We start from the raw sequence: 57,671 nt of genomic DNA, 5'->3' as shown, positions 1-57,671 counted from the left end.
TGATCCGCGAGGGGCGTCGTCTGTACGGCAATGCGCGTAACCGGATTTTGATGGCAGGGGATGCTTTGGTGCTTGAAGCAACGCCAGAGGCGCTGGATGAGTTTCGCACCACGTTCAAGCTGAACTTCGCGGATGAAAAGCGGCAGGAGAACGTCAAAGCCGCGGGGGAAGGTCTATCGTTGGCCGAGGTTGTGGTGACAGAACACAGCCGTATCGCAGGCAAAACATCCCAGTCTATCGGGTTGAACTGGCGGCAAAATACCATCCTGATGGGGATTTCACGCAACGGTAAACGGATCAACAGTCAGGTGCGGCGCACGCCGATTCAGGCGGGTGACATTCTGTTGCTGCTGACCCCTGCGGAAACCCAGAACCAGGTTGTGGACTGGCTTGGCTGTTTGCCTTTGGTGGAACGGGGCCTGACGGTAACGCAGGACGAAAAGACTTGGCTTGCCATTGGTATTTTCGCGGCAGCGGTAATTGCCGCGTCCTTCGGGCTGATCTATTTGCCTGTGGCCTTGGGTGTTGTTGTGGCCCTGTTTACCCTGACCCGTATCGTTCCCCTGTCCGAGGTCTACACCCATATTGAATGGCCTGTGGTCGTATTGCTGGGGTCGATGATCCCGCTCGGGGTTGCACTGGAAACCTCGGGGGGGACAAACCTGATCGCCAACTCCCTGATCGGCCTGACCGAAGGGATGCCCGCCTGGGTTATTCTGACTGTGCTGATGGTGGTGACCATGACCCTGTCAGATGTGCTGAACAACACTGCCACCACTATTGTGGCCGCCCCTGTGGGGATCAAAATGGCGGAAAGTCTGGGGGTGAACCCTGATCCGTTTTTGATGGCTGTGGCTGTGGCTGCATCTTGTGCGTTTCTGACACCCATCGGGCATAAGAACAACACGCTGATCCTTGGCCCCGGTGGCTATCGTTTTGGCGATTACTGGCGCACGGGTCTGCCGCTGGAAATCCTGATTGTCGCGGTCAGCATCCCTGCGATCCTGATCTTCTGGCCGTTGTAAGCAGGGGCGGGATGATCCCCGCCCCCCCTTTTTCTGCAATCTAATCCGTCACATATCCCAGAACAGTGGGATCAGTGCGCTGGCCAGCAGGCCGACTGTCAGGTTCAGCGGCACACCGATCTTTAGGAAATCCGTAAAGGAATAGCCCCCCGGGCCATAGACCAGCGTATTGGTTTGATAGCCAATTGGCGTGGCGAAACTGGCGCTGGCGGCGACCATCACCGCAATCACCAGCGGGCGTGGATCAATCCCCAAAACCGAAGCCAGCGCGATGGCAATCGGCGTCACCACCACCGCCACAGCGTTGTTGCTGACCAGTTCCGTCAGCACCGAGGTCAGCAGGTAAATCGCCCAGATCACAAAGAACGGCGGCATTCCGTAGAGCATCGGCGCCACACTGTTGGCCAGCAAAGCCACAGCACCAGATTGTTGCAAGGCCGCCCCGATCCCCAGCATGGCAAAAATCAGCGCCAACAAGCGCCCATCAACCGAGGCAAAGGCCTCATCCGCATCAATGCAACGCAGCAACAACACCACGGCCACCGCCACAAGGGACAGGGCAAAGATCGGCGCAATGCCAAGGGCGGACAGGATCACAACCCCCGCCAGCATCAGGATCACGATAGGCGCATAGGCGCGGCGGAAGGGACGTGCCTCTGGCATGGCCAAATCCACCAGCTCCATTTCCTTGGACAGACGCTGGATATCATTTGGCGCGCCTTCCAGCAGGATTGTATCCCCCACTTGTACCACAATTTCACCGATTTCACGGCCAAGGTTCTGGTTCCGGCGGTGTACCGCCATCGGGTAAACCCCAAAGCGCCGCCGCAGGTTCAAGGACGACAATCGCCGCCCGATCATCCGGCACCCCGGCGTGATCAGCGCCTCTACGGTGGTGGTTTCGCGGTGTGACACCTTATCGGCAAGGATCACTTCCTTGTTTTCCTTCAGGCCCAACAACTCGGTTATGCGGGTACGCAGGACCACACGGTCCCCCGCTTGCAGCGTCACATTTGGAAACTGGAAGCGCAGGGTATTGTCGTTGCGCAGCACGTCAATGACGCGCCCGCCGTCCCGCTTAAATGCATCGATTTCCAGCGGATTTTCCCCGATCAGGGCGCTGTCTTCGGGGACGACGACCTCGGTGATGAATTTCATGTTGGATTTATCGCGCAGCATTTCCGCCATGGTTTCCCGTTCCGGCAACAGGCGCGGGGCCATAACGGTCAGGTATAATGCGCCGTAAATGGCCAGAATAATCGCAAGGGGCGTAACCTCGAACAGGCTAAAGGGGGCAAGGCCGTTGGCCCGTGCCACACCATCCACCAAAAGGTTGGTAGAGGTGCCGATCAGGGTCAGCATCCCGCCAAAGATCGCCATATAACTAAGCGGGATCAACAGTTTGGACGCTTTGACCTTCATCATCCGCGCCATTTGCAAGGCTACGGGGATCAGTACAACCACCACAGGGGTATTGTTCATGAACGCACTGGCCAGCAGGGTGAACACGCCAAGCCCTGCCAAGACGGTTTTGGGGCGTTTTGCCCCCACCGTTGTGACCCAGTTGGACAGGCTATACAGCGCACCCGTGCGCACCAATGCGCCCGACATGATAAACATGGCCGCAATGGTCCACGGCGCGGGGTTCGCAAACACCTCAAGTGCGGCGTCATAGGGCAAAACCCCTGTCAGCAGTAGGAAAGCAACTCCGCCGATGGCCACCACTTCTGTGGGGTAGCTTTCGCGGACAAACAGGATGAACATAACCGCGACGATCCCCAGAGAAAGCCCTGCGTGCCATGATTGCGGGATGATATCTTCGAGCATTTTTTAAGCCTTTAAAGTGCTGGAAACGACTGTGACCTATGGGGAGTTCCGGCTCAAGTCTGTATTTTTTGCGGCCGGTTGGGTTGTACCAGAAACAAGCCGATTAGAACCAGACCAAGGGAAAGCCAGATGAAACCGGAATAGCGCTCGTCCAGAATAACCATGGCGGATAGAACCCCGCTGACGGTCACAAGATAGGATATTTGCGCAGCAAATACAGCGCCCGCGATGCCCACCAGCCAGATATAGCCCGCATAGGCCAGCGCATGGGCAAAAGACGACACCAACAGCGCGTTTTCAGCAACCGACCACGCGGCGAAAGGGTTGTAAAACTGCCCCGTGCCAATGGCCAGCGGGGTGATCAGAACGATCCCCAGAAGGGACGAATACAACAACACCTGAATCGGGTCCAACCCGTCCAGCCCGAAGCGGGCCACATAATTGCCTTCGAACCCGTAACAGATGGTGGACAGGGCTGCGACCAGCACAAAGAAACCGGCTGATGGATCTGGCAGGCTGGCATCAGGCCCAACCAGCAGAACCATCGCCAAGGCGCCGAACACCAGACCAGACAACCGCCGCCAGTCAAAGACCTCGGAGCGCCACAATAGGGCGATGGGAAGGGCAGACATTGGCACCAGCGACATCACAATAGACATCACCCCACTAGGCACATGGCTGGCGGCGATATAGGACATGGAATTGGAAATGATCGTGCCAAACAGTGCCACCACCAGTAACAACCGCAGATGGCGCAGGCCGACGGGGGATTTACCCGATTGAAACGCTGAAATCAGCAGCATTATCAAAGACACCAGCACCAGCTGCCAGAAAATAATCCCGAACTGGCCGTGTCCTGTACTGACCGCCAGTTTTGTCATAGGCATGGTTAATCCCCAAGCAAAGCCCAGAAGAACCAGACTAAGCACGGGCAAAAACCGCAGTGTCACGTGGGACCGGACTGGGATAAAACCCCGCCTATGCGGATTTGTGAAACTTTGGTGGCCGCACCCGTGCGATCGTCGGTTTCCACATAGACGCCAGACAGGGTTGCCTCTTCATTGGCGGGGGTGAAGCGTTCTTTCACCATACCGGTCACAAAACGGCGCAAGGGTTCGGTCTTTTCCATGCCGATCACCGAGTGATAATCGCCGCACATGCCCGCATCCGACTGAAACGCGGTGCCTTTGGGCAGGATCATTGTATCAGAGGTGGGAACATGGGTGTGGGTGCCCACAACCAATGACGCCCGCCCGTCCAGCCAATGGCCCATGCCCATCTTTTCAGAGGTGGCCTCGGCGTGGAAATCAACAATCACCGCATCGGCCATGCCACCGCGTGGTGCGGCTTTCAGGGCCACATCCAGCGCGGAATACGGATCGGAAAAGGGCTTTTTCATAAACACCTGCCCCAGCGCCTGCGCCACAAACACCTTGCGTCCGTTTTGCGCCTTGAACATGCGCGCGCCTTTGCCCGGGGCCTGTGTGGCATAGTTCAGGGGCCGGATTATGCGGGGTTCCTGTTCGATAAACGACAACATCTCTTTCTGGTCAAAGGCATGATCCCCAAGGGTCAGGCAATCTGCCCCCGCATCCAGCAAAGCCCGCGCATGGGCCGCATTCAACCCCGCCCCGCTGGTGGCATTTTCGCCGTTCACCACGACAAAATCCAGTTTCCAGTCAGCACGCAAACCGGCCAAACGCTCGGTTATCGCACGGCGCCCAGCGCGCCCCATTACATCGCCTAAAAAGAGTAGTTTCATGCCCTCAGCGATACTTCCCCCGCCCAATAAGTGCAATTCAAAAACGCAAAACCTCGACCTCGGTCACGATGGCATCCAGTTGAAAATCGGTGGGTTCGGTCGGCACATGATCAACCTTCTGCACGCTATAGGCAAAGCCGACACCTTTGACAGGTTTAACCCTGTTCAACATTTCAAACGTGCGATCATAAAACCCGCCACCATAACCCAGACGATACCCGCGCCGATCAAAAGACAGCAGCGGCGTGATCAAAACATCGGGCAACAGAAATTCGCCCGCAGCCGGTACAGACGCGCCAAACGGGCCGTCGATCATGTCACACTCGGGGTGCCATTCCTGAAACAACAGCGGCGTGCCAGCGGCATTGATCACTGGCACACAGATGCGTTTGCCCTGACCGTGCAGGATTGTCATGGTTGCCAGCGGGCTAACCTCGGTGCGCATGGACATATAGGCGGAAATGATTTGCGCCTGCGGATACAGCGCCAATTGCCCGATCAGATTGTGATTTGCGGCCGCGTCCAACCCCGCACCATGGGCCTGCGCCCGCGCGGCAAAAGCTGCACTGCGGGCTTCGGCTTTTACTTTGGAAATCTGCATATGATCCCTCGCTTCCATTTTCCACCAATATCCCCGCCGGAGGCATCTGTACCTGCCAAAAGCGAAAACTAAGGGATGAAAAGCGGCGGGCCCACTAGACCGCAGGACGGCACAACCGTGGAGGTGTTTTTATTCCCGAGAGCCTGCATTAAACAGGTGGGCACCGGGTACGATAGACCAGGATCAGTCGCAGAGCCAGCTCCCTCAAGGAACTTATCGGCCACTGGAATAGAACCTCAGCACATGAAGGGCAGAACCCGCCTTCACACAATCTAGGTCACATCCCCGAAGGGGACAAGAGGTCGTTAAAAATAAAGGTGTTTTCCGATCCCGCCGCGCAGCCTCTTGACGAGATGTTCACGTATTGTTCATACTGGTGAGATGGAATCGCTCCCCTCTCTTCAGGCTGGTCAATTGATCGCCCGCGGCACCGCCCGCCACCTGCGCCAGCATGATTTCATCTGCATCGAAGAATTCGTCCCCGTGACAGGGTTGCGGGTGGATTTGATGGCGTTGGGGCCAAAATCAGAACTTTGGGTGATTGAATGCAAATCCAGCCGCGCGGATTTTTTGGCGGATTCCAAATGGCAGGGCTATCTGGAATGGTGCGACCGGTTTTTCTGGGCGGTTCCGCCTGATTTCCCGACAGAACTACTGCCCCCGGATACCGGCCTGATCATCGCAGACGCCTATGATGCTGAAATCATCCGCCCTGCGCCAGAAATGAAACTGGCCGCTGCGCGGCGCAAAAAGATGCTGTTGAAATTCGCGCGAAACGCAGGGGATCGCCTGCGCCGCTACGTGGATCCAAAACCGGAGCGGGTGTTTTTATAGCGTTAATTTCCACCTTTGAACCGATCAGGCGTTATCCCCTGCCAGTTTTCCGGAAAAGATACAGCCCCCCAGAAACGTGCCTTCCAGCGCGTTATAGCCGTGGTAGCCGCCGCCGCCGAAACCACAAACCTCGCCCGCGGCATAGATGCCCTCGATCACATTGCCCTGCCCGTCCAGCACCTGTGACTTCAGGTTGGTGTGCAAGCCGCCAAGGGATTTTCGCGTCAACACATTCAAGCGCACCGCGATCAACGGGCCTGCGCTTGGGTCCAGAATCTCATGGGGTTTGGCCGTGCGGATCAGCTTATCCCCCAGATAATTCCGCGCCCCGTGAATCGCCGTCACCTGCGCATCTTTGGTGAATTTATTGCCCATCTCCCGATCCCGCGCTTCGATTTGTTGGCGGATATGGGCGAGATCAAGCGGCGTTTCAGGGGTCAGTGCGTTCATCCCCGTGATCAGATCGTCCAGTGACTCGCGCACCACAAAATCCACGCCGTGCTTTTTGAACGCCTCAACAGGCCCGGTGGCCCCTTTGCCAAGCCGCGATTTCAGCACTTCGATCCACTTTCCCGAGGTGAAATCAGGGTTTTGTTCCGACCCTGACAGGGCGAATTCTTTTTCGATGATCTTTTGGGTCAGGATAAACCAGCTGTGTTCATGCCCCGTGGACAGAATTCGTTTCAACGTTCCAAGAGTGTCAAATCCGGGTAGAAACGGGGCCTCCATCCGGTTGCCGAGCGCATCGAACCAAAGGGAGGACGGGCCGGGCAAGATACGAATACCATGGTTTGGCCAGATCGGATTCCAGTTCTCTACGCCCTCGCAGTAATGCCACATGCGATCGGCGTTGATCACCCCTGCCCCCGCCTGTTCAGCCAGTTGTTGCATCTGTCCGTCCACATAATCAGGCACCCCTGCCACCATCTTTTTCGGCGCCGGGCCAAGGCGATCTGTTGGCCAATAGTGGCGCACCGTATCATGATCGCCGCCAATGCCCCCTGTGGTGATGATGATGCTGTCGCCCGAGGCCGTAAAATCCCCAATTCCCTTGCGAGATGTGGATTGCCCGCGCGGGGCATCGGTGGGTTCCAGCACATCGCCCGAAATGGTTTTCCCTTTTAAATCAATGCCTGTGACCTTGTGGCGAAAGGCAAATTCAATCTGGCCTGCATCGCTTGCGGCCAGACAGGCCTTTTCAAACGGGGCCACAACACCGGGTCCTGTGCCCCATGTCAGATGAAATCGCGGCACCGAATTGCCGTGACCATGGGCCTGCCCGCCGCCCCGTTCGGCCCAGCCCACAACAGGAAACCAGCGCATGCCCAGACTGTGCAGCCACGGGCGCATTTCGCCTGCGGCGAAATCCAGATAAGCTTCGGCAAAGGCTTTGGGGTTGGCGTCCTCTGGGCGGTCGAATTGGGCTGATCCGTACCAGTCCTGGCAGGCCAAGGCACGGGTGTCTTTGATCTTCATCCGCCGCTGTTCGGGCGTGTCCACCATGAACAACCCCCCCAGTGACCAAAACGCCTGCCCGCCAATGGATTGCGCACCTTCCTGATCGAGGATCAGAACCTTGCGCCCCCGCGCCGCCGCCTGACTTGCGGCAACCAGTCCTGCCAAACCGCTGCCAATTACAATCACATCTGTCTGATAGGTTTTGCCCATAATCGTCCTCCGCTGATGGGCAAGCCTAGAACAGCGTCGCACAGGAAGGAAGAAAAACTAAAATGACGCAGCGCGATAGGAAAACGGGCCGCTACACTATAAACTGAATGTCATCGACCAGCGTGTTCAGATCACTGACGCCTTTCAGCACCAATTGGTCCGTGCCAAAAGTAAAGGTCGTGTCCGATCCCACCACTGTGGCGTGATCGTCCAGCACCTGTTGCGCGGTTTTTGTGCCAATCCACAGGTCCACATCCAAGCGCAGCTTTTCATTGGTCAAAAGGTTGAAATCCGTGATCACATCCGCGCCTGAACCGACGGTGAATTCAAACACATCAACACCGCCCTGCCCTTTTAAGGTGTCGTTGCCCGTTCCGCCTTCCAAAACATCACGTCCACGTCCCCCTTTCAAGACATCCGCGCCAGAGCCGCCGCCCAAGCTGTCGTCACCGCTGCCGCCAGACAGGGTGTCCGCCCCGCCGCCGCCATCCAGTTCATCCTTGCCGGCGCTGCCAAGCAATTGATCCCGACCACCACCGCCTGCCAGACTGTCATTACCGCCGCCGCCCACCAGTGAATCGGCCCCCGCTCCGCCAGTCAAAACATCTTTACCGCCGCCCCCGAACAAAGCGTCATTGCCTTCCTCCCCAGCAATATCATCCCGTCCGGCCCCGCCATAGATGCTGTCGTCACCAAAACTGCCATACAGCTGATCATTGCCGTTTGCCCCATACAAGCGGTCATCAGAAAACCCGCCGTAGACAAAATCAAAGCCAGCGCCGGCAAAAATAACATCTTTTCCGCTGCCACCTTCCAGCGTGTCAGATCCTTTTCCACCCGCTATGGTATCTTTTCCCAGCCAGCCGCCAAGGAAATCCCCGCTGCCCGTGCCCTGCATCGTATCATTCCCGCTGGTGCCAAGGGTCGATACATCCAGCCGTTGCAGATACACCCCATTGCCCGAGCCGTCCTGATTGACGGACTGCCATGTGACAACCAGTTGCCCGTCCTGCGTCACCGCAACTTTGGCGTCAAACTGGGCGTTGGTGGTATGTGTATTGACGGGGTATTCCACCTGCATGGGCGGCCCGACGGGGGTGCCATCCTCTGCGTGGCGCACAATTCGAACATCCAATGCGCTGCTGTTGCCCGTGACAAAGGCGGTGATGAATCCCCCTTGGGGCAGCGCGTGTACTTCGGGAAAATTTTGCGTGCCATTGGTCAGACTGTGTACGGGGCCGGTTGTCACCGTTGTGCCATCCGCCTCAAGCACGCGGTAGTGGATGTCATTGTTGAAATTGCCCGGACTGACCCAAACCACACCATAGCGGTTGTCTGACAGTGCCAGCAATTTGAACCCCATGTTGGTCTGTCCGCCGATTCCGTCTGTAATATGGGTCAAGGTTGCTGGAATTTCCGCACCCGTGTTCAGATAGGTTTTGGCGTAAACCTCTTGGCCGACAAAATAGGCAACCACAAAGCCGCCGTCTGAAAGGGCTTCTATTTGGGGCTGGGTTTCTGGCGTGCCAACTGCATCTGACACCAGAATATCGCTGCCAACCAAAGTGGAAGTGTTCGAAAAGTTGCGAAGATAGATACCTTGTTCACTGATCGCGCCCACTTGGCCCTGACTTTGAAACACGGTGAAAACCGTGCCGCTGTTCAATTCGGCGGTATCCGCAGTGCGCTGCCCCCAATCAGTGGCGTCATTGATGCGGATTTCGGTCCATTCCTTGGTGCCGTTAAAACTGAACCGCTGGCCAAACACGCCGATGCTAGAGCCTCCGGGCGCTGCGTCATTTGACTCCCATGTTATGAAAAAGTCCTGTGATCCGAATTTTTCGATCCGAAAGTTATTGGCGGATACGGTTTCGTTGATCTGAAACTCCCCCGCAGGCGAGGTGCCGTCTGCTTCGACAATCCGATACCAGATGTCGCCAGAGTTTTGCCAGACAACCATCGCCCGCCCGTTGTCCAGCGCGACCACCTGCGGGTTGGTCTGATCCCCCGCTGTGGTGACATTCATCTGCAAATCCGCTGACAGGTATTGCCCATCTGGGGATAATATTCTGGAAAACACCCCCAACCCTGACCCGTCCTGAAGGTTGGATTCATAGGTTACCAGGATATTGCCGTTGCTGAGAATCGTAACTTCGGCGTCTTGTTGATGGGACGTTATCTCGGCATTAACCAAAGTCTCATTTCCCAGATCGACAAAACTTCGGATGTATCCCCGTTGAGCAGGATATGCAGGCATGACTTCAATCCTTTGCTAAACAATACTTCAAAAGTGCCGTAAAAAGGCGGAAATATCAATGTTTTTGGCAATACTCGGTACTTGCAGCCATTGGCTGCCTCTGCAAATGGTGATTTTCCAGTCTTTTCAATCCCCTGTCCGGAACGAGAAACAGCGGCCCGAGAGCCGCTGTTCTGTGCACTTTCTATCTGGATATTCGGGCTATCTGGATATTTCGGTAATCAGATCACCACCACATCCAGTGGAGGGAAACCGTTGAAGCCGATACTGGCATAGGTCGATGTGTAAGCCCCGCAGTTGCGGATCATAAAGCGATCACCTGATTTCAAACCCAAAGGCAGGTTTACAGGGCGTTTTTCGTACAGAACGTCGGCGCTGTCACAGCTTGGACCTGCCAGAATGCAAGGGCCGGTGTCGTCGCCGTCGCGGTCTGTGATGAACTGATAGCGGATTGCTTCGTCCATGGTTTCGGCCAGACCCGAGAATTTACCAATGTCGAGGTACACCCAGCGGTACATGTCATTGTCCGATTTGCGTGACACCAGAACCACTTCGGCTGCGATCATGCCTGCATTGGCCACCAAACCCCGACCCGGTTCCGCCATGATATGGGGAACGTCGCCGAAACGGGCGCGGATCAGGTCGATCACGCGGGCCGCATAGGGTGTGGCTGCTTCGATTTCTTCGCCGTAAAAGGCCGGAAAACCGCCGCCAATATTGAGCAAGGTCAAGTCGAACCCTTGGGCGCGTGCCATGTGCCAGATGCCTGCGATTTGGTCCAGCGTTGCTGTCCACATTTCCGCACGGCGGGTTTGGGACCCAACGTGGAAGGAAAAGCCAACAGGGACCAGACCCAGATCGCGGGCATAGCCCAGCAAGAACAAGGCTTTGTCACGGGCGCAGCCGAATTTGCGCGACAGGGGCCAGTCGGCCTCGGAGGCGTCAACAATCAGGCGGATGTAAACCTGTACACCCGGTGCATGCGCTGCGATTTTGTCCAGTTCTTCTTCGGCGTCTGCTGCAAACAATGTGATGCCAGCGCCATAAGCAAAGGCAATGTCGGCGGCCTTTTTCACTGTGTTGCCAAAGGAAATCCGTGACGGAGCAGCCCCGTGGGACAGGCACATTTCGATTTCAGCGCGGGACGCTGCATCAAAGCCGGACCCAAGCTGCACCAGCCGCGCCAGAATGGCGTCATGCGGGTTTGCTTTGACAGCATAGTGAATATGCGCGTGGCCCAGACCTGCGGACAATGCGTGGTATTGGGCTTCGACTTGGTCGATATCCAGAACCAAAGTCGGGCGATCAAACCGCGCTGTGCGCAGGAAGGTTTCCAAGCGCAATTGGCGGTGAACAGAGGGTACTATTACAGGGTTAGCGACCGCGAAGTCGGCGACAAAAGCATTCATGATGCATCTCCACTAGAACCGGCCATCTATGGCCGCTCATTTCCAAAGGAGACGTTACCGTCGCTACATAACCGTGCGGTTAGACCATCGTGCCAGAGGCGCGTGCGTTGGCGTCTTAAAGCCGCATATGGGGCAGAACGTTGAGTCGTGCAATATACTTTCTGCACCCAATTGAAAAAAATTTTATGGCGGGATTCTTTTGCCGATTTTTGGAGTCATGCCCTGTTTATGCGTGGCCCAGTTTATGCGCGGGCCTAAACGATTGCGAAATCCTTAACGCTGATGTCAGACTCGGTTAATCCCTGCAACAGAAGGGTTTCACCACCGTCAAATGAAAACTCAAAACCGTCACCAGTTTCCGCGCCGAATTGTTTCAGGACTTGGGCTTTGTTCAGGCCGTCCCCCCACAGGTCGGCATCCAAGCGCAGTTTGTCTTGGTCGGATTTAAAATCGGTGATTGTGTCACTGCCAAAGGCTTCGCGGAAAACAAACACATCTGCGCCGTTCCCCCCTGTCAAGCGATCGGCACCAGCTTCGCCAGCCAGTGTATCCTTGCCTTTACCGCCGCTCAATCGGTCAGCGCCTGCGCCGCCAAACATCCGGTCCGATCCGTTTTGTCCCAACAATACATCCCGACTTTGACCGCCAAACAAGGCATCATCGCCCTGTCCGCCTTCGATCCTGTCCTTGCCAGACAGGCCGAATAATTTGTCATTTCCATCGCGCCCGAACAGATCGTTGGCCCCAACTGCGTCCCGCAGGTGGTCCGCCGTTTGGGTGCCATAAAGTGCACCGTCAAAGGTGCGGGCCACATAATCAAACCCGTCCTGATTGTCATTCAGATGCGCCCAGGCAATTGCGATGCCCCCATCCGACAGGCCCGTGGCAACAGGCGCGCCGTCAAAGGTGTTATTGTTGGTGCTGATCTGTTTTTGCCCTTCAATCGGGGCGCCATCCGCATCAAAGCGGCGGGCATAGGTGTGAACGATCGGATCGTTGCCCACGGCCGATTGCCAGACCACCACAAAACCGCCATCAGCCGTTGCCGCAATCGCAGGCACAGCCTGATTGTGCTGCGTCAGTGTATTGACTGAAATCTCTGTGCTGGCAAAACTGCCGTCATCGTTCAATAGCCGCACGAATATGCCGCCCTCGTCACCGTCCTGGCCGTCACTGCGCCACGCAATGGCCAGACGGCCATCGGACAGCACGGCAACCACAGGATCGGCTTGTGAGTCGTATGAATAGATGTTGACCCGAAACTCGCCAGTTTCTGGCAGACCCTTGTTTGAATAAATCCGCGCCATTACCCCGTAGAACGACCCGTCTACATTGCGCGATTCCCAAGTCACAAGCGTGCGCCCGCCCGACAGTTCCACCAATTGCCCCTGTTTTTGCGAACTTTCAGTGGTTTGATTTACCTGTAGTTCACCTGTTTCAAGCCGTCCCTTGGCCGACACTGTACGGTAGATTACTTCATGCAGGGAATTGCGCCCGTAACTGTCATAGGCAATGGCAAAACCACCGTCCGACAAAGCCAGCAGTTCAGAGGCGTTGTCGCTGGCGTCCGTGTTGCCTGAAATGGTAAGTGTCTTTTGGGTCTGCGTGCCTGCGGCGTTCAGGTATTCCACCCGCACATCCGCCTGTGAAATTTCCGTATTATCTTGATACGAAACAACAATATCCCCATCTGACAAAATCGCCACAGCAGGGCGTTTGGTGTCATCTTGCGCGGTGGCACCGATCAAACGGGCATTTGACAGGAATTTTCCTTTGCCGTTCAGAACATCCAGATAAACATTGCTATCACTGCCATTGGTATCTTCCCAGACAAAGGCAAACCCGCCCTTGTTTGTGGCAGTCATATCTATCGACACAGAATAGGGGGAATGGCTGCTGCCAAGGGCGATCAGTTTGCTGGTTTTTATAAAGCTGCTCATATGCGGTAACCCTTTTAAATGTCACGGCTTTCTGGCCGCCCCCCGACCGCCAGATACAAAAACGCTGCCCTAATGCGTATCGGGACAGCGTTAAAGTTTTGGTATCTGGCCAAATTACATGGTGCGTTCGACCATCATCTTTTTGATTTCACCGATAGCTTTGGCAGGGTTCAACCCTTTGGGGCAGGTCTGCGCGCAGTTCATGATGGTGTGGCAACGGTACAGTTTGAACGGGTCATGCAGATCGTCCAAACGCTCACCTGTGGCTTCGTCACGGCTGTCGATAATCCAGCGGTAAGCATGCAACAAAGCGGCTGGTCCAAGGTATTTTTCACTGTTCCACCAATAGCTTGGGCAGGATGCGGAACAAGAGGCGCACATCACGCATTCATACAGACCATCCAGTTTCTTGCGATCCTCGATCGACTGGCGCCACTCTTTTTGTGGGCGGTTGGTCTTGGTTTCAAGCCAGGGCATGATGCTGGCGTGCTGGGCGTAGAAATGGGTCAGGTCGGGGATCAAATCCTTAACCACAGGCATGTGGGGCAGCGGATAGATTTTCACATCGCCCTTTACTTCATCCAGACCATAGATACAGGCCAGCGTGTTGATGCCGCCCACATTCATGGCGCAAGACCCGCAGATGCCTTCGCGGCAGGACCGACGGAAGGTCAGCGTGGGGTCAATTTCGTTTTTGATCTTGATCAGCGCGTCCAGAATCATCGGGCCACAGGTGTCCATATCCAGATGATAGGTATCCACCCGCGGGTTTTCCCCTGTGTCGGGGTTCCAGCGGTAGATCTTGAACGCGCGGACGTTGGTCGCGCCCTCCGGTTTTGGCCATGTTTTACCAACGGTCATACGGGAGTTCTTGGGAAGGGTGAGTTCTACCATTTTATGCGTCTTCCTAACTGCGCGTTCGATCTTCGAATGCTTGTAGCTGTCTTAACATTGTGGCTGGGAAGAGTTCCAGTCAATCTCGGGTTTCGTGTTGCGTCTGTCTATCGTAGCGGTGTGGCCCCCCTGCCCTAGCCATAAGCTGGCAGGTCGGGGAGGGTCTGGGGATTCTGCCCCGCATTGGCGCGGAAACAGCGTTTGTAAAAATCGTTCACATAAAACTGCGAGGGCAGTTCTGCCTGCAAGCCGACTTGAATAGTGCCACTGGCATCGGGGATCATCAGCGGCCGGTTGGCGTAGCTGTTGGCCTGCGCGATGCAGTGGGTTTGGGCATCAACCAGCGACATACGGGGGGCTGTGGTCTGTGACACGGGCACACAGGCCATCATCACAGGCGCTAGCGCCATCACAATCGTCGTTACAGTCAATGCCGCGCCCTGTTTCATTTCAGCACATTGCGCAGCACTGTGGGTAGAGGATCGCGGTACTCTACCGGGCTTTGGGGGTATTGATGGGCATAGGCCCAGACACAGGCGCGGTAATCGGATTGAACGCGATAGGGTGGGGGTTCATCCCCGTACAGGCCAAAAGGTTTACGGCCAAATATGATCGCCCGCTCGGTGCAGATATCAATGGCCTGATCCAGCGTTTTCTGCGGGCTGCGCCCTGCTGATGCGGCCCCTGCGCATAAGGTTGCTGCCATCAGGCAGCCAATCAGTGTCTTTTTCATCTTCTGTCCTTTCCCGGTCAGAAACCGCCTAGTCCCGCACCACGATGCCAATGGACGCCGACCCGGACAAGCGAATGCCTGTGGGGGTCTTTACACTTGGTGGATACTGGCCTGATTTGGCATAAACGCAGGTGCGGTAGTGACGGTTCAACTTGTATTGTGACGGGGTATTCGCCGCCCCGTCCGCAAGCTGGCGGCTGTAGCGCAGGGATTGCGTGTCACATTGTGCCATGGCCGCCGACAGAGGAATTCTCTGACGGGCGTTGGCGCCTTCAGCAAAGCCAAGCGTCAGGCAAAGCCCCGCAACCACCCCGTTCAGACAAGAATTGAACCTGTTCACACCAGCCTCCTAGTACACCCGTTTTTTGGGTGCGATCCGTTTAAGATCAATGCCGCCGTCTTTTTCAGCCGTCAGCGGATCAAGATGCACATCACGGTAGGACAGTTTCACTTTATTTCCAGTGACCCGCGCCAAAGTATGCTTGCGCCATGTTTTATCATCCCGCTCGGGATAATCTTCATGGGCATGGGCACCACGGCTTTCCTTACGTGCTTCGGCACCAACAATGGTAGCCAAAGCGTTCGGCATCAGGTTGTCCAGTTCCAGCGTTTCCATCAGATCTGAATTCCAGATCAACGAACGATCCGTGACTTTGATGTCATCCATCTTCGCCGCCACAGCCGTCATTTTCTCAACGCCTTCTGCCAGCGTTTTATCGGTGCGGAACACAGCCGCATCTGCCTGCATGGTTTTTTGCATTTCCAGACGCAATTCCGCTGTCGGGATCGACCCGCTGGCATTGCGCATGGCATCGAACCGGTCCATCGCCTTTTCAACCGAGGCCATGTTCAGTGCCGGGTTGCTGGCTTTGGGGTCGATAATCTCACCCGCTTTGATCGCCGCAGCACGGCCAAAGACCACAAGGTCGATCAAGCTGTTAGAACCAAGGCGGTTCGCCCCGTGAACCGATGCGCACCCTGCTTCGCCCACAGCCATCAGACCCGGGAAGATTTTATCGTGGTTACGGCTGGTCGGATCAAGCACTTCGCCCCAATAGTTGGTCGGAATGCCGCCCATGTTGTAGTGCACGGTTGGCAGAACAGGGATCGGTTCTTTGGTCAGGTCAACACCCGCAAAGATGCGTGCGCTTTCGGAAATACCGGGCAGACGCTCGGCCAGTGCTTCGGGTGGCAGGTGGTTCAGGTGCAGGTGAATGTGATCCCCGTCTTTCCCGATCCCACGCCCCTCGCGGATTTCCATCGTCATACAGCGGGATACAACATCACGGCTGGCAAGGTCTTTATAGGTCGGCGCATAGCGTTCCATAAAGCGTTCGCCTTCAGAGTTGGTCAGATAGCCGCCCTCCCCCCGTGCGCCTTCGGTGATCAGACAGCCAGAGCCGTAAATACCGGTGGGGTGGAACTGCACGAATTCCATATCCTGCAATGGCAAACCCTGACGGGCCACCATGCCACCACCGTCACCTGTGCAGGTGTGGGCTGATGTGGCGCTGAAATAAGCACGGCCATAACCGCCCGTGGCCAAAACAACCATCTTGGCATTAAAGCGGTGGATGGTGCCGTCGTCCAGTTTCCAAGCCAGCAAACCCTGACATGTGCCGTCTTCGGCCATGATCAGATCCAGCGCGAAATATTCGATGAAGAATTCCGCGTTGTTTTTCAAGGATTGGCCATAAAGCGTGTGCAAAATGGCGTGGCCTGTGCGGTCTGCAGCAGCACAGGTGCGCTGAACCGGTGGGCCTTCGCCAAATTCGGTGGTGTGGCCGCCGAAAGGCCGTTGATAGATTTTACCCTCTTCGGTGCGCGAGAAAGGCACACCGTAATGGTCCAGCTCATACACAGCTTTGGGGGCTTCACGGGCGAGGTATTCCATCGCATCCGTATCACCCAACCAGTCAGACCCTTTAACAGTGTCATACAAATGCCACTGCCAGTTATCAGGCCCCATGTTGGACAGGGACGCCGCAATGCCGCCCTGTGCCGCAACCGTGTGGGAACGGGTTGGGAAAACTTTGGTTACACAGGCGGTTTTTAGCCCCTGTTCAGCCATGCCAAGCGTGGCACGCAGGCCAGCGCCACCAGCGCCAACAACAACAACATCATAAGTGTGATCTACATATTCATAAGCGGACATTAGTTTGGTCTCCGATCAGCCGGCAAAGGCGATTTTGGCAACAGCAAAGGCACCAGCGGCCCCAAAGAAGTAACAGATCAAGCGCGTGGACACCAAAGTGATCGCCAGCAGCGCTTTACCGTGGACGTAATCCAGAACGATTTCTTTCAGCCCGTCGGCCAGGTGTTTAAACGCCACCAGAAAGAACAGGATCACCACAACGGCCTTAAACGGGTTTTGAAAGGCGGCCACTACAGTAGCGTGATCCTCGCCGATCAGCGGAGCGACGAAGCACAGGAACAGAATGGACAAAGGGATCAGCGCAACAGAGAGCACACGGCCCGAAAACCATTCGTGAACACCCTCATTGGCGGTTCCCAGACCGATAACACGGCCAAGATCAGTTTTATATGACATGTTCTTCGTCCCTTAAATGATGCAGATCAGGCTGATGAGCGTCAGCACAAAGCTGCCAATCAGAACAACCCATCCGGTCATATTGACGGTTTTCAACTCGTAGCCGATGCCGAAATCCATCACCAGATGGCGCAGCCCGCCAAGGAAGTGGAACCACAAAGCCCAGAGCGACCCCACAAGGATCAGCAATCCCAGCCAAGAGGTCAGATAACCGTTCACCGTATCAAAATACGCCGGTCCCGAGGCCGCAGCCATCAGCCACCAGACGATCAAAATAGCCGCCAGCACCATTCCGGCACCTGCAATCCGGTTCATGATCGAAACGAACATGGTGATGGTTACACGGTAAATAGATAAATGTGGAGATAGCGGGCGATTGCCTCGATTCACGTCTGCCATAAGGCACCTCTTGATCAGCTTGCTGTGGCGTTGTTAGCAAAGAATTACAGGAAGTCATAGAGAAGGTGTGAATTATTTGCCGCTCTAGCCCCCTCAAATGTCGTGTTTTTTACGATCTCTCCCGAATTTGTGATCACGAAAATATTGGTGTGATCACAAATCCAGAGACTCACCGCGCCAAACCACACACCCCTGCGCAAATCAAAAAGCGTCGGAAGCCTTCGGCGAGGATATTTTAAGAAAATGGAGGCCAATCGGGGCTTTGACACGCCCGACGGGCCTCTTTTTGGGATAAATATCCAAATCCGGACAGCCCCACAAAACGGGCCGCGTCGGATCAGGAAGGCATCAAAGCCCAATAGTCCAGATCCAGCAGCACATCGGGGCAGTATTTCCCATCAGCGTTGCGCAGGTCCATATCCGCGCTGTCGCCTTTGGTGGCCACCAGACGCAAGCGGATTGCGGTGACGCCTTTAGCAGAGGTTTCGGCTTTGTCCAGAACTTCGGACCAGGCGCGGATTGTATCGCCTGACAGACAGGGGTTTGCATGGGCCCCTGCGTTGATGCCTGCGATCATCTGCGCATTGGCAAGGCCGTTGAACGACAGGGCGCGGGCCATAGAAATCACATGGCCTCCGTAAATCAGGCGCGTGCCATCTGGACGGGCCGAAGTATCGAAATGCACCTTGGCCGTATTCTGCCACAGACGGGTGGCGATCATATGTTCGGCTTCTTCAATTGTGACGCCGTCCACGTGGTTGATCTTTTCACCAATGGCATAATCCGCCGCGCGGTGGGCTTCGCCTGCCAGTGCGAAGTCGTAGCTGCTGAAATTCAGCCCCTCTGGTATCGCCAGATCAGCGGGGTCGATCACAGCAGCCAGATCGGGGATCACGGTTTCAGGGGCTGCTGCATCCAGATTCTGTTTGCGCACCATGACCCAGCGTTTGTAGTCGATCACCACATCATCATGCTGGTTGAAGCCTTTGGAATGGACCCAGACCACACCGCTTTTGCCGTTAGAGTTCTGTTTCAACCCGATCACCTGCGACGTGGTACGCAATGTATCCCCTGTGTAGACAGGTTTCAGGAAACGCCCTTCGGCATAGCCCAGATTGGCCAGCGCGTTCAACGAGACGTCCGGCACGGTTTTGCCAAACACCACGTGAAATGCTGCCAGATCATCCAGTGGTGAGGCAGGCAAGCCGCTGGCACGGGCGAATTCATCGGATGAATAGAGCGCGTGGCGCGCGGGATAAAGCGCGTGGTACAGCGCCCGCTCCCCGCCAGAAACGGTGCGTGGCACCGCATGCTGGATGGTTTCGCCTACGGTATAATCTTCGAAAAAGCGGCCTGCGTTGGTTTTGATCATGGTTAGGCTTGTCCCAGTTTCATATCGGGGGAGTATTCGCCCTCGGCTTCTTTGGTGACAGCTTGTGCGCAGCGCATCACGCCGTTTGCACCGTCAAAGGCGTAAGAAGGCGATCCGTGCAGCGACCAGCCTTTGGACAAAGCCTCGGTCACGCGGTGGCAGAATTGCGAGGTGTCATCCTCGGTGATCAGACGGTAAACAATCATGCGTAAGTTCCTAAAAACGGGTTATGGCCCAGCGCAATGTGGATGCCGGTGATGATGGCGTAAAGCACAAGCGCGATGACAAACAGGCGGATGTCGCCTTTGATCGGGCCCGGTGCAGGGCGGGTCCAGTTGGGTTCTGCGCGGTTGATCAGCAGGATTTCCAGAACCGCCCAAGCGGCCATTGCGCCGAACAGCACCACAGAGGCAAAATCGCCGTTTACTAACAGATGTGCAAAGGCCCACAGGATCACGCCCAGCAGCATCGGGTGGCGGAACCAGCTGCGCATTTTGCCTTTGGACGACCCTGCCCCCAGCAGCATGACCGAAATCAGCATCAGCAGGTTGTTCAGATGCCCCATGCCCGCCATCGGCGCATAAACAGGGTCATAGGGTTCGGCGCGGTAGCCGATCACCATCAGCACAATTGACACAACCAGCAGCAGCGCGATCACGCCTTTTGCAGGCCCCGTCCCCAAGGTGCTGTCCAATGCGGCGCGCAGGCCCGGTGCGACCCGTTTCAGGATATGGACAAGGATCCAAATAGCGATGCCGATATAGAGAAGTGTCATTGCTGGTGTTCCTTAGGTTTCACTGGCTGCGATTGCATCCGCTTTGGCCAACAAAGCCTGCGCGGTGACGATATGGAGATTCTCTACAATCTTGCCATCCAGCACTGCAATGCCTTTTCCGTCAGACTCAGCCTGTTCGAATGCGGCCATTTGACGTTTGGCCAGTTCGATTTCCGCATCCGAGGGGCGATAGGCGGTGTTTGTCGGGGCCAGTTGATCGGGGTGCAGCAGGGATTTTCCGTCAAACCCCAACAAACGACCGTGATCCAGTTCGACCTGCAAACCTTCGACATCGCGAAACGCATTATAGACGCCGTCAATGCAGATTAGCCCATAGGCTTTGGCCGCAAGCAAACACAGCCCGATGGAAGTGTGCAATGCGGTGCGAGCAGGATCGGTCTGTGCGCCCAAGTCCTTAATCAGATCGTTAGACCCCAACACCATCCCCGCCATACGGGGGGCGGCGGCAATTTCACGGGCGTTCAGCATGGCCAGCGGGGTTTCCATCATCGCCCAGATTTTTGTGTGGGCGCAATTTGCATCCTCGTCCAGAATCGCCGCCAGTTTTTCGATATCCGCAGCAGAATACACTTTGGGTAGCAGGATCGCATCTGGCGCGCTGGCCATGATCACGGCCAGATCATCCATTGCCCATTCGGTTTCAAACCCGTTGATCCGCACCATAAGCGCGCGGCTGCCGTAATCCAGATCCCGCAGAGCATCGGCAACAAAGCCCCGTGCCTCGGCTTTGGTATCAGGGGCAACGGCGTCTTCGAGGTCAAAGATAATCCCGTCGGTGGGTAAACCTTGGGCCTTTTCCAACGCGCGGGTCTTGGACCCTGGAATATACAACACTGAACGATAAGGGCGATTTGAGAGGTCCATCGGCGGGCTCCGGAAATTAGGGACGGTCTGTTTGCGCGTCAGGATCAACCACAAACGTCGCCCCAGCGCAACGGGCTTGCGCAACAATGCGACCGAATGCCTATGTTTTGCGCAGTTTTATTGCGCGACGCCCCCGAAAACCCCGTAGCAGAGCGGCCTGTTAACCATTCTTTTCCTCTTTGGTGCCAGTCTTTGATCACACAAACACAGGGGGGACGGGCCGGCCGGTTGGCCGCCAGTTCATGGATCGGAAGCAGTCCTGTGATCACAAACGTTCGGGCCGTGGGCGCAAATCCTTTGGGAAAAGGCCGGTTTCGCCACCCCCGTCCAAATGACGGAGAAGAAAGATGCAAAGAGTCCTTTTTGCCCTGTCCCTGGGCTTTCTCGGGGTGATCATGGCCCATCAGGCCGCTCATGCGCAGCAAGCAAACTGCGCCAGCCGCACCCAAGTGGTAGAGCGGTTGGAGACCAAATACGGTGAAACCCGCCGGTCTGTCGGGTTGGCGGCAAATAACGGTGTAGTGGAAATGTATGCCAGCGCGGAAAGCGGGACCTGGACAATTGTTATCACCTTGCCCAATGGCATGACCTGCCTTGTGGCCGCTGGAAACGCCTTTGAACACATAGAGGACGCGGCTTTGAAACGCGGAGAAAAGGCCTAAGACTTTAGGCTCCTCCCCTCCTTTTGGATTTGCAAACCGCAGCACCCAATCAGGGTGCTGCGGTTTTTGACTTGGAGGTCAGTGCACACACATGGCGCGAACAATACGCTGAAATTCGAATCAAAATGTATACCACGGCATGCCGGACGGGCGCTATTCCCGAGCTGAATGCAAAGCAAAGGCAGTAAAATATAATCCTTTTAAGACAGATGCTTACACAACATCCCCGCGCCTGACGCTCGTATGGTTTCATAAATGCTCCTTGCTCTGACCAGCCAATGGCGGTAGCACACGGGCAAGTTTCACATCACACGGGAGTTTGAAACATGGCGAGAGCAAAGATTGCATTGATCGGCGCAGGCCAGATCGGCGGCACACTGGCGCATTTGGCAGCTTTGAAGGAATTGGGCGACGTTGTTTTGTTCGACATTGCCGAAGGTATTCCACAAGGCAAGGCGTTGGATATTGCAGAGGCCGCCCCTGTAGACGGCTATGACGCAACCATGAGCGGCGCAAACGATTACGCCGACATCGCAGGCGCAGACGTTTGTATCGTAACCGCCGGTGTTGCACGCAAACCAGGCATGAGCCGCGACGATTTGTTGGGCATCAACCTGAAAGTGATGAAATCCGTTGGCGAAGGCATTGCGAAACACGCACCGAACGCTTTTGTGATCTGCATCACCAACCCGCTGGATGCCATGGTTTGGGCATTGCGCGAATTTTCGGGTCTGCCAAAAGAAAAAGTCTGCGGCATGGCTGGCATTCTGGACAGCGCACGCTTCCGTCACTTCCTTGCGGATGAATTCAAAGTGTCCATCAAAGACGTGACAGCATTTGTGCTGGGCGGCCACGGCGACACAATGGTTCCATTGGCACGTTATTCCACCGTTGCAGGCATTCCTTTGCCTGACCTGATCAAAATGGGTTGGACCACACAGGATAAACTGGACGCGATCATCCAGCGCACCCGTGATGGTGGTGCTGAAATCGTTGGCCTGCTGAAAACCGGTTCCGCGTTTTACGCCCCTGCTTCATCTGCAATTGAAATGGCCGAAGCCTATCTGAAAGACCAAAAACGCGTGCTGCCTTGTGCGGCAAACGTGGATGGCGCTTACGGGTTGAACGGCATGTATGTTGGTGTGCCAACTGTGATCGGCGCCGGTGGCATTGAAAAAGTCATCGAAATCGACATGAACAAAGACGAAAAAGCCATGTTCGACAAATCTGTTGATGCGGTTAAAGGTCTGGTTGCAGCCTGTCAGGAAATCGACGGCACTTTGAAGTAAACCGTCTGGGGGGTTTTACCCCTGTTGAATTGTCGAAAGCCCCGCGATTGATTTGCGGGGCTTTTTCTTTGGTGCTGTGGCAGAAGCCTCCGGCGGGGATATTTAAAGAAAATGGAACGGGTTAGGCCACTTTCCGGCTTTCGGTGGCGGGTGCGTGATAGGGGCGATCATGGCTGAGGCTGGGGACGCGGGCGCGGGTTTGGGCGACGAGGTCCAGATCCAGTTTTGCATGAACGACGCCTTCTGATGGGCCGCCATCAGCGAGGATTTCGCCCCATGGATTTACCACCACAGAATGGCCATAGGTGGAACCGCCCCCTGGCACGGAACCAACGGAACCCGGTGAAACCATAAAGACGCCGTTTTCAATGGCGCGGGCGCGGTTTAGCACATGCCAATGGGCTTTGCCTGTGGGCACTGCAAAGGCAGCGGGGCAAAGCAGAATCTCGGCGCCAGCTTGGGCAAGGTCACGGTAAAGTTGTGGGAAACGCAGGTCGTAGCAGATGGAATGGCCAAAACGGCCAAAGCGGGTGTCCACCACCACCGCCTGATTGCCCGGCTCGACGCAATCGCTTTCGCGGTAGGTTTCGGTTTCGGACAAGGACACGTCAAACAGGTGGATTTTGTCGTAACGGCTAAGGATTTCACCCGATTTATCAACGTAAAAGCTGCGATTTTTCAGCTTGGGGCCAGCGCCTTTGACAGCGATGGACCCGATCAGAATATCCACGCTGTTGGCGGATGCAAAGTCGCGCAGGCCGTTCAGGACGGGGTGAGCAGACTCTTCGGCCACGGGCGGGGCGAAACTATCCCCTTCGGTCTTCAACCCGCCGCAATATTCCGGCAGGCAGAGCAGGTCCGCGCCTTCTGATGTGGCTTGTTTGGCGAGGATTAGTGCCGCGTCCAGTGCGGTTTCAAAATCAGGCTGTGCGCGGGTTTGCAGGCAGGCAAGGTTCAACATTCTGCTCATCAGCGGCTCCTTTAATACGCAAAAGGCCGCACCTTTGGCGCGACCTTCGAAGCTTAGCCCGCGAGAGCGGCGCAGCGCAACTTACTTTGTGCCAAACATCCGGTCGCCCGCGTCGCCAAGGCCAGGAACAATATAGCCCAGCTCGTTCAAACGCTCATCCAAGGAGGCGGTGATGATCTGTACATCCGGATGGGCCTCTTTCATCCGCGCAACGCCTTCGGGGGCAGCCAGCAGACAAAGGAATTTGATGTTTGTGGCCCCTGCGGATTTCAGCAGATCAATTGCTGCGGCTGACGAATTGCCCGTGGCCAGCATTGGATCAACGGCAATGACAACCCGTTCGTCCATACCCTCGGGCACTTTGAAATAATATTGCACGGGTTGCAGGGTTTCTTCATCGCGGTACAGACCAACAAAGCCGACCCGCGCCGAGGGGATCAGCTCTAGCACGCCATCCAGCAATCCGTTGCCCGCCCGCAGAATCGACACCAAGGCCAGCTTCTTGCCATCCAGCATCGGGGCTTCCATCGGACACAGTGGCGTGTCGATGGTTTCGGTGGTCATCGGCAGGTCGCGCGTTACCTCATAAGCCAGCAAGTGACTGATTTCACGCAACAACTGGCGGAACTGGTTGCTGGGCGTAGACACCCTACGCATCAGCGACAGTTTGTGTTGAACCAGCGGGTGATCGACGATTGTAAGATGTTGCATGCGCGGCAGCCTTTCAGATTTTGCCCCTTTTCCCACTCTGCGCGCGGTTTCACAAACAAAAACCGCAGGCATCGGAAAATCTGAAACAAGCGGTTGATATTGACGGGGAGGCGCTGCCCCTGCCTATCTGCATCAACTTAACGCCCAAAGGATTCCAGATGAAAACCCAGACCCGTGTTGTTGTTATTGGCGGCGGTATTGCCGGATGTTCAACCCTGTACCACCTGACGCAGGAAGGGTGGAGCGATGTTGTTTTGCTGGAGCGGGACGAGTTGACCTCGGGGACCACATGGCATTCGGCGGCGCAGGTGACGAATTTCGGGATGAACCAGACTATGGTGGGGCTGAAAACCCATTCCATCAATCTGTACAAGGAACTGGCTGAGGATAAGGATTATCCGATCAACTATCATCACGGCGATGGTGGTATTCGCTTGGCAAACACACAGGCGCAGATGGATGGTTATGCCCATTTCGCCAGCGTTGCCAAAGGCATGGATGTAGATTTTGAAGTAATCGACGCGGCAGAATGCGCCCGCCGTCATCCGCTGATTTCAACCGATAATCTGATTGGCGGGCTGTGGGATCCGCTGGACGGCGATATCGACCCTGCGCAACTGTGTCAGGCACTTGCGCGGCGTGCACGCAAGGCAGGCGCGGAAATCTATCGCCACACCCCCGTCACCAAGTTGACCCAGCACAAAGATGACAGTTGGACGGTTCACACAGAAAAAGGCGATATTGACTGCGAAATCGTGGTCAATGCCTGTGGCTACCGCGTCAATGAAGTGGCCAGCATGATGGGTGTCCAGCATCCTGTCACCTCAATGGAGCACCAATATTTCCTGACCGAGGACATCCCCGCCATCACAGAGGCAGGCCATCGCATGCCCCTGCTGCGCTGCCCGATCAGCGATTATTACTGCCGTCAGGAAAAGAACGGCCTTTTGGTCGGGTTCTATGAACAGGATTGCAAAACCTGGGGGATGGACGGAATTGATCCGAAATTCGTCAACGCTTTGTGCCCAGATGATCTGGATCGTGTGACCGACGTGCTGGAGGGCGCTTTTGCTCGCATGCCCGCCCTGATGGAAACCGGCATCCGCACCATTGTTAACGGCCCGATCACCTACACAATCGACGGCGCACCGCTGGTCGGCCCGATCCCGAACAAGCGCAACGCATTCTGCATCATCGGCCTGCGCGCTGGCATCGGTGAAGGCGGCGGCCACGGCTGGTTGCTGGCCCAACAGATCGTCCACGGCGAGGCCTGTTACGACACATGGTGCATCGACCCGCGCCGTTTCACCGGCCATGCCAATGTGGAATTAACCGCCCTTAAAGCCATTGAGGATTACCAAAACGAATTCCGCTTTCACCTGCCCCATGAACATCGCGAAGCTGGGCGTCACGCCAAAACCACGTCCCTTACCCCGATCCTTGCGGCGGAAGGCGCGGAATTTACTGTGGTTAATGGATGGGAGCGGATGGATTACATCAAACCCACACCAGATTTCACCGAGACCCACGGCTATTATTACAACGAGGTCTTTGACGTAGTGAAAGCCGAGGTCAACGCCGTTCAAACTGCCGTTGGCCTGACAGAAGTCAACGGTTTCAACCGGTTCGAACTTTCCGGCACCGACCTGCGCCCGTTTCTGGATCGTATGTTCTGCGGCAGGATCACCGCAAAAACAGGCCGCGTCGGGCTGGGTTATCTGTTGAACCATCAGGGCAATATCAAGGCCGAGGCCACCATCGCCAACCTGCCTGACGGGCGCGTCTGGTACGGGTCGGCAGCGGCGGCAGAATATCACGATATGGACTGGCTGACCCAGAACATTCGCGCCGATGAAGACGTGCAGATCCGCAGTCTGACCAATGAACACACCATCCTTGTACTGGCAGGCCCAAAAGCCCGCGCCGTGCTGACACAGGTCGCACGGGGTGACTGGTCTGCGGCGGCATTCCCGTGGCTTTCGGTGCGCGAAGCCTTCATCGGCATCGCCCCTGCGGTGATCATGTCCGTCAGCTTTTCCGGCGAACACGCCTATGAAATCCACGTCCCCAACGCCCAGCTTTACGCCGCCTATCTTGCCCTGCGCAAAGCAGGCGCGGCCCATGGCCTTCGCCTTTTTGGTGCCCGTGCGGTGGACAGCATGCGCCTGGAAAAAGGCTATCGCCACTGGAAAGCCGACCTGATCACCGAATTTAACCCGTTTGAATCCGACCTTGGCCGCTTTGTGAATCTGCAAAAACCGGATTTCATCGGCAAAGCCGCCTTAGAGGCTGCCCAGTCCACAGGCCTGCGCCGCAAATTTGTGACTCTGGTCCTCGACTCTGACAACGCCCCTGCGCAGGCGGGCGACAGTGTTGTGCAAAACGGACAGGTTGTTGGCACCGTCACCTCCGCCGATTGGGGTCACCGCACAGGCAAAAACATCGCAATGGCCTTCATCAAGCCAGAAGCTACGGAAAACCTGATGGTTGAAGTCATTGGCCAGCCCGTACCGGCGCGAACTGTAGAACCCTGTCGCTATGACCCAGAAAACAAGCTTCCCAAATCCTAAGCCAAAGCTCTTTTTGGGAAAATTATCCCCGCCGGAGGCATCGCCCCGCCAAGCAGGGCTAAAACAAAATGAGGCGCCAGAAGGCGCCTCTCAGTCACTCACTATGTGCCAGTCCAACTGCCTTAAGCGTTGTTCTTTTTGTAGTCTTCCAGCAAAGCCGCGATTTCTGCGGGGCCTTCACGCACGTCATACATGATCCCGCCGCCCAGAACGATTACAGCGCCCGTCCCCGTCGCCCCTGTAATCGCCGCTTGCAGGCTAGTCACCCCAACCATAATTGTTTTGCCGTTTTCCAGCGTCAAATTGATCATCGCATCTTTCCCACTCTTTTTGCGCTTTAGAGCGCAAAGCCCCGCCTTGGGTCAACCCCTGTGAACAGCGCACTCTGCGCCGCAAATCCCTGCCCTGCCTGAATTTCAGTATACAAATATATACGCTCAGGCTGTCATAATACTGCGATGTTTCTGCGCTATAGGTCCAAAACAGGCAAGATGGCAGGCTAGGATTTGGCTGCGGGGCAACGCCCTCGCGCGGATGAATTTCAGCACAACAGTATTATTTCGAGGACAGGACATGGCAGAAACAGTGACAGTATCCGCAACAGGCGATCACCTGACGATCCGCTTTCTGGATGGGGCGCAGCACAGGTTCCACGCGGTCTGGCTGCGCGATAACGCCCTTGATGCAAGCTCGCGCGGGGCGCAGGACGGGCGGCGTTTGATCAGCCTGAGTGACGTACCTGTGGACATTCGCATCCAGACCGCAACGGCGCTGAACGGCGCCATTGAGGTCAGCTTCGCGCCAGAAGAGAAAACCCTCGCCTTTCCGTCCCAATGGTTGAAACGCAACGCCTATGACTATGACAAAACCGGCGGCTTTTACCTGCCAGAAGGGGCGCAGCCTTGGGATAATTCCCGCCATTACCCCGCGTCGGCACCCGTCTTGGCTGCGCGGCCCAACACAGGCTACGCCCAACACCAGCAACACAACAACTTTCGGCGCTTCGGCTTTGTAAAACGGCTTGAGAAGAGCAGCTGCCCTTTTGATCTGCTGCAAACCCAAGCTGAAAACAGCGCTAAAGCGTGCTGCAACAGCCCCCAAACACCCCACTCGGGCAAAACCTATCTGACTGAAATGCCAGAACTGAAAATATTCTACAGCCTTGAGAATAAGTCTAAGGCCGCAAACATCCTACTGGTTGACGGGTTCCGCATTGCCGAGCGGCTGCGCGATAACAACCCGCGGGGCTTTGATCTTTTGGCAGGCCATCCCGCACGATTTGAACAGCAGTCAACAGGTGGAAAACGCCAGCATGCACGCCGCCCGATGATTAATATCGCCCCCGATGGGCAACTGGTCGGGCTGCGCTTTGACAACCGCTGTATTGCGCCGATTGTGGACGTGCCATTCGATCAATTGACCGCCTATTACGCGGCCTACCGCCAGCTTAGCGCCCTGATCCACGACCCCGCCATGGCAGTGCCCGTCTCCCTGAGCGCCGGGGAGGCTTTGATCCTTGACAACAAACGGGTGCTTCACGCGGTTTCAGATGCAAAAAATCAACAATTACAAGCTATTTACACAGGAGTAGAGACAGTCTTTACCATTTCCACAACAGAAGAAAAATGGGTTGAGGCCGCCGAATAAACGCATTTTTTCCCGTAAAAGTGACCCTCACTCACCCGTTGGTGAATATTTTAGGAAACCGAGTATCGTTTTTGTAACCGGCGCGGCTAAGGATTTTCCAAGACACTGAACCGCCCCATTAATACGATAAAAAACAGCAGCTTAAACATAACCCGCTGTCCACGTGCTTTCACAGCATCCTCCAGGCAGTTACGCGCGCGGCCATTTTCCCGCCAAATCCACCCCGACAAGTTTGTTTACAGCCCAACACCGCAAGTGCCAATCTGCGGGTAAACACCAACATCGGAGTTCCCATGCCCTTCCTGATTGACGGCCTGCAATATGCCAATTGGTCTGAAAAAATCTTCCGCCAGATGCGTGCAGGGGGTGTGGATGCGGTGCATGTGACCATCTCGTATCATGAAAATTTCCGCGAAACCGTGCTGAACATGGAACAGTGGAATCGTTGGTTTGAACAGTTTCCAGATCTGATTTTCCACGGAAAATGGGGGTCCGACGTGGATAAAGCCCGCGAAACAGGCCGCACGGCTATATTTTTCGGATTTCAAAACCCCGCCCCGATTGAGGATGATATCGGCCTTGTGCAAATCCTGCACAGCCTTGGCGCGCGCTTCATGCAGTTGACCTATAACAACCAATCCCTGCTGGCCACCGGCTGTTACGAGTCAGAAGATGCGGGCATCACCCGTATGGGAAAGCAGGTGATCAAGGAAATGAACCGTGTGGGTATGGTCATCGACATGAGCCACTCTGCCGACCGATCTACCATCGACGCGGCTGATATTTCCGAACGCCCTATCGTGATTTCCCACGCCAACCCCCATGACTGGCAACCTGCCTTGCGCAACAAACGGGAATCCGTGATCCGCGCGGTCACTGGCAATGGCGGCATGCTGGGGTTTTCCATGTACCCCCATCACTTGAAAGACAAAGGCGATTGCAGTTTGCAGATGTTTTGCGAAATGATCGCCCGCACCGCGGAAAAATATGGCGCCGCGCATTTGGGGCTTGGGTCTGATCTGTGCCAGGACCAGCCTGACAGCGTGGTGGAATGGATGCGCGTGGGCCGATGGTCCAAAGAAATCGACTACGGTGAAGGGTCCAAAGACAACGCGGGATTCCCCCCGATGCCCGAGTGGTTCAACGACAACCGTGACTTTGGAAACATCCGCGACGGACTGCGCGCCACAGGCCTGAACGCGACCGAGGTGGACGGCATCATGGGTGACAACTGGCATCGGTTTTTCACCGAAAATTTCGGCCCCCAGTGATGCAAGACCCGCTGTGTGATCAGATCCCCATGCGCCCGCCGGATCAGGTGATGAAACTGGCGCGAATGGGGTCGGCCCATGCACACCGTCTGTCTTTTATGCGGATATTGATGCGGCGGATGCAGCGGGAAAACTGGCGGTTTTCGGTGACTGAATTTTCTATAGATCACCTCGGCGTGGGTCAGGCGGTCTATACGGTTCACACACCAGATCGGGCTTATTCGCTGGTGGCATTTGCCCATGACTTGCCAGATAATCAGCGATCAGATCGGGTAATTGCACAGGCTTGGGATTGCACATTTACGTTGTTTGATGGCATCCCTTCCGCCGAAGACAGGGTTAGACTAGCCCAAAACGTACCTTTACAAGAAGCAGGCCGGATTTCCCAATCCGAACTGTCCCTAAGCCGCGCCAACCGATCCGTGCGCCTGTGGTCCCATGTGGTAGACGCGCTTGCCGCAGGCCAGCAACCCGACCCCGCCAAAGTTGCCGAGGTCGGTTACCTGATGCGCACCACGGCCGTCTATGGATCAGGAAAATTCGGTGCCGCAGACCGCCAAGACGTTGAAGACCGCCCCGAATTCCAAGCCCCGTTTCAATGCGAAATGCTCAGCGTTTACCTGACCCGCATTTTCGTTATGGATCTGGTGGAACATATGGCCCGCTGCAAGGGCGGCGCGCGCGCTGTCCCGCTTGATCCTACCCTGCGACGCAGCTTTGGCATCGGCAATTCTACCGGCCTTGGCATGGCGCCTTTTCTGTTGAACCACCCGATCCTACTGAACAACTGGATCACCGCAAAGGAACGGGCATTGGCCCGTGTGCGCAACCTGCCAAAATTCACACAAACCGATCAGGACCGTTTCACCGCGCTGGTTCACCGCGCCGACTTGAATTTGCAGCTGTGGCGGTCGGATCACCCGATACAGCTGGAAAAACTTGCCGCCCTAAAAGCAGATATTAACGCGTTGAACACCCTGTTGAAAGCGGGGCCGGTTGTGTCGTGGAACGCGGTTTATTGCTTCGCTGAAAAGCGGTTTTCGATTGAGGGGTGCGAATTGGTGGTCTCGCTACTGATCGAATGTCACCCGGAACTGGTGGATGATCTTGCCGACACATTGGCGGCGGATGAAACCACGGGAAGCCAGATAGATGGCACCGCCACAGTGGGTCGGTTGCTAGGACAGATTGCGCAAATTTACGGCTGGGCAGAGGAACTGGATTGGCAGGAGGAAAGCAACAGCGCGCGGGTCTGGTATGTGTCCGCCGAAAAGCAGGAACCCCGCCTTGGCGAACGCTTCGTTGAAGCCGATATCGCTGATTATGAACAACCCCTCTGCCCCTTGCGCGATGTGATGCGACTTGCGCAATGCCTTGAAGGTTATAGCAAAAACACCAATACCTCTGAAATCCTGCGCAGCCACCCTGAACACCGCCACGCGCTGCGCCGTGTCCAGATTGCCGCCCGCTACCCCTATGCCGAAATCCGCGACAACACCATCTGCGCGACCATGCTGCCCATTGATATGCTGCGCCTGAAACTGTCCTTTTTCGGCGCAAAACACTTTGATCCGCGCTCTGATCGTTGGGTGCGGATCAACATGTTTGCCGATGCCCCCTACCCCGACACATTGGCCCAAAGCGGCGATGACTGGTTTTTTCCGCAACAGGTCTGCGCATGATCCCGTCTTTGAACGAGGTCAGCGCATTGGCGCGAAAAGCCTGTACTGGCGTGGGTTACAGCTGGGGTTTGTCCGAGGACGCAAGCCGCGCTACCGCAACCGCTTGGGCCTTTGGGTTTGACAGCATCACCGCCTTGGCTGAACTGTTAAAGGCCAAAGAGTCTGGCAAAATATCAGGGGATTGCCCCCTACATCTGGGTGCGCATCTCTGCGACAGCCAACCCAAAACGCCAATTGTATTCGAAACGCTCACCAGTCCCGAACTGCTGCTTTTTATTGCAGCCGATCTGCCTAAAATCACCGGAAAATCTTACCGTATCACCCTGAAATCCGCAGTGTTTTATGCCACACCCACCGACCTTTATCAGGCGGAAGACCAGCCAAACACTGATGTCTTTACCCTTCGGCCAGCCGCACCTAAAGGCCAACGCCTGCACCCTGCCCCCCGCCGCGTCGCCTCTGAAGCCGCTTGGACCACGCTGACCCGTTTTGCCAGTCGCACCTACGCCCCTGCCACCGAATCCTCGCGCCAATCAGGGGCTGGTGCGGGTTTAACGGACGCCGACTAACACTCCATTTTCTAAAAATATCCCCGCCGGAGGCGCAGGCCAGCAACGTTCATAACGCAGCTACAAAATCCGCGACCTCATGAGCGTGAACTTCGGCTGCGCGGACCAGATTGTCAAAATGGCCAACCATGGTCTGGATGGTCGCCCGTCCGTTCAAAACCAAATAAATCTCCCCCGCATAGATCGCCACCCGCTGATGCCCGAAAATCGTATATGCCATGGAAAACCGCTTGCTGCCGTCAAACAGATACAGGCGGAATCCGGGGTATAATTCGCGCAACAATTGTTCCATATGCGCCAACTGCCCACGGCGCTGCGCCACTGACAATCCCGCCCATATTCCATGCCCTGCGGCAAAACTCTGCAAGGTTTGCAGTGGCATAGCCACTTCCATATCGGTTTCCGGCAATCGGGCATAGCTGCGGCGATAGCCGTCTTGCTGCCGTTGACTGGCATCCAGAACCGGGGTGTTGCGATGTTCGTATTGCACTATGGCCCCGTCACGCAGCAGATCGGGCAGACCTGCGGGCACATAGCGGATTTTGGTGCCCCGCGCCTCTTCATGCCATTGCACAAGGGGGGTCTGGTCCAGATTATCCGCGCCGCTGGAAATCTCCAGCATGGCGCGGGTTTCCGACACAACCCCTTGATCCTCGGATAGGCCAAGCAGCCAATCCACCGAGACCTGATGGGTTTCCGCCAGCGCCACAAGCGTATCTGCGCGGGGCAACCGGGCCCCTGCCCCGCTCAGCAGTTGCGACAAGGCAGAGCGATCAATCCCCAATTGCGCCGCAAAAGCCGATTGCCGCAGGCCACTTTGGCTTTGCAACCGGGCCAAACGGTCCCGAAAAATATCCGAAGTCTCTCTACGATCCATGTTTCATTTCACCACGTTTGTTTACAAAAAACAACATAACTCTTGCTTTGTTACAATACTCACATTGCCTGCTGACACGCTACTGCCATAGAAATTCCACACAAACGTGAGGTATAAGCTTGAGATTTTCAAAATTACGCATCGAATGGCCGACACTGGCCCTGATCCTAACCACCTACTCCCTTTGGGTCTGTATCGGCTGGCTGGTTTTCCCCTATGCCCCCGCCATCGCATTATTGTTGATGGCGATTCTCAACGCTTTACACTCTTCACTGGTCCATGAAGCCCTGCACGGCCACCCGACCCGCAGCGGCTGGGTGAATGAATTGCTGGTTACAGCGAACCCCGGGCTGATCTGGCCGTTTCGCCGCTATCGCACCATGCACTTGCGTCACCACGCGGATGACCGCCTGACCGACCCTTTCGACGATCCCGAAAGCTATTACCGCGCGCTTTGGTATTACGACGGGCTGCCAAAATGGTTGCAACGGGTGCTCGGCTGGTCAAACACGCTTTTGGGGCGGTTGGTGATCGGGCCTCCGATGTCAACACTTGCCCTGTTGGCTGGTGATTACGCGCTTATCCGCACTGGGGATAAAGCTGCCCGTCAGGCGTGGATATTACACGCTATCGGCCTGATCCCGATCCTTGGCTGCATTGTGTTTTTGTTCCAGATTCCAGTCTGGCTGTACCTGATCACCGCCTGTTGGGGCGGGGCCGCAATAATATCGCTGCGCACTTTTGCCGAACACCAATGGCATGAAACCCCTGAAGGCCGCACCATCATTGTCGAAAAATCCCCGCTCAGTTTATTGTTCCTAAACAACAACCTACACCTTGTTCACCACAAGAACCCAACCATCCCATGGTACAATCTGCCCGCACTTTACACCCGCGACAAAGCACTTTGGCACCAGATGAATCACGACTATGTCTATCCAAACTACTGGAAATTGTTTCGCGCCTATGCTCTGATAGCGAAAGAACCCGTTGTCCATCCCACCTGGCATCGAAGCAAGGAGGCAGAGTGACCCGATACCGCGCAGCATTGCCCATGTATGATCTGCCTGAATTCAGGGCAGAAACCGATGCCTTTTGGCAGAGTATCCAGTCCGGATTGCACAAACGGGGCGTTGATCCACTGGTGGATTTCTACCGCCCGGAAAACGATCACGACGCCGAGGCTTTGCTGGCCCACCCCCGCCTACTGTTTTCGCAAACCTGCTGGGGGCCTATTTCCTGCGGGCAATCCCCTGACCTGCACATTCTGGCGCAACCGGATTTTTCAGCCTTTTTAGGGGGCCAAGGCCCGCTTTACCGATCCGCCATAATCGCCACTGGACGGGGCATCAACACCGCCCCCCCCGCAGACCGCAAAGGGCAGATTCCAGTGGAAAAACTGGCGGGCAAACGGCTGGCCTTTAATGACCGCGCCTCGCTGTCTGGCTATTTGTCGATCACCGCTGATATGGCCGCAGCCACCGGCCAGCGCAAAGCGTTTTACAGCCACGGTGAACATTCCGGCAGCCACCGCCATTCGGTTCAGATGGTGGCCGAAGGCAAAGCCGATGTTGCCGCAATCGACTGCCGCACATGGGCCATGTTACAGGGCCACGACCCCGCTGTGAAAAAGGTCCATGTGATCGGCTGGACCCAAGCCCGCAAAGGCCTGCCCTATGTCTGTAGCCCCAAAATCGAAGACGGGCTTAAAGCCGTGATGACCGAAACACTGGTCGAACTGGGCTCCTTCGCAGCCTAATGCTGCCCCCCAGCCTCTTTTTGGTTTAAATATCCAAATTCACCCCACCCGCATACAAGTGGTGGAGCCTGTAGCGTAGAGCTTCCCATCCACAACCCCGCGTAATTCCGCATCCGCGACGCCTGTGGTGCGCCCCACATGACTGGCGGCGCTGATGACTTCTATTTCCATGCCCTCGGGGACGGGGCGCACGATATTCACCTTATATTCCAGCGTGGTATAGGTTTGGCCTTTGCCCGCCTTTGACATGATCGCACAGGCCATTGCGCTGTCCAGAATGGCCCCGTACCAGCCGCCATGCAGCGTACCACCAGGGTTAAATGCTGCGAATTTCGGGATGCCGCGAAAGGTGGCGCGGCCCGGCTCAACCGCTTCCAGACGAAAGTTCATCAGACCCGCGATTGGCGGGGCTGCGACCTCTCCCATCAGGGTTTTTTGCAAGTATTCCAACCCTGTCCACTCCGCCTGTTCAGGGCCGGGCAGATCATCAGGGGTTACGGCAAATTTCAGGTCACGCATGGCAAAAGGCTCTCCAGTTTGGACGTGCCGAACCGTAGAGCCTTGATGCTATCGTCTTCAAGCAGGCAAATGGGTTATGCGCTGGCTTGCAGTTCCAAATGACGCGGCGTTCTTCCCAATGCGCGGCAGACATCGGCGCTTAGCGTCGGGTCGTTCAGCGTGTAAAAGTGCAATCCGCTGGCCCCTTCGCGCAACAGCGTGTCGCAGGCTTCGGAACACAGGGCGGTTGCAAACAAACGCTCTGTGCCGCCTGCTTCGGCGTGGCGAAAGCCTTCTTCCAGCCAATAGGGAATCGGGATCGCACAAGGGGCGGCGAATTTCTTGGTTTTGGCCCAGTTTTCGATCGGCAGCACGCCTGGAATAATCGGTTGTGTGATGCCAGCGGCAACACAACGGTCGCGAAAGCGCAGGAAATCCTCAACCTCAAAGAAAAACTGGGTGATGGCGCGATCCGCACCCGCATCGAATTTGGCTTTCAGGTGATCCACATCCGATGTGTCACTTGTGGCATCAGGGTGCAGGTTCGGATAAGCCCCGACCGCAATGTCAAATCCACCCAGATCCGACAGCGCTTTGACCAACTCGACTGACCCAGAGAACCCGTCTTTTACTGGTTCGAATTTGTCAGCGCCATCAGGTGCATCCCCGCGCAGTGCCACAACACGGCGCACGCCTTTGGCCGCATAGCCACGGGCCACAGACAAGGTTTCTTCGCGGGTTGCATTTACACAGGTCAGATGGCCCGCAACGGGCAGACCGTAGTTTTTGGTTATCACACCCGCCGCAGAGCAGGTCAGATCGCGCGTGGACCCACCGGCCCCGTAAGTGATGGACACGAAATCAGGGTCAAACACCCGCAGCGTTTCAACCGCAGACCACAGCCGGAAGCTGGCCGCGAGCGTTTTGGGCGGGAAGAATTCAAAGGAGAGGTCGAAATCTTTGGTCATGGCTGGCGCTTTCAGTTGTGTTACCCCCACAGACACTGGTTTCCAACTTGAAGCAAATTCATATTTCTAATAATAATAACGCGGATCATTCATGTAGGCTGTCATGTATCTCGAATTTCGCCATCTCCGTTCAATCCGCGCCATTCATCAACAAGGCGGTCTGGCCCGCGCAGCCGAAGTGCTGAACGTCACCCAATCCGCCCTGTCCCACCAGATCAAAGCCTTGGAAGAACAGGTGGGGATGGAACTGTTCCTGCGCCGCTCAAAACCGTTAAAACTGTCCAAAGCGGGGCATAAATTATTGCAACTGGCAGATAAGGTGCTGCCCCAGATCGACGCGCTGGAGCAGGATTTTTCGGAACTGATTACAGGCAAGGCTGGCCGCATGCATATTGCCATTGAATGCCATGCCTGTTTTGAGTGGCTGTTCCCCGTGCTAGAAGACTTTCGCCAGATCTGGCCCAATGTGGATGTAGACATCCGCCCCGGACTTGCCTTTGACGCGCTACCAGCCTTGCAACGGGAAGAAGTGGATTTGGTGGTTTCGGCGGACCCGGAAACCATAGACGGCGTTGAATTCATTCCGCTTTTTGATTATGCACCAACCTTTGTCTGCGCGCGCACCCACCCGCTTGCGCAGAAAGAATTTGTCGAGGCCGAGGATTTTCGCAATGAGGTTCTGATCACCTATCCTGTGGAAAAATCCCGCCTTGATGCCTTTACCCAACTGTTAACCCCCGCGCGGGTTGAACCCAAATCCATCCGCCAAGTGGAACTCACAGCCGTGATTATGTTGCTTGTGGCATCGGGACGCGGTGTCAGTGTTCTGCCCGACTGGGTGATCGCCGAAGAAAAATACGGCCATGATTTCGTCGCCCGCCCGATCACGCAGAACGGCCTGACCCGACGCCTGTATGCCGCGATCCGAAGTAGCGAAGTGGACAATGGCTACATGCGGGATTTCGTGATGATCACACGGGATCGCCAATCGGATGACGGCGCCCCAGACGGATCGGTTAACCAAGCCAGCGTCTAGAATCCGCCTGCTGCGTCCGAATCCCCTTGGCAAGGCCAAAGTCAGGGCATAAACAGCAGCATTCCACCACCAAGGATGCTTCCCATGACGCAAATGTCTGCAAATATGAACATTATGATCAAAGCCGCCCGTCGGGCAGCCCGATCCCTGATGCGCGATTTTGGCGAGGTGGAACACCTGCAAGTCAGTGCCAAAGGCCCTGGTGATTTTGTATCCCGCGCCGATCTAAAAGCCGAAGAAATCCTGAAGGAAGACCTGATGGAGGCCCGCCCGAATTATGGTTGGATGGCCGAAGAAAGCAAAGAGATCGCAGGCGAAGACCCGACCCGCCGCTGGATTGTTGACCCGCTGGACGGCACCACCAACTTCCTTCACGGCCTGCCCCATTGGGCGATTTCCATTGCGTTAGAGCACAAAGGCGAAATCGTCGCCGCTGTGATTTTCAATCCTGCGGGCGAAGAACTGTTTGCCGCTGAAAAAGGCGCAGGCGCGTGGTTGAACGACCGCCGTTTGCGTGTATCGGGTCGTCGTGAAATGATTGAAATGATCTTTTCAACCGGCCTGCCGTTTGGCGGCCGCGCAGATTTGCCAGATACGCTGCAAGACCTTGCACGCATCCTTCCGGGCTGTGCGGGTGTACGCCGCTGGGGCGCTGCAGCGCTGGATCTGGCCTATGTGGCAGCGGGGCGCTACGACGGGTTCTGGGAACGCAAACTGAACGCTTGGGATATGGCCGCAGGCATCCTGCTGGTCAAAGAGGCTGGCGGCTTTGTCGAAAGCATCACCAAAGACGGCAACCCGATTGTAGACGGGTCGATCATTGCATCCAACGATCAGGTGTTTGACCGCTTCGCCAAACTGGTGCGCAACGAAAAGAAATAAACCGCGTCTGGCGGGGAACCCCCGCCGACTTGCGTGTTATAACAGGGAGGCCCGCGCGTCGCCCGCCTGCATTTCCCCTTTGACTCGGTCAAACCGCAGATAGGCTATGCCCTGCCTGCCCGCTGGCCCGTCAGCCTGTGTGAACAACGTACCAACAGCTTTACCATCGCAAGTCAGTTCGGTTCCAACAGGGACCGCGCCCGAAACAGCAACCGTGGCCAGACCTTTGCGCAACTCGGTCTTGTGCTTCATCCGCGCGGTCACTTCCTGCCCCACGTAGCATCCTTTGCGGAAATCCACTCCGTGCAGCCGTTCAAAGCCACATTCCAGAATGAACGAGCTGTCAGCGATCAGTTCTACATCCGTTTGGGGCACACAATGTTGCACCCGCAGGGCGTCCCAATCCACCGTATCTTCTGCCTGCGGCGTAGATTTATAGGCTCGCCACCCCAGCGCCGTATGACGCGGATCGGCGAATGCCCCATCAGGCAGGGTGCCAACACCGCGATGCACGTATACTTCCGTATCTGCTATCGCCACATCTGCCCGCAATTTGTACATGTTTAACCGCTGCATCAGGGCCGCAGCCCGCCCTGCATCCACATCTAGCAGATACCCATCCCCGTCCTCTGACAGGAAAAAGTCGAACAGGTATTTGCCCTGCGGAGTCAAAAGCGCGGCATAAACCAGCCCCTGCTCCAGCCCTTTTAAGTCATTTGTAACCAGATCATTCAGAAACCGGTGTCGATCCGATCCGGTAATCCGCAAAACCTGACGCGTTCCCTCGGTCATAACAGCTACATCCTTGAATTCTTGTCGCACAATGGCGTTCAACAGTTTATGTAGCCCGCAGACCCAGCCATGACCAGAACCCATTGCCGAACACCCCATGCCAGCGCCCCTGACCGTCATCCTGCCAACCTTGAACTGCGCCGACCAGCTTGGCCCAACTGTGGCCAGCCTGTATCTGGGGGTTGAAGCAGGATTGATCCATCAGGTTATTTTTGCCGATGGCGGTTCGACCGACGGAATTGAGCGGGTCGCAGATGACATTGGCGCGGAACTGGTTGTGTCCCCACAGGGACGCGGCACCCAGCTTGCCGCCGCTGCAAAAACCGCAAAAACCGGCTGGCTGCTGTTCGTGCATGCCGACACAGTTTTATCTGCCGACTGGCCGAAAATCCTGCGCCACCACATAGAAACCTCGCAAAATGCGGCGTATTTCCAGTTGCGTTTTGATGCCAAAAGCACTGCCCCGCGATTGGTCGCAGCATGGGCCAACCTGCGCGCGCGTCTATTCGCCCTGCCTTACGGCGACCAAGGCCTGCTGATCAAAACATCCCATTACACAAAAATTGGCGGCTACCCCGAAATCCCCCTGATGGAGGATGTTGCCATAGCCCGCAAACTGCGCCGGAACCTTACCGCCCTGCCCGCCACAGCCACCACAAGCGCTGCCCGCTACACTTCTGAAGGCTGGATGAAACGCGGCACAAGAAACCTGACCACGCTCGCCCTATATTTTCTGGGAACCCCACCCGAAAAACTGGCCCAGCGCTACACCAAACGCTAAAAAGCCTTTTTGTTTGAAAAATATCCGGGGGTGAATGCGCACAAGCGCAGTGGGGGCAAAGCCCCCTAAACCACGCCTTCTAAATCACAGGCCCAAGAGTGAATCCGCACCCTACAGGTGGTCGTTGTTATGCCCCAAGCTGACAAACCGGCTGACCATTTCCAACAAACCCCGCTTGCGTTTGCGCCCTGCAAAAGACCGCCCCCGCTTGCGTGTGCTGTGTTCGGCTTTCATGTCAAATTGCAAGTTGAACAGATCCGCATAGATGCCGCCGCGTTTTAACAGCTCTTCATGGGTGCCTTGATCCACAATGCGCCCCTTATCCATCACCACAATCTGATCCGCATCCAAAATCGTAGCCAGACGGTGGGCGATCACCAATGTGGTACGGCCTTTGGACAAAGCATCCAGACCTTGGCGAATCGCGGCTTCGGATTGGGCATCAAGAGCCGAAGTCGGCTCGTCCAGCAGCAGGATTGGCGCATCGCGCAGCATGGCCCGCGCTATAGACAGGCGTTGTCGCTCGCCGCCTGAAAAGCTGGATTTGGATGGGTCAATCCGCGTGTTATACCCGTCTGGCAAAGCCGAGATGAATTCATCCGCCGCCGCCGCTTTGGCTGCAGCGATACAGGCCTCTAGGGTGGCGCCTTCGCGCCCGAAGCCGATGTTTTCCAGCACGGTTCCAGACAGCAGGATACTGTCCTGACTGACCACAGAAATCTGATTGCGCAAGGATCCCAGTTGATGGTCGGTCAATTCGACCCCGTCGATCAGAATACTGCCTTTGGTGGCGTCAAACAGACGGGGCAACAGGTTGAAAACCGTCGATTTCCCTGCCCCAGAGCGGCCCACGAACGCATAGGTTTGACCAGCTTCTATGGTCAGGTTGATGTCATGCAGCGCGGCATATCCATCGGGATAGACAAAGCTGACATCCCTGAATTCGATTTCACCCCTGGGTTTAACCCCATCCGCATAGGTAAAAGTGCCATCTGCAATATCGTTTTTGGCGTCAAACAGCGCATAGACCCTTTCAAGGGCGGCCATGCCTTGCAGACCCACAGCATAGGCCCCACCCAGTTTGCGGGCGGGATTGGTGGCCACGCCCAGCGCGGTGATCAAGCCGATAAATCCTGCCAGATCAATGGCACCGCTTTGCATACGCAGGGCTACAAGCAGCAACAGTACCGCAATGGCAATGCCTGCAAGAACCTCGATCATCGGGGTGATCAGGGCCTGCCATTTCACCAAAGACACCCGCAAAACTTGCAGTTTGTCGAACACATCATCCGAAGTTTTCTTCAGCCATTCTTCCAACTGATAGGTGCGCACCATGCGAATCCCTGTCAGGCCTTCATTCACGGCCTCGGTCATATGGGCAATTTCGCTTTGGGTGCTGGATGAAATCCGGCGAATCCGTGCGCCTGCAATACCTATCGGCCCGAAAGCCAGCGCAAAGACCAGCACCAGACCGATGGCCATGGCCCAATCAATAGACAGCATCACAATAATCGCGGCCACCAGCGTCAGAATATCACGCACGGATCCGAACACCACAATAGAAGCCTGGCGCACCAGTTCGATATCCGCCGAGAACCGCGCCGCAAGGGCTGCGGGGGCTTCCGCCAGCAGAAAGGCCAGATCCATATAGACCAGACGGTCGTACATATGTTTCTGCATATCCGCCTGCACACGGCTTAGCACATTGTTCTGCACCACTTGTTGCAGGTAATGGCCAACACCTTTGCTAAAGGTCAGCCCGATAATGCCAAGCGGTCCCCACCAGATTACCGTGGGGTCTTTATGTTCCAGTGCGGAAATGACCCATTCCATAAATTTCGCATAGCCCGCGGTGGACAGTGCAACAATCAGCATAAAGCCGAATGCGACCATCATTTTGTGCCAGTGGGGGGCCAGCCATTCGCGCCACAGGCGGCCATAGGCGGCCCGGGCATTCAGGTGGGGTGTTTCTACGTCGCTCATAGAGACCTTTGCATGTTGCGGCACGAGGCCTGCGGGCCGACCTTGTACCATCTGCACCCCTGCTGTCCATGCCCCGCAGTTATCCCGCGAAATTTGCACCCCACAGCCAATGGCGCGATACGCCCCCTCGGACGACAACAGCAGGGGTGAATTTGCTTTTGACCTTCCCAATCGGCAGGGATAGGTCTTGTGCCAATTCCACTTTCTGAAAGCCCTCCCATGTCGTTAAACTTTGGCCGCGCCCAACTTTCGATCCCTGGTCCCTCTGTTATTCCCGAACGTGTGTTGAATGCGATGCACCGTCCCTCGCCCAATATCTACGCCGGAGAGCTGATCGAGCTGACTGCCAGCCTGTATCCCGATCTGAAAACCGTAGCGCAAACCAGTCATAACGCGGCGATCTATATCGCCAACGGTCATGGCGCATGGGAGGCTGCACTGGCAAACACCTGTTCGCGGGGCGATAAAATTCTAGTGCTGGTCACGGGCCGCTTTGGTCAAGGCTGGGCGGATGTAGCCAAACGCACGGGCATCGAAGTAGAGGTGATGGACTTTGGCAATCAGGCGGATGCCGATGCGGATCGCCTGACAGAGCGGTTGAAGGCAGACACATCCCACGAATTCAAAGGCGTGTTTACGGTGCAAACCGACACGGCCTCGTCTGTTCAAAACAATATCCCTGCCCTGCGCAAAGCCATTGATGCGGCAAACCACCCTGCGCTGTTCTTTGTGGATTGCATCGCCTCGCTGGGGTGTGACCGCCATGAAATGGACGCTTGGGGTGTGGATGTGATGGTGACGGGGTGCCAGAAAGGCCTGATGACCCCTGCCGGTCTGTCCTTTGTGTTTTTCAATGACAAGGCCGAGGCCGCCCAGAAATCTGCCGATCTGGTGACAAATTATTGGGATTGGCATCCGCGCGCGCACCCAGAGCGGTTCTATCAACAGTTCGGAGGCACCGCCCCGACCCATCACCTGTTCGGCCTGCGCGAAGCGCTGAACATTTTGGTCCATGAAGAAGGTATCACCAACGCTTGGGCGCGCCATGACACCTTTGCCCGCGCCGTTTGGGCCGCTGTAGAGGCTTGGGGCTGTCTGTCCCTGAACATCACCGACCCTGCCAAACGCTCCCGTGCGGTGACCACTGTGCGTTCCAAAAATGACGAATGCGGCCGCCTGCGTCATTGGTGTGAACATCAGGCGGGGTTGACACTGGGCATCGGGCTTGGCTTTGCCGAAGAAGGCCAGCCAGGTTGGGACAGTGTGTTCCGGATTGCCCATATGGGGCATTTGAACCCGATTATGCTGCTTGGGGCGCTCGGGACTTTGGACACAGGGATGAAAGCGCTGAACATTCCCCACGGGGCGGGCGCAATGGATGCTGCCAGCGCGGTGGTTGCAGGTCATTTTAAGGCCTAAGCAGCACCACAACATCGACCGGACACAACGTTCGGACCAATCAGCCTTTGGCGGGTAATCCCCTGCCAAAGGTGCTAAAGCCAACAGGCCGCGGGCGGTTTCACAGGGGTAAGCGCCGCGCCGCACCCAATTTTATCCCAAAAACCCGCCCCGTTTTATGCCCTTTCCCCTAGACGTCCCCGCAATAAGGAATACCCTTGGCGCAACGCGTTTCACTTGAAGGCAGGCTTGAATGAACACTCCCATCACCAAATTCGGCATTTCCCAATCCGCATCCCGCGTCGAGGACGTGCGCCTGCTTACCGGCCATGGGCGGTATACCGATGACATCGCCCCTGCGGGATCGCTGCATATGTATGTGCTGCGCGCGCAAATGGCCCACGCGGATTTGACCGGCATCGACACTGCCGATGCAAAAGCCGCGCAGGGCGTTCACGCTGTCTATGTGGCCGCTGATCTGGACGGGGTGATGGACAATAAAATGGCCGCCATTCCTGTGAAAAACCGCGATGGCCAAACCGCGGTCACGCCTCATCGTCCTGCACTTGCCATCAACCGTGTGCGTTTCGCAGGCGAGGCTATCGCCATTATTATCGCCGACACATTGGCGCAGGCCCGCGATGCGGCAGAACTGATAGATGTGGATTACGACGATCTGCCCACGTCAATGGATCTGGGCTTTGAGGGGGCAGAAATTCACCCCGAGGCCCCGAACAATCTGGCCTATGACTGGGGCCACGGCGACGCCGATGCCACCGAGGCCGCCTTTCAATCCGCCGCCCATCGGGTCAAGCTGCGCGTACAATCCAACCGTGTGATCTGCAATTCCATGGAATCCCGCGCCTGTTATGCGGAAATGGACGGCGATAAATTGCACCTGTGTTTTTCGGGCCAAGGGGTCTGGGGGGTGAAACGGCATCTTGCGGCCTCGTTTGATGTGGCACCTGAAACCATCCGCGTGACCAACCCTGATGTGGGCGGCGGGTTCGGGATGAAGGTACATGCCTATCCGGAATATCTGCTGGCGTCCTTTGCGGCGAAATCGCTGGGCAAAGCGGTGCGCTGGACGCCTGATCGCAGCGAATCCATGCTGACAGACAATGCCTGTCGTGATCTTTATTCCGATGCGGAAGCCGCCTTTGACGCCAACTACAAAATGGTCGCCCTTCGGGTGAATGCAGTGTCCAACCTTGGGGCTTATAGTTCGGGGTTTGGCCAAAACATCCAATCCGAACTGGCGCTAAAGGTGTTTCCAGGGGTTTATGACGTGCAGACCGCCTATTTCGGGGTGCGCGGTGTTTATACCAACACCACCCCCGTGGATGCCTATCGCGGTGCCGGACGCCCCGAGGCGATTTATGTGTTGGAACGTCTGATGGACCACGCCGCACGGCAGTTTGAAATGGACCCGTCCGAGCTGCGGCGCAAAAGCTTTATCCGCTCCGATCAGATGCCCTATAAAACCGCTGCGGGCGAATTGTACGATGTGGGTGATTTTGAGCGTGTGCTGACACGGGCCGAAACCGAAGCCGACCTTACCGGGTTTGCCGCACGCAAGGCTGACAGCGCGCAAAGGGGCAAATTGCGCGGGCTGGGCCTGTGTTATTACATCGAAAGCATCCTTGGCGCACCACAGGAAACCACCCGCATCGAATTTGCCAAAGACGGGCAGTTGAACCTGTATGTGGGCACGCAAAGCAACGGTCAGGGCCATGAAACCGCCTATACCCAGCTGGTCTGTGAAAAAACCGGCTGGGATCCAGCCAAAGTGCGCATCATCCAAGGGGACAGCGACGCAATCCCCACGGGGGGCGGCACGGGCGGGTCTCGGTCTGTGACCATGCAAGGGAACTCGATCTATAAGACATCGGATCTGGTGATCGACACGCTGAAACCGCTGGCCAGCGATGAATTGGAAGTCCACCCGCAAGACGTGGCTTTTGAAGATGGTGCGTTCATCATTCTGGGCACAGATCGCCGCATCACCCTGCCCCAAGTTGTTGTGAAAGCGCAGGAAAAAGGGCTGAACGATCTGTTGGATCAATCCGTGCAATATGATCTGCCCGCGCGCAGCTATCCCAATGGTGCGCATTACTGCGAGGTGGAAATCGACCCGCAAACAGGCCACACGCAGGTGGTGAAATACACCATTGTCGATGACTTTGGCTTGCTAATTAACCCCATGCTGGCCGAGGGTCAGGTCCACGGCGGCGTGGTGCAGGGCATCGGCCAAGCCATCACCGAAAACGCGGTTTATGATGAAACTGGCCAGTTATTGACGGGCAGTTTCATGGATTACGGCATGCCGCGTGCCACCGATGTGCCGCACATGGATTTTCACGCCGAACTGGTGCCCTCCACCGCCAATGAAATTGGCATGAAGGGATGCGGCGAAGCGGGCACCGTTGGCGCACTGGCGGCTGTAATGAACGCAGTGCAGGATGCGGTTTGGGATAAGGGCATCCATCAGGTGGATATGCCCGTCACGCCACTGCGCATGTGGACATGGCTACAAGAGGCGAAGTGACGGCACAGACATGACGGCCTTAAAATGACAGGTAACACCGGCACAGAACCGCTTTGGCGCAAGATAACCGCACGACTGAAATCGACGTTGCGGTTTTCGCGCAAGCAAGCCCTGCCGCCCCACCCCAATCGCCAACCGCGCAATCATATCGTGATTATTGACGGCACCCAAAGCCGCCTTGACCAAGGCGAGGAAACCAATGCGGGGTTGCTCTATAAACTGCTGCAGGAAACCTATGATCCCGCCAGCACGTCCCTGTGGTATCACCCCGGCATTCAGGGCCATGGCTTTCGCAATTGGGTGACAATTGCATCGGGCTGGGGCATCAACCAGTTGATTTTCGACGGCTATACCCAGCTTGCGGAAAACTATCGCCCTGGCGACCGGATTTTCCTGTTCGGCTATTCGCGGGGGGCGTATGCGGTGCGCTCGATCGCGGGGATGATCGGCACCGTGGGGCTGATCCGCCGCGCCAATGTCACCAAAAGCAACCTGCGCTTTGCGTTTCGTCTGTATGAATCCCAAGCAGGCAAAGACGCCCGCTCCACGTTCAGGTCGATCCACTGCCACAACGACGTACCGATTGAAATGATCGGTGTGTGGGACACGGTCAAGGCACTGGGCATTCAATACCCGCTGCTGACCCATTTGGCACCGATGGCGACCGAATTTCACACAACCACCCTTGGGGGATCGGTCAAAGCGGGCTATCACGCCTTGGCACTGGATGAAGACCGCAACGCCTATGCTCCTGCCATGTGGGATATTGAACCGGGCTGGAACGGCCATCTGGAACAGGTCTGGTTTCGCGGTGCCCATGCGGATGTGGGCGGTCATGTCTATCGCTACAGTGCGGCACGCCCGCTGGCCAATATTCCACTGGTCTGGATGTGCGAAAAGGCTGAAAGTCACGGGCTGACCCTGCCCGAGGGCTGGAAATCCCGCTTTCCCTGCGATGGAAATGCCCCCCCTGTGGGGGCCCGCGCGGGCATCGGTAAATTCTTTTTGTTGCGCGCCCCGCGCAAACTGGGTGAAAAACCGGGCGAGGCCATGCATATGTCCACAGGGGCATCCGTGCCGCTAACCCCCTATAACACAACAGCAACAGCTTCAAACGCATAACCGGCTTTTCGCAATCAGCGAGTTGCGGCCACCGTTTGATTGTGGCACTAAACGATTCAAAAGTTAGCATACCCAGCACGAAGGTTTTGCCATGACCGATTTCTCAGCCGCCCGTACAACAATGGTAGACTGTCAGGTCCGCCCGTCAGACGTCACAAAATATCCGATTATCGACGCTTTGTTGACCGTCGAGCGTGAGGAATTTGTTCCCACAGCCAAACGCGGCGTCGCCTATATGGGCGAACATATCGTACTGGCCCCGAACCGCGTTCTGCTGGACCCACGCACATTCGCCAAAATGCTGGATCTGGCCAATATCCAACCCAGCGAACTGGTGCTCGATCTGGGCTGCGGTCTGGGTTATTCAAGCGCCGTCATCGCCAAAATGGCCGAGGCTGTTGTTGCGGTTGAATCCGACGAGTCTATGGCCGCCGAAGCCACCGAGGTGTTGGCCCATAGCGGTGTGGACAATGTGATGGTACAGCACGGTGATCTGGCAGCGGGTGCAGCCAAACACGGCCCCTATTGCGTCATCATGTTACAAGGCGCTGCGGAACAGATTCCAGCAACCGTCACAGACCAATTGAAACCGGGTGGCCGTATTATCGCCATTCGTCAATCTGGCAACACGGGTCACTGTAAAATTGGTTACAAACGTGACGGCGGCATCGACTGGCGCAATGCTTTTGATGCAACGGCCCCGATTTTGCCGGGGTTTGGAAAAGAAATAGAATTCACCTTTGGTTAGGTGCAAGCGCGTCTGAACTGATCGGATGTGTGAAAGTTAGGATTGTGGAATGCTGAAACGCTTTAGATCAACAGGGTTTGCAGTGCTGCTCAGCGCCGCTGCGATCCCCGCACATGCGACGACATTGGCAGATGCTCTGGTTCAGGCCTATCTGACCAACCCGCAAATTCTGGCACAGCAAGCCGCTCTTCGGGCCACAGATGAAGGCGTGATTTCTGCGCGGGCCAGTTTGCTGCCCACCCTGACCCAGACCATAAGCGTCAGCCGTGAAACAGACTTCAATGTTCCAAACGCGGTGCGCAACCCAACTACGGTCTGGAACAACAATACACAACTGACCATTCAACTGTTTGATGGTGGCGCGGATCGCCTTACTGTGGATGCGGCGCGGATGGCTGTTCTGGCGGGGCGTCAGGCCTTGATCCAAGTGGAACAGGGCATCCTGTTCAGCACGGTTCAGGCCTTTATGAATGTACGCCGTGACCAACAATTCGTCCGGCTGGCCCAAAACAACGTGCGCGTGCTGCGCGAACAGGTACGCGCGGCCAAAGACCGCTTTGAAGTGGGCGAAGTCACCCGCACCGACGTGGCACAGGCCGAGGCACGACTGGCCGCCGCCCTGTCCCAACTCGAAGCCAATCGCGGCGCGTTGGAACGCTCGGAAAGCAGCTATACGGCTGTGGTCGGCACACCGCCGCGGGACTTGCGTTCTCCGCCAGCGGCACCGGTTTTACCAAACTCGCCTGACAAAGCCGAAGCGGTCGCCATGCGCAAGCATCCCCGCATCATGCAAGCCCAGTTCAACGCCAAAGCGGCCGAACTGACTGCCAAAGCCACTACCAAAAACCGCCACCCCAATATCAGTGGGCAGGTGGGATATGACTTTGGCGCGCGTGCGGGTGGTAAAGACCTGCTGACCGATGAGCTAAGTGCGGCCATCGTGGGCCAGTGGACACTGTATCAAGGGGGTCGTCTGGACAGCAACCGCCGCCGCGATGTGGCCCTGTTGCAGCAAGCCTTGTCCAACGTCCAGCAATCCGGCTATCTGACCCGTCAGGGCCTGCGTGATGCCTATACCAACTGGCAGGTGGCCAGTGCCTCTATCCAGTCCAACCGCGAACAGGTGCGGGCGGCACAAGTCGCCTTTGAAGGCGTCACCGAGGAAGCAAAACTTGGCGCGCGGACCACGCTTGATGCATTGGATGCGGAACAGGAACTGCTGTCGGCACGTTCCCAATTGGTCACCGCGATCCGCGATCAATATGTGGCCCAGTACCAAGTGCTTGGCGAGATGGGCCTGCTGACCGCAGAACACCTTGGCCTTGGGGTTCCGATCTATAATCCGGACGTGAATGCTGCGGCATCCAATCGCCAGCAATTGGGCATTCTCGGGGAAAAACGTATCAAACTCTTTGAAAAGCTGAAAAAAAGAAACGGCAACTGATCCCCAGTCAGCAGTTGCCCGAATCCACGATCCTCAGTAAACTCGCGCCTGAGGCAAAAGGAGTGGATAAATGTCCGAAACAGGCAGAAAGATGGACGTCGAAGACGTCCTATCGTCTATCCGCAGGCTGGTGTCAGAAGAGGCGCGCAGCGTCCACGACACCCCGAAACCTGCGGCATCCCCGAAATCAACCGTTGCTGATGTGATACAGCGCCCCGAAGTGAAAGGGCCGGAAAAGCTGGTCCTGACACCATCATTGCGCGTGCCCGAAGCCCTGTCCGCCACCCCTGCCGCCGCAGAGATCGAACAGCGTATCGCAGACATCGAATCGCTGGTCATGAGCGAGGCTGTGGAAAGCAGCAAAGCCGAAATCGCCCGCTCTGTTGAGGTTCAGGACCACGACAATAGTGAGTATAGCGACGGGGAGTATGACGCCGGCGAGTATGAAGATTCTCAAGTAGTTTCAGATGATGACGCCCCCCCCCAAGATCACGCAGCCCGCATGGCTGAAATGGTCGAGGACGATGCATACGGCGATGATGACAGCGCACCCGAAACGGTATCCCTGAAATCCGTCCCTCCCCGCGTGGATGCACCCCGTATGTCATCCAATCAGGCAGAACGGGACGAAGCCGCTGACATGATGTCTGCACTGCATCTATCCATGCGCGATTTCGCACGGGAAGAGCCACCGCTGACAGCCAACCTGTCAAAAGCCCCGCATCTTGTGGAAAACGCGACAGACGCAGATACAGACGACTTCAGCACAGACGATGCAGATCTGGAGTCGCCCGTGGATGAAATGATGTCAGGCCTCGTCAACTTCGATTTCGTGGAAACTGAAACTGACGCCGATTCTGGCACCGTTTCTGATGACGAAACTGAAGATGACGCGCCAAGCGGTGAAATCGACGGTAGTACGGATGCGCTTGCCCAAAATGCGGGTCAAAAAGCGGCGCCGAACTGGCCAGAGACCGATGCAGATTTCTCTGACAGCCCCTTTCAAGAGGTTATCGACGAAGACGAACCCGCCGAGATTGCCTCTGTGAAAGAGACCGTGATTGATCGGGAACCTGCCCCCACAGAGCCCCCAACGCCCACCCAAGACCAAAATCGCCCTGCTGCCTCAAGCGCATTGTTTGATGAACCTGTGGATTACACCGAAGGCGACGACGGGTTTCTGGACGAAGAATCCCTGCGTGAAATGGTGTCCGATATGGTTCGTTCGGAATTGCAGGGAGAATTGGGCGACCGGATCACCCGCAATGTGCGCAAACTGGTCCGGCGAGAGATTTACCGCGCTCTGGCCTCGCGCGAATTTGAATAAATCGGTTTAAGCAGCGCTCGGCGGGTCTGACACATCCGCCGCCAGCATCCAGATCATTTCCACATCCAGATGCGCCTCAATGTGATCGGCCAAAGCATCTAATGTCGCATTGATCACATCATCAAACACCAAATCGCTGGGGGCTACGCCCATTGATTCCAGATAGCCGCGGCGAAACTCATCCGCAATGAACAAGCCGTGCACATAACAGCCACGCACCAACCCGTCTGGTGAAGACGCGCCCTCTTGGCGGCCGTCAATTTCCAGCCAAGGCCGTTTGCAATCCGGCCCCGTGGTCTGGCCGATGTGGATTTCATAGCCCGAGACCCCGGCCCCATTGCCCAGATCATGGCCAGCCACCTCGGCCAGTCGCTTTTCCGGTGTCATCACGGTGGTGATGTCCAACAGGCCAAGGCCCTGAACCTGCCCCGCAGGCCCCTCGATCCCGTCGGGGTCATTGATCATCTGGCCCAAGATCTGATAGCCGCCGCAGATACCCAGCACCTGTTTGCCCCGTTCTACATGGCTTAACAAATCCGCATCCCAGCCCTGTTCACGCAGAAACGCCAGATCGCCGATGGTGGATTTTGTACCGGGAATCAGGATCAGATCGGCATCCGCAGGCATCCGCTGCCCGGGTTCCACCATCACCACCGTCACGCCGGGTTCCAGTTTCAAAGGGTCAAGATCGTCAAAATTAGCGATGCGCGACAGTTTTGGAACCGCAATCTTGAAGGCCCCATTCCCGCCCCCGCCAATATCTGCCGCGTCCTCGGCAGGCAGTTTGCGGGCGTCTTTGAACCAGGGCAAAACACCTAGACTGTGCCAGCCGGTTTGATCCACCGCGATCTGCAAACCTTCATCGAACAGGCTGGCATCACCGCGAAATTTATTGATTAGAAAGCCTTTTATCAGCGCATTGTCTTCGGGGTCCAGCAAGACATGGGTGCCAACCAGTTGCGCCAGAACGCCCCCGCGATCAATGTCTCCGGTCAGCAGAACCGGTACATTGGCCGCCCGCGCAAAGCCCATATTGGCAATGTCGCCGGCACGTAAATTGACCTCGGCAGGGCTGCCGGCGCCTTCTACCAGCACCAAATCCGCATGGGCGCACAACCGATGAAAACTCTCCAACACACGGGGCATCAAATCAGCCTTCATCTTTCCGTAATCTCTGGCCTTTAAAGTCGCCATACGCCTGCCCTGAACCACAACTTGCGCACCAGTCTCGGTCTCGGGCTTTAACAGCACCGGATTCATATCCGTATGGGGCAGAACATTACAGGCACGCGCTTGCAACGCCTGCGCTCGCCCGATTTCACCGCCATCCATGGTGACAGCGGCGTTATTGCTCATGTTTTGGGGTTTGAACGGGAGCACCTTCAGGCCACGGCGCACAAATGCGCGGCACAGCCCTGCTACGATCATGGATTTTCCAACGTTAGACCCAGCGCCCTGGATCATAATGGACTTCGCCATCCCTCACCCTTTACTCACGACAGACTTAAAAACCCTGCCGCCATATGCAAACACACTCTTAGCAGATAAGCACCACCGAAGCCTTTGCCAAGCAGGGCCCGTCATAAGACACATCCCCTGCCATCTTGGTTTATTTTAATCTAACTTAAAGGGCTTATTAACCGTTCTTTTGGCATAGGTTTGTTCTTAAAACGTCAACAAAGTGGTTTCACCGCAAGGCTTTGGCCACAATCTCGACCGATCAACAAGCCTGGCTGCTCTGCTAACCTGCAATCTATTCCAATCCAGCCCCGACTTCCCACTTGCCACCGCTTTTACCGATTGCTATAGCCTGCGGCACACCATAGGCGGCGAGTTGGCGGAGTGGTGACGCAGCGGATTGCAAATCCAATCCTTTTAATTGATTTCATTTGATTTTGTGAGTAGAGACTCGCGGGACGTAACAGAAACAAATCGTGAATGGGTAGAGGCGTTTAAACGACTTTCCCGGTCGTTTCTTTCAATCTCACTAAATTGCCATCCAAATACTATGTAGGCTACATTCAAGAAAATGGCCCATAGAGATCATGGGCAAAGCAATATTCCGAGGCAAGCGCCTTGTTCCGACCCTTGCTCCATCAACGTTCCAACGAGCTACAGGACAATAGTCTATTGGGTCTTTCGATAAGACTTAAAGATGTTTGCCAATATGAGCGACGAAGATTTTCTTCTCGTCGTCGCTGCCACAAAAGCCGAAATAAATTCTATCCTGGAAATGGGTCGCAGCAGCATCATTGTCCTTGTGTATTTTAATGTGAAATTCGCAGTTTAGCTCTTTTTCGTTCGCTCCTTCATTGTACTTGAATTTTAAGTTGCTTTTATCTTTCCCCTGAGGAGAGCATTCAAATCCAGACTGATTCTGCACTTCATCCAAAATTTGGCTCGACGTTTTCCCTTGCAACTCGACCCCGTTCAGCGCGCTCAACGCATCTGTAACACTATGAGAAAAGCCGCAAATGCCCTGCACTCGAGCTGGAGAGTACTTGGCGCCAGCATTTGCCTGGCCATGACGCTTCATGGTTTCCCCTACTTTGGGATGAAAAATCAGCTTCGAGAATACTCTCTCACACCGCGCGATGTAACTTGCCTCACTAACGGGAGCATTGCGCAAGCAGCCAAGGGCAGATTGATATAGCTCTTCAGGAGTAGCTATGTTTAGAATTCCATCGATGTCGGGCCAATTAGTAGTCGTTTTGAAGGCTAGGTAATACTCTTCGTCTGCAATGTTAATCGAGTTTGTTCTTAACTTTGCCATAGCATCCGCAAAACTAGCACCGCTATCAGCTACGCCTCTCAAAAGCCCATCGAAAACCTTCGTCAACATCCTACTATATAGCTGTTGGTCACCGCCTGAAGCGTCCTGAAGTACGTCAAAAACTGTCTTACCTACAACCCTGATGTCAAACCAATCGGTAGGTGTTTTTATTTTTGAGTAAGAACTTCTCTTTAGCGGTGCCACCAATTTTTCCGAGCAGTCGAGACTCGCGAGAATATCGGCAGTATTCCAAAAATTTTCACCGAAAGAGTGTACCCCAAAGAAAACGATACCTTGCATTTAACGCCCCGTAATCAGTGTCTTCATATCAATCGCTTGTTGATCAAAAAAGCCACTGGGCCAGTTGCTAACATGTCCCATCTTATCAAGGTCAAGGATCTCAACTGTCGAAGCTAACTTTTCATCATCACGAGAAATATACATTATTCGTACAAGGTCAGGCTGTACCTCAGCTTTTCTAACCTTGATGCGGGCACCGTTTATGATGTGCTCGCTATGGGTCTCAACGATAACTTGGACGCCCGCCGCAGCGGTAAGGGCCAAGAGCTGCCCCAACTTACTTTGGCCACTAGGATGTAGGTGCGCCTCTGGGTTCTCCAGGAGCACGATCGAACCTTCCCGTGCCGAAACAAGCGCTGTGACGATACTCAGCGCATAAGAAAGACCGAAGCCGACATTAATAGCTCTAAATTTACTCCCAGAGCCAAAATCGAAGGTACTATACCCGATTGCGGCTTCTTTGATTACATCAGTATTTATGTTCACATTTGGAGATATTTCCCCCATCCATGCAATGATGTTCGACAACATAACCACACCAATATTGTCAGAATGGATACGTGGGTCGTCTTCCGAAGTCGTAGCTAACGACTTGCCGTCGTTGTCTTTCAAGGAACTGTTGGCAAGCGAGTTCAGAAACGCGATTGAGAATTCACCGTGCTTACCCAACCAATATGGATTCGCATGCTGCGTGTTCAAAGGAACGTAATCTCTTGGGCCCCATCTTTCAGCAGAAAGATAAACAAAGTTTGATCCCAACCAATCTTTCTCATTTTGCTCTCCATCCATTTGCGGCAGAGAAGTAGGGTATTTTTGTTGGTCAAATTTCGTACCTTCTTCAAATCCCCAACGGAAATCACCATTTGCGGAGCGAATAGATATGCATGAACTGTCATCAAGGGCGTTAGAATGATGCAGATCGGAGTAATCACCAATTTCAACCAGGGCTCCATTAAACTCCAACTTTGACAGTGCAGGCGCTTGGGCAGCAAGCAAAATACTCTGAATCAAAGTACTTTTGCCAACACCATTCACGCCAGTCAGCACATTGAGTTTCGAAAGTGGAAATACTTCATCAGCGAAGCACTTAAAATTTCTTAGTGATACACTATCAATTATCATTTTCGAACAAACCTTTGATATGAAGTTCAACCCCCAAAACATCTTCAAGAAGGGCGTGAAAATTCTTAAATCTGTAGTTAATAGTTGCCTGCTTACCAGTCGATTGACTTACGGAATATTCGAACCCTCGATCCTTGTAAGTATCCGAATCCCAGTCAACATATTGGTCAACGGCGCCAGCAAGGAGGCCGTAGAACTGATCTTTGATATCGTCACTTTTTTCGATAAGGCGTTCGTGATGTTCCCGAGGCAACAAAGCAAACGTTGAAACAACCAACTCAAAAATCGATTTATTTATGACGCGACCACCAAGCTCCTTCTTATACCGATCTACTCCAAACACCTCAGAGGCAAGTTCAAATGCGGTCTCAATTCGTACCAAAAGCTCAGAAAAAAATGGCGCACTTCCCTTAAGAATCTCAACAGTGTTTACATCCACTTCTTGAGCCTTGTCAGATTCGGTTCTCGAATAACTTTTGATTTTTGGACTCAGCTTGTTCATCTCCTGCATCGCATTGGTCAAAAAGGTGTCGAACGTCTTAGCTTTGAAGTTTTTGTGTCCTAAGCAAGTAAAAGCGATCGCACCTAGGATCAGCTCCATGTCCCGCATACGATCGGGTTTGACTTTGCCAAAAGTCGTATCAACAAATGCCTGCCTTTCAGCTACATAGCGAGTGAAGGTCACGGAGTTTCCTGGGTACAAAGCGCATCTAATTTCTTGGTAGCTCATCTTCACGCCATAGGTGTTGATCCGCTGAAATAGTTCACGGACCATGCGGTCACTGTCTTTCTGAATAGTTATCAAATGGCAGTGTAGCTCATATTCTCTGATTTTCCTTTGAAGTGGTCTTGGCAACGCTTCGAAAGTGGTACTATTTAATTCATCCAGGATCTTCAGGCCAGACAGTGAAAACTCGTTCGTCATGAAGTCATAGATCGTCGTAACCCTCTGAAGGCCATCGATAATGACCCATGAACCGTTTGCGCGCTCTCCGAAATACAACGCCGGAATCGGTAATCCAATCAGTATCGATTCAATGAGCTTACTTTTTATCGATACAGGCCAAATGCGATCTTTGCGCTGGAACTCCGGCTGAAGCTCAATCTCCTTATGAACCATGCGATCATAAATGTTGGATATTGTATTCGGCTTAAACCGCATTCGTGATGCAGCCATTTCATCCTTGTCATCAAATTCAGTTATATCAGAATCTTGCCCATCAATGTCTGTGGGATCGCCGCCATCAAACCCCACGACTTCTGCGCTATCAATATCTGTTGTTTCACGCTCGGGTTGGTTTTGCTTTTCCTCAACTCCGAGTGGGTCAAAAAAGGTACTTTGAAGATCACTTAGCAGCGCCGATAGCTGATTTTCGGCACTAGCTACTTTCGTCGCTTTGAACTCCCCCGGAAACTTCACCCTTAGCTCTTCAGTAGAAGCACCTAAAAGGTCCAGAGCACATTGTAGATCCTTCGAAAACGCATGCGCGTCAAATTTTTCAATTTTATCTAGCTTTATCTTTAACTTACGAACTTCCGGTGTTGTGACATGCTGAAGGCTTCCTAGTTCATGGGTATGTTCTTCTGCTAGATACAGGTGCTTTTTTCGATTGTATTTGAAGTGCTCCACGTACGGTAGATTTGCAAAAATCGTTTCAGGGATGTGCCGACTCGAACCGCTTCCACCAAAAAGCACTTCTACATCAACTACCCGGTATCTGGAAAGCGCATCCCAGACTTTTTCCAATTGTGAGATTGGGCGAGAAACCTCTTTTTTCCCATTGATACTTATACGGTAACTTGCAGTGTCTTCGTGGACTGCTGAAATCTCGATAAAGCCTGTCTGAGGGTTGACCGCGTGCAGTTGCCGACCGCTCAGTTGAGCAATGTCATTGAGTACATCTGCAAAATTCATCTCACAACCAGCCCATTTTCTTCATAAGACATCTTTATCATCGTTTGAACTGATGAAGTCCAGTTTGATGGATCGCCTCAGTTTCACCGGAGACTTTTAGCTTCACTTTACGAAACCATATCGAACAGGTCGGGCTGTGCATAGAAGTTCTCTTCAGCCTCTGCTGGCGGGATGTTTCCGATGGGTCCAAGCAAGCGCCGAATGTTGAACTAACCCCACCTCACCGAGAAATCAAACGTTAGAGAGCATTCAAAGGGAATCTTCTAGCATATACCTACATTATTCATGTCCCCTTCGTCCACGGAAGGGTTTCTCAAACTATTTTACATGCTAAGATAGCTTGGGTAATCGGCCCGATTTGAGCTATGAGTTGGGCGGAAAACACCCTTTGGTAAGGAACTGACAATGAGCACAGCAAGACCTACAATATTTTCGTTCTTCTCTGGCGCGGGGTTCCTTGATCTTGGATTCGAAGACATGGGGTTTGATATTGCTTATGTAAATGAGTTCCACAAACCTTTCCTTGACGCCTATCAGCACTCAAGAAAGGTCATGGGACATCCAGCACCTCGCTTCGGCTACGATAGCAGAAGCATCGAAGAAATTTCTACCGATGACCTTGCAGCCGACATCTTTAATGCAAGAGAAGAAGGTCAAGTTGTGGGATTTATTGGTGGTCCACCATGCCCAGATTTTTCCGTGGGGGGCAAGAACAGAGGTAAGGAGGGCGAAAATGGCAACCTATCAAAAGTTTACGTTGATTTGATTTGTCAGGCCAAGCCAGATTTTTTTCTGTTCGAAAATGTGAAGGGTCTTTATCGTACGAAAAAGCATAGAGAGTTCTTTGAAAAGTTGAAATTGAAGTTACGGCGCTCTGGTTATCTACTTCATGAGCGCCTAATCAACTCAATCGAATATGGTGCGCCGCAAGATCGCGACAGGATTATCTTGGTTGGTTTTCGATCGCGTGAACTCGCGAAAACTTTCAATTGGAAAGCTCGGATTTTCCCTGAACGGACCGCTTTCGAATATGAATGGCCGACAACTGCCCCTTTTGAGCAAGGCAACTTGGCTCCACAACCTAGTTCAGTGCCC

Annotated in this window: 52 protein-coding genes (2 of these 52 cut by a window edge); 21 read left to right on the top strand and 31 right to left on the bottom strand. The window is 55.2% G+C overall.

The features are described from left to right. A protein-coding gene (locus GGE09_RS09670; protein WP_309745910.1) for an SLC13 family permease crosses the window boundary here: on the top strand, positions 1-1,025 show its 3' portion. It extends 754 nt beyond the left edge of the window; the window shows 1,025 of its 1,779 coding nt (coding positions 755-1,779); the start codon falls outside the window, past its left edge; its stop codon occupies positions 1,023-1,025. Between the two features lie 48 nt (positions 1,026-1,073). Here the strand turns inward: GGE09_RS09670 and GGE09_RS09665 are convergent, their stop codons facing one another. The 4 genes from GGE09_RS09665 to GGE09_RS09650 are packed head-to-tail and all read right to left on the bottom strand — an operon-like array spanning position 1,074 to position 5,215. Next, a complete protein-coding gene (locus GGE09_RS09665; protein WP_309745909.1) occupies positions 1,074-2,852 on the bottom strand; it encodes an SLC13 family permease in 1,779 nt (592 codons plus the stop codon). 53 nt (positions 2,853-2,905) lie between these two features. Beyond that, positions 2,906-3,781 (bottom strand): DMT family transporter, encoded by an 876-nt coding sequence (locus GGE09_RS09660; protein WP_309746215.1) that lies wholly within the window; start codon positions 3,779-3,781, stop codon positions 2,906-2,908. A gap of 17 nt (positions 3,782-3,798) precedes the next feature. Continuing rightward, positions 3,799-4,614, bottom strand: a complete 816-nt coding sequence (locus GGE09_RS09655) for a TIGR00282 family metallophosphoesterase (RefSeq protein ID WP_309745908.1) — start codon at positions 4,612-4,614, stop codon at positions 3,799-3,801. Positions 4,615-4,651: 37 nt separating this feature from the next. Then, positions 4,652-5,215 carry a 5-formyltetrahydrofolate cyclo-ligase gene (locus GGE09_RS09650; protein ID WP_309745907.1) on the bottom strand — a complete coding sequence of 188 codons (564 nt, stop codon included), beginning with the start codon at positions 5,213-5,215 and terminating at the stop codon, positions 4,652-4,654. Positions 5,216-5,596: 381 nt separating this feature from the next. On the opposite strand from GGE09_RS09650, the gene GGE09_RS09645 reads away from it, so the two are divergent. Next, positions 5,597-6,049 carry an MmcB family DNA repair protein gene (locus tag GGE09_RS09645; protein ID WP_309745906.1) on the top strand — a complete coding sequence of 151 codons (453 nt, stop codon included), beginning with the start codon at positions 5,597-5,599 and terminating at the stop codon, positions 6,047-6,049. Between the two features lie 24 nt (positions 6,050-6,073). Here GGE09_RS09645 and GGE09_RS09640 read toward each other — a convergent pair whose 3' ends face one another. From GGE09_RS09640 to GGE09_RS09570, 15 genes are all read right to left on the bottom strand, one after another. After that, positions 6,074-7,717, bottom strand: coding sequence for an FAD-binding dehydrogenase (locus tag GGE09_RS09640; protein ID WP_309745905.1), 1,644 nt, complete (start codon positions 7,715-7,717; stop codon positions 6,074-6,076). Positions 7,718-7,808: 91 nt separating this feature from the next. Next, entirely contained in the window at positions 7,809-9,974 is a 2,166-nt protein-coding gene (locus GGE09_RS09635) for a calcium-binding protein (protein WP_309745904.1), read from the bottom strand. Positions 9,975-10,195: 221 nt separating this feature from the next. Further along, positions 10,196-11,383, bottom strand: coding sequence for a type III PLP-dependent enzyme (locus GGE09_RS09630; RefSeq protein WP_309745903.1), 1,188 nt, complete (start codon positions 11,381-11,383; stop codon positions 10,196-10,198). Positions 11,384-11,637: 254 nt separating this feature from the next. Next, positions 11,638-13,323 carry a calcium-binding protein gene (locus GGE09_RS09625; RefSeq protein WP_309745902.1) on the bottom strand — a complete coding sequence of 562 codons (1,686 nt, stop codon included), beginning with the start codon at positions 13,321-13,323 and terminating at the stop codon, positions 11,638-11,640. Between the two features lie 114 nt (positions 13,324-13,437). After that, a complete protein-coding gene (locus tag GGE09_RS09620) occupies positions 13,438-14,217 on the bottom strand; it encodes a succinate dehydrogenase iron-sulfur subunit (protein ID WP_309745901.1) in 780 nt (259 codons plus the stop codon). Between the two features lie 134 nt (positions 14,218-14,351). Continuing rightward, the gene (locus GGE09_RS09615; RefSeq protein WP_309745900.1) at positions 14,352-14,666 is read right to left on the bottom strand and encodes a hypothetical protein; all 315 of its coding nucleotides are present in this window, start codon (positions 14,664-14,666) and stop codon (positions 14,352-14,354) included. Beyond that, positions 14,663-14,950 (bottom strand): hypothetical protein, encoded by a 288-nt coding sequence (locus GGE09_RS09610; RefSeq protein ID WP_309745899.1) that lies wholly within the window; start codon positions 14,948-14,950, stop codon positions 14,663-14,665. Before GGE09_RS09610 ends, GGE09_RS09615 begins: the two co-directional genes overlap by 4 nt. Positions 14,951-14,978: 28 nt before the next feature. Next, a complete protein-coding gene (locus GGE09_RS09605) occupies positions 14,979-15,290 on the bottom strand; it encodes a hypothetical protein (protein ID WP_309745898.1) in 312 nt (103 codons plus the stop codon). A 9-nt stretch (positions 15,291-15,299) separates the two neighbouring features. Continuing rightward, positions 15,300-17,105 carry a succinate dehydrogenase flavoprotein subunit gene (sdhA, locus tag GGE09_RS09600; RefSeq protein WP_309745897.1) on the bottom strand — a complete coding sequence of 602 codons (1,806 nt, stop codon included), beginning with the start codon at positions 17,103-17,105 and terminating at the stop codon, positions 15,300-15,302. A gap of 15 nt (positions 17,106-17,120) precedes the next feature. Beyond that, positions 17,121-17,501 carry a succinate dehydrogenase, hydrophobic membrane anchor protein gene (gene sdhD, locus GGE09_RS09595; RefSeq protein WP_309745896.1) on the bottom strand — a complete coding sequence of 127 codons (381 nt, stop codon included), beginning with the start codon at positions 17,499-17,501 and terminating at the stop codon, positions 17,121-17,123. A gap of 12 nt (positions 17,502-17,513) precedes the next feature. Next, positions 17,514-17,900: a succinate dehydrogenase, cytochrome b556 subunit gene (gene sdhC, locus GGE09_RS09590; RefSeq protein WP_309745895.1), complete on the bottom strand. Its 387-nt coding sequence runs from the start codon at positions 17,898-17,900 to the stop codon at positions 17,514-17,516. Between the two features lie 337 nt (positions 17,901-18,237). Next, positions 18,238-19,272, bottom strand: a complete 1,035-nt coding sequence (locus GGE09_RS09585) for a MaoC family dehydratase (RefSeq protein WP_309745894.1) — start codon at positions 19,270-19,272, stop codon at positions 18,238-18,240. A 2-nt stretch (positions 19,273-19,274) separates the two neighbouring features. Continuing rightward, positions 19,275-19,478 (bottom strand): DUF1737 domain-containing protein, encoded by a 204-nt coding sequence (locus GGE09_RS09580; protein ID WP_309745893.1) that lies wholly within the window; start codon positions 19,476-19,478, stop codon positions 19,275-19,277. Next, positions 19,475-20,047, bottom strand: a complete 573-nt coding sequence (locus GGE09_RS09575; protein WP_309745892.1) for an NnrU family protein — start codon at positions 20,045-20,047, stop codon at positions 19,475-19,477. The genes GGE09_RS09580 and GGE09_RS09575 overlap by 4 nt, the downstream gene beginning before the upstream one ends. 12 nt (positions 20,048-20,059) lie before the next feature. Then, positions 20,060-20,932, bottom strand: coding sequence for a CoA ester lyase (locus GGE09_RS09570; protein ID WP_309745891.1), 873 nt, complete (start codon positions 20,930-20,932; stop codon positions 20,060-20,062). Positions 20,933-21,279: 347 nt separating this feature from the next. On the opposite strand from GGE09_RS09570, the gene GGE09_RS09565 reads away from it, so the two are divergent. Beyond that, complete coding sequence (locus GGE09_RS09565; protein ID WP_309745890.1) at positions 21,280-21,594, top strand: hypothetical protein; 315 nt, start codon at positions 21,280-21,282, stop codon at positions 21,592-21,594. A gap of 326 nt (positions 21,595-21,920) precedes the next feature. Further along, entirely contained in the window at positions 21,921-22,883 is a 963-nt protein-coding gene (mdh, locus tag GGE09_RS09560) for a malate dehydrogenase (RefSeq protein ID WP_309745889.1), read from the top strand. Between the two features lie 121 nt (positions 22,884-23,004). Here mdh and GGE09_RS09555 read toward each other — a convergent pair whose 3' ends face one another. Both GGE09_RS09555 and upp read right to left on the bottom strand, forming a co-directional pair. After that, the gene (locus GGE09_RS09555) at positions 23,005-23,853 is read right to left on the bottom strand and encodes a carbon-nitrogen hydrolase family protein (protein ID WP_309745888.1); all 849 of its coding nucleotides are present in this window, start codon (positions 23,851-23,853) and stop codon (positions 23,005-23,007) included. An 81-nt stretch (positions 23,854-23,934) separates the two neighbouring features. After that, the gene (gene upp, locus GGE09_RS09550) at positions 23,935-24,564 is read right to left on the bottom strand and encodes a uracil phosphoribosyltransferase (RefSeq protein ID WP_309745887.1); all 630 of its coding nucleotides are present in this window, start codon (positions 24,562-24,564) and stop codon (positions 23,935-23,937) included. A gap of 158 nt (positions 24,565-24,722) precedes the next feature. Here upp and GGE09_RS09545 point away from each other — a divergent pair, with 158 nt between their 5' ends. Then, positions 24,723-27,134: an FAD-dependent oxidoreductase gene (locus GGE09_RS09545; protein WP_309745886.1), complete on the top strand. Its 2,412-nt coding sequence runs from the start codon at positions 24,723-24,725 to the stop codon at positions 27,132-27,134. Between the two features lie 122 nt (positions 27,135-27,256). Here the strand turns inward: GGE09_RS09545 and GGE09_RS09540 are convergent, their stop codons facing one another. After that, positions 27,257-27,445: a hypothetical protein gene (locus GGE09_RS09540; protein WP_309745885.1), complete on the bottom strand. Its 189-nt coding sequence runs from the start codon at positions 27,443-27,445 to the stop codon at positions 27,257-27,259. Positions 27,446-27,707: 262 nt separating this feature from the next. Between GGE09_RS09540 and GGE09_RS09535 the strand changes: the two genes are divergently transcribed. The 4 genes from GGE09_RS09535 to GGE09_RS09520 all read left to right on the top strand — a co-directional run bounded on the left by GGE09_RS09535 (position 27,708) and on the right by GGE09_RS09520 (position 32,303). Beyond that, on the top strand, positions 27,708-28,781 hold the full coding sequence (locus tag GGE09_RS09535) for a TauD/TfdA family dioxygenase (RefSeq protein ID WP_309745884.1): 1,074 nt from the start codon (positions 27,708-27,710) through the stop codon (positions 28,779-28,781). Between the two features lie 293 nt (positions 28,782-29,074). Next, on the top strand, positions 29,075-30,052 hold the full coding sequence (locus tag GGE09_RS09530; protein ID WP_309745883.1) for a membrane dipeptidase: 978 nt from the start codon (positions 29,075-29,077) through the stop codon (positions 30,050-30,052). After that, a complete protein-coding gene (locus tag GGE09_RS09525) occupies positions 30,052-31,734 on the top strand; it encodes a hypothetical protein (RefSeq protein ID WP_309745882.1) in 1,683 nt (560 codons plus the stop codon). Before GGE09_RS09530 ends, GGE09_RS09525 begins: the two co-directional genes overlap by 1 nt. Beyond that, positions 31,731-32,303 carry a DUF3726 domain-containing protein gene (locus tag GGE09_RS09520; protein WP_309745881.1) on the top strand — a complete coding sequence of 191 codons (573 nt, stop codon included), beginning with the start codon at positions 31,731-31,733 and terminating at the stop codon, positions 32,301-32,303. Before GGE09_RS09525 ends, GGE09_RS09520 begins: the two co-directional genes overlap by 4 nt. A gap of 49 nt (positions 32,304-32,352) precedes the next feature. Here the strand turns inward: GGE09_RS09520 and GGE09_RS09515 are convergent, their stop codons facing one another. After that, complete coding sequence (locus GGE09_RS09515) at positions 32,353-33,180, bottom strand: helix-turn-helix domain-containing protein (protein ID WP_309745880.1); 828 nt, start codon at positions 33,178-33,180, stop codon at positions 32,353-32,355. A gap of 119 nt (positions 33,181-33,299) precedes the next feature. Between GGE09_RS09515 and GGE09_RS09510 the strand changes: the two genes are divergently transcribed. Then, positions 33,300-34,211 (top strand): fatty acid desaturase, encoded by a 912-nt coding sequence (locus tag GGE09_RS09510; RefSeq protein WP_309745879.1) that lies wholly within the window; start codon positions 33,300-33,302, stop codon positions 34,209-34,211. Continuing rightward, positions 34,208-34,939 carry a PhnD/SsuA/transferrin family substrate-binding protein gene (locus GGE09_RS09505; RefSeq protein WP_309745878.1) on the top strand — a complete coding sequence of 244 codons (732 nt, stop codon included), beginning with the start codon at positions 34,208-34,210 and terminating at the stop codon, positions 34,937-34,939. Before GGE09_RS09510 ends, GGE09_RS09505 begins: the two co-directional genes overlap by 4 nt. A gap of 39 nt (positions 34,940-34,978) precedes the next feature. On the opposite strand, the gene GGE09_RS09500 is transcribed toward GGE09_RS09505, so the two are convergent. Together GGE09_RS09500 and GGE09_RS09495 are read right to left on the bottom strand one after the other, a co-directional pair. Beyond that, the gene (locus GGE09_RS09500; RefSeq protein ID WP_309745877.1) at positions 34,979-35,458 is read right to left on the bottom strand and encodes a PaaI family thioesterase; all 480 of its coding nucleotides are present in this window, start codon (positions 35,456-35,458) and stop codon (positions 34,979-34,981) included. Positions 35,459-35,532: 74 nt separating this feature from the next. Next, positions 35,533-36,405 (bottom strand): methylenetetrahydrofolate reductase, encoded by an 873-nt coding sequence (locus GGE09_RS09495; RefSeq protein ID WP_309745876.1) that lies wholly within the window; start codon positions 36,403-36,405, stop codon positions 35,533-35,535. 103 nt (positions 36,406-36,508) lie between these two features. On the opposite strand from GGE09_RS09495, the gene GGE09_RS09490 reads away from it, so the two are divergent. Together GGE09_RS09490 and GGE09_RS09485 are read left to right on the top strand one after the other, a co-directional pair. Further along, positions 36,509-37,441 (top strand): LysR family transcriptional regulator, encoded by a 933-nt coding sequence (locus GGE09_RS09490; protein ID WP_309745875.1) that lies wholly within the window; start codon positions 36,509-36,511, stop codon positions 37,439-37,441. A gap of 84 nt (positions 37,442-37,525) precedes the next feature. After that, positions 37,526-38,323, top strand: a complete 798-nt coding sequence (locus tag GGE09_RS09485) for an inositol monophosphatase family protein (RefSeq protein WP_309745874.1) — start codon at positions 37,526-37,528, stop codon at positions 38,321-38,323. A 36-nt stretch (positions 38,324-38,359) separates the two neighbouring features. Here the strand turns inward: GGE09_RS09485 and GGE09_RS09480 are convergent, their stop codons facing one another. Then, positions 38,360-39,115, bottom strand: a complete 756-nt coding sequence (locus tag GGE09_RS09480; RefSeq protein WP_309745873.1) for a folate-binding protein — start codon at positions 39,113-39,115, stop codon at positions 38,360-38,362. A 97-nt stretch (positions 39,116-39,212) separates the two neighbouring features. Between GGE09_RS09480 and GGE09_RS09475 the strand changes: the two genes are divergently transcribed. After that, positions 39,213-39,896 (top strand): TIGR04283 family arsenosugar biosynthesis glycosyltransferase, encoded by a 684-nt coding sequence (locus GGE09_RS09475; protein WP_309745872.1) that lies wholly within the window; start codon positions 39,213-39,215, stop codon positions 39,894-39,896. Between the two features lie 111 nt (positions 39,897-40,007). On the opposite strand, the gene GGE09_RS09470 is transcribed toward GGE09_RS09475, so the two are convergent. Continuing rightward, a complete protein-coding gene (locus GGE09_RS09470; protein WP_309745871.1) occupies positions 40,008-41,879 on the bottom strand; it encodes an ABC transporter ATP-binding protein in 1,872 nt (623 codons plus the stop codon). A gap of 219 nt (positions 41,880-42,098) precedes the next feature. Between GGE09_RS09470 and GGE09_RS09465 the strand changes: the two genes are divergently transcribed. The 6 genes from GGE09_RS09465 to GGE09_RS09440 all read left to right on the top strand — a co-directional run bounded on the left by GGE09_RS09465 (position 42,099) and on the right by GGE09_RS09440 (position 50,466). Beyond that, positions 42,099-43,298, top strand: a complete 1,200-nt coding sequence (locus GGE09_RS09465; RefSeq protein WP_309745870.1) for an aminotransferase class V-fold PLP-dependent enzyme — start codon at positions 42,099-42,101, stop codon at positions 43,296-43,298. A gap of 232 nt (positions 43,299-43,530) precedes the next feature. Further along, positions 43,531-45,825, top strand: a complete 2,295-nt coding sequence (locus GGE09_RS09460; protein ID WP_309745869.1) for a xanthine dehydrogenase family protein molybdopterin-binding subunit — start codon at positions 43,531-43,533, stop codon at positions 45,823-45,825. Between the two features lie 24 nt (positions 45,826-45,849). Further along, on the top strand, positions 45,850-46,947 hold the full coding sequence (locus tag GGE09_RS09455; RefSeq protein WP_309745868.1) for a DUF2235 domain-containing protein: 1,098 nt from the start codon (positions 45,850-45,852) through the stop codon (positions 46,945-46,947). 91 nt (positions 46,948-47,038) lie between these two features. Further along, positions 47,039-47,695: a protein-L-isoaspartate O-methyltransferase gene (locus tag GGE09_RS09450; RefSeq protein WP_309745867.1), complete on the top strand. Its 657-nt coding sequence runs from the start codon at positions 47,039-47,041 to the stop codon at positions 47,693-47,695. Between the two features lie 49 nt (positions 47,696-47,744). Then, entirely contained in the window at positions 47,745-49,139 is a 1,395-nt protein-coding gene (locus GGE09_RS09445; protein ID WP_309745866.1) for a TolC family outer membrane protein, read from the top strand. A gap of 70 nt (positions 49,140-49,209) precedes the next feature. After that, positions 49,210-50,466, top strand: a complete 1,257-nt coding sequence (locus GGE09_RS09440; protein WP_309745865.1) for a hypothetical protein — start codon at positions 49,210-49,212, stop codon at positions 50,464-50,466. A 6-nt stretch (positions 50,467-50,472) separates the two neighbouring features. Here the strand turns inward: GGE09_RS09440 and GGE09_RS09435 are convergent, their stop codons facing one another. The 4 genes from GGE09_RS09435 to GGE09_RS09420 form a co-directional block, all read right to left on the bottom strand. Continuing rightward, the gene (locus tag GGE09_RS09435) at positions 50,473-51,945 is read right to left on the bottom strand and encodes a cobyric acid synthase (protein WP_309745864.1); all 1,473 of its coding nucleotides are present in this window, start codon (positions 51,943-51,945) and stop codon (positions 50,473-50,475) included. A 670-nt stretch (positions 51,946-52,615) separates the two neighbouring features. Next, complete coding sequence (locus GGE09_RS09430; RefSeq protein ID WP_309745863.1) at positions 52,616-53,539, bottom strand: hypothetical protein; 924 nt, start codon at positions 53,537-53,539, stop codon at positions 52,616-52,618. Further along, positions 53,540-54,661 (bottom strand): DUF3696 domain-containing protein, encoded by a 1,122-nt coding sequence (locus GGE09_RS09425; protein WP_309745862.1) that lies wholly within the window; start codon positions 54,659-54,661, stop codon positions 53,540-53,542. Beyond that, on the bottom strand, positions 54,651-56,576 hold the full coding sequence (locus GGE09_RS09420) for a DUF262 domain-containing protein (RefSeq protein ID WP_309745861.1): 1,926 nt from the start codon (positions 56,574-56,576) through the stop codon (positions 54,651-54,653). Before GGE09_RS09420 ends, GGE09_RS09425 begins: the two co-directional genes overlap by 11 nt. Before the next feature lie 405 nt (positions 56,577-56,981). Here GGE09_RS09420 and GGE09_RS09415 point away from each other — a divergent pair, with 405 nt between their 5' ends. Then, positions 56,982-57,671, top strand: the 5' portion of a protein-coding gene (locus GGE09_RS09415) for a DNA cytosine methyltransferase (RefSeq protein ID WP_309745860.1). Its footprint extends 438 nt past the window's final position; only the first 690 of its 1,128 coding nucleotides appear in the window; it begins with the start codon at positions 56,982-56,984; the stop codon falls past the right edge of the window.

Origin of the sequence: Roseobacter sp. N2S (assembly GCF_031454055.1) — a bacterium.
Taxonomy (GTDB): domain Bacteria; phylum Pseudomonadota; class Alphaproteobacteria; order Rhodobacterales; family Rhodobacteraceae; genus Amylibacter.
The sequence above is the reverse complement of the archived record's forward strand: the minus strand, read 5'-3'. Positions and strand labels throughout refer to the sequence as shown.

What these genes read in the sequence shown, in the direction of transcription:
- GGE09_RS09530 (WP_309745883.1), top strand. Translation starts at nt 29,075, where the DNA reads ATGCCCTTCCTGATTGACGGCCTGCAATATGCCAATTGGTCTGAAAAA.
- GGE09_RS09430 (WP_309745863.1), bottom strand. Translation starts at nt 53,539, where the DNA reads ATGCAAGGTATCGTTTTCTTTGGGGTACACTCTTTCGGTGAAAATTTT.
- GGE09_RS09620 (WP_309745901.1), bottom strand. Translation starts at nt 14,217, where the DNA reads ATGGTAGAACTCACCCTTCCCAAGAACTCCCGTATGACCGTTGGTAAA.
- GGE09_RS09450 (WP_309745867.1), top strand. Translation starts at nt 47,039, where the DNA reads ATGACCGATTTCTCAGCCGCCCGTACAACAATGGTAGACTGTCAGGTC.
- GGE09_RS09475 (WP_309745872.1), top strand. Translation starts at nt 39,213, where the DNA reads ATGCCAGCGCCCCTGACCGTCATCCTGCCAACCTTGAACTGCGCCGAC.
- GGE09_RS09640 (WP_309745905.1), bottom strand. Translation starts at nt 7,717, where the DNA reads ATGGGCAAAACCTATCAGACAGATGTGATTGTAATTGGCAGCGGTTTG.
- GGE09_RS09495 (WP_309745876.1), bottom strand. Translation starts at nt 36,405, where the DNA reads ATGACCAAAGATTTCGACCTCTCCTTTGAATTCTTCCCGCCCAAAACG.
- GGE09_RS09435 (WP_309745864.1), bottom strand. Translation starts at nt 51,945, where the DNA reads ATGGCGAAGTCCATTATGATCCAGGGCGCTGGGTCTAACGTTGGAAAA.
- GGE09_RS09630 (WP_309745903.1), bottom strand. Translation starts at nt 11,383, where the DNA reads ATGAATGCTTTTGTCGCCGACTTCGCGGTCGCTAACCCTGTAATAGTA.
- sdhD (WP_309745896.1), bottom strand. Translation starts at nt 17,501, where the DNA reads ATGTCATATAAAACTGATCTTGGCCGTGTTATCGGTCTGGGAACCGCC.
- GGE09_RS09545 (WP_309745886.1), top strand. Translation starts at nt 24,723, where the DNA reads ATGAAAACCCAGACCCGTGTTGTTGTTATTGGCGGCGGTATTGCCGGA.
- GGE09_RS09650 (WP_309745907.1), bottom strand. Translation starts at nt 5,215, where the DNA reads ATGCAGATTTCCAAAGTAAAAGCCGAAGCCCGCAGTGCAGCTTTTGCC.
- GGE09_RS09665 (WP_309745909.1), bottom strand. Translation starts at nt 2,852, where the DNA reads ATGCTCGAAGATATCATCCCGCAATCATGGCACGCAGGGCTTTCTCTG.
- GGE09_RS09480 (WP_309745873.1), bottom strand. Translation starts at nt 39,115, where the DNA reads ATGACCGAGGGAACGCGTCAGGTTTTGCGGATTACCGGATCGGATCGA.
- GGE09_RS09570 (WP_309745891.1), bottom strand. Translation starts at nt 20,932, where the DNA reads ATGGACCTCTCAAATCGCCCTTATCGTTCAGTGTTGTATATTCCAGGG.
- GGE09_RS09555 (WP_309745888.1), bottom strand. Translation starts at nt 23,853, where the DNA reads ATGAGCAGAATGTTGAACCTTGCCTGCCTGCAAACCCGCGCACAGCCT.
- GGE09_RS09460 (WP_309745869.1), top strand. Translation starts at nt 43,531, where the DNA reads ATGAACACTCCCATCACCAAATTCGGCATTTCCCAATCCGCATCCCGC.
- GGE09_RS09615 (WP_309745900.1), bottom strand. Translation starts at nt 14,666, where the DNA reads ATGAAACAGGGCGCGGCATTGACTGTAACGACGATTGTGATGGCGCTA.
- mdh (WP_309745889.1), top strand. Translation starts at nt 21,921, where the DNA reads ATGGCGAGAGCAAAGATTGCATTGATCGGCGCAGGCCAGATCGGCGGC.
- GGE09_RS09540 (WP_309745885.1), bottom strand. Translation starts at nt 27,445, where the DNA reads ATGATCAATTTGACGCTGGAAAACGGCAAAACAATTATGGTTGGGGTG.
- GGE09_RS09565 (WP_309745890.1), top strand. Translation starts at nt 21,280, where the DNA reads ATGCAAAGAGTCCTTTTTGCCCTGTCCCTGGGCTTTCTCGGGGTGATC.
- GGE09_RS09580 (WP_309745893.1), bottom strand. Translation starts at nt 19,478, where the DNA reads ATGATTGTTTACCGTCTGATCACCGAGGATGACACCTCGCAATTCTGC.
- GGE09_RS09575 (WP_309745892.1), bottom strand. Translation starts at nt 20,047, where the DNA reads ATGACACTTCTCTATATCGGCATCGCTATTTGGATCCTTGTCCATATC.
- GGE09_RS09470 (WP_309745871.1), bottom strand. Translation starts at nt 41,879, where the DNA reads ATGAGCGACGTAGAAACACCCCACCTGAATGCCCGGGCCGCCTATGGC.
- GGE09_RS09500 (WP_309745877.1), bottom strand. Translation starts at nt 35,458, where the DNA reads ATGCGTGACCTGAAATTTGCCGTAACCCCTGATGATCTGCCCGGCCCT.
- GGE09_RS09425 (WP_309745862.1), bottom strand. Translation starts at nt 54,661, where the DNA reads ATGATAATTGATAGTGTATCACTAAGAAATTTTAAGTGCTTCGCTGAT.
- GGE09_RS09465 (WP_309745870.1), top strand. Translation starts at nt 42,099, where the DNA reads ATGTCGTTAAACTTTGGCCGCGCCCAACTTTCGATCCCTGGTCCCTCT.
- GGE09_RS09485 (WP_309745874.1), top strand. Translation starts at nt 37,526, where the DNA reads ATGACGCAAATGTCTGCAAATATGAACATTATGATCAAAGCCGCCCGT.
- upp (WP_309745887.1), bottom strand. Translation starts at nt 24,564, where the DNA reads ATGCAACATCTTACAATCGTCGATCACCCGCTGGTTCAACACAAACTG.
- GGE09_RS09655 (WP_309745908.1), bottom strand. Translation starts at nt 4,614, where the DNA reads ATGAAACTACTCTTTTTAGGCGATGTAATGGGGCGCGCTGGGCGCCGT.
- GGE09_RS09515 (WP_309745880.1), bottom strand. Translation starts at nt 33,180, where the DNA reads ATGGATCGTAGAGAGACTTCGGATATTTTTCGGGACCGTTTGGCCCGG.
- GGE09_RS09445 (WP_309745866.1), top strand. Translation starts at nt 47,745, where the DNA reads ATGCTGAAACGCTTTAGATCAACAGGGTTTGCAGTGCTGCTCAGCGCC.
- GGE09_RS09610 (WP_309745899.1), bottom strand. Translation starts at nt 14,950, where the DNA reads ATGAAAAAGACACTGATTGGCTGCCTGATGGCAGCAACCTTATGCGCA.
- GGE09_RS09455 (WP_309745868.1), top strand. Translation starts at nt 45,850, where the DNA reads ATGACAGGTAACACCGGCACAGAACCGCTTTGGCGCAAGATAACCGCA.
- GGE09_RS09420 (WP_309745861.1), bottom strand. Translation starts at nt 56,576, where the DNA reads ATGAATTTTGCAGATGTACTCAATGACATTGCTCAACTGAGCGGTCGG.
- GGE09_RS09440 (WP_309745865.1), top strand. Translation starts at nt 49,210, where the DNA reads ATGTCCGAAACAGGCAGAAAGATGGACGTCGAAGACGTCCTATCGTCT.
- GGE09_RS09535 (WP_309745884.1), top strand. Translation starts at nt 27,708, where the DNA reads ATGGCAGAAACAGTGACAGTATCCGCAACAGGCGATCACCTGACGATC.
- GGE09_RS09520 (WP_309745881.1), top strand. Translation starts at nt 31,731, where the DNA reads ATGATCCCGTCTTTGAACGAGGTCAGCGCATTGGCGCGAAAAGCCTGT.
- GGE09_RS09490 (WP_309745875.1), top strand. Translation starts at nt 36,509, where the DNA reads ATGTATCTCGAATTTCGCCATCTCCGTTCAATCCGCGCCATTCATCAA.
- GGE09_RS09635 (WP_309745904.1), bottom strand. Translation starts at nt 9,974, where the DNA reads ATGCCTGCATATCCTGCTCAACGGGGATACATCCGAAGTTTTGTCGAT.
- GGE09_RS09525 (WP_309745882.1), top strand. Translation starts at nt 30,052, where the DNA reads ATGCAAGACCCGCTGTGTGATCAGATCCCCATGCGCCCGCCGGATCAG.
- sdhC (WP_309745895.1), bottom strand. Translation starts at nt 17,900, where the DNA reads ATGGCAGACGTGAATCGAGGCAATCGCCCGCTATCTCCACATTTATCT.
- sdhA (WP_309745897.1), bottom strand. Translation starts at nt 17,105, where the DNA reads ATGTCCGCTTATGAATATGTAGATCACACTTATGATGTTGTTGTTGTT.
- GGE09_RS09645 (WP_309745906.1), top strand. Translation starts at nt 5,597, where the DNA reads ATGGAATCGCTCCCCTCTCTTCAGGCTGGTCAATTGATCGCCCGCGGC.
- GGE09_RS09585 (WP_309745894.1), bottom strand. Translation starts at nt 19,272, where the DNA reads ATGATCAAAACCAACGCAGGCCGCTTTTTCGAAGATTATACCGTAGGC.
- GGE09_RS09625 (WP_309745902.1), bottom strand. Translation starts at nt 13,323, where the DNA reads ATGAGCAGCTTTATAAAAACCAGCAAACTGATCGCCCTTGGCAGCAGC.